General features: G+C 57.4%; 43 protein-coding genes, 1 tRNA gene and 1 pseudogene (1 of these 45 running past the window's edge). 4 read left to right on the forward strand and 41 right to left on the reverse strand.

From position 1 onward, the window contains the following. Window positions 1–358: 358 nt before the first annotated feature. The 20 genes and pseudogenes from J3351_RS06670 to J3351_RS06765 form a co-directional block, all read right to left on the reverse strand. Entirely contained in the window at window positions 359–694 is a 336-nt protein-coding gene (locus J3351_RS06670) for a hypothetical protein (RefSeq protein ID WP_207676270.1), read from the reverse strand. A gap of 1,270 nt (window positions 695–1,964) precedes the next feature. Beyond that, on the reverse strand, window positions 1,965–5,102 hold the full coding sequence (locus J3351_RS06675) for a type III restriction-modification system endonuclease (RefSeq protein WP_207697382.1): 3,138 nt from the start codon (window positions 5,100–5,102) through the stop codon (window positions 1,965–1,967). 59 nt (window positions 5,103–5,161) lie between these two features. Next, entirely contained in the window at window positions 5,162–7,036 is a 1,875-nt protein-coding gene (locus tag J3351_RS06680) for a site-specific DNA-methyltransferase (RefSeq protein WP_207697383.1), read from the reverse strand. Window positions 7,037–7,049: 13 nt separating this feature from the next. Further along, window positions 7,050–8,441, reverse strand: coding sequence for a P-loop NTPase fold protein (locus J3351_RS06685; RefSeq protein WP_207697384.1), 1,392 nt, complete (start codon window positions 8,439–8,441; stop codon window positions 7,050–7,052). Continuing rightward, window positions 8,438–9,102, reverse strand: a pseudogene (locus J3351_RS06690) (DUF4391 domain-containing protein). The gene J3351_RS06685 and the pseudogene J3351_RS06690 overlap by 4 nt, the downstream one beginning before the upstream one ends. A gap of 9 nt (window positions 9,103–9,111) precedes the next feature. After that, a complete protein-coding gene (locus J3351_RS06695; RefSeq protein ID WP_207697385.1) occupies window positions 9,112–9,894 on the reverse strand; it encodes a hypothetical protein in 783 nt (260 codons plus the stop codon). Window positions 9,895–9,902: 8 nt separating this feature from the next. Beyond that, the gene (locus J3351_RS06700; RefSeq protein WP_207697386.1) at window positions 9,903–13,133 is read right to left on the reverse strand and encodes a helicase-related protein; all 3,231 of its coding nucleotides are present in this window, start codon (window positions 13,131–13,133) and stop codon (window positions 9,903–9,905) included. Between the two features lie 303 nt (window positions 13,134–13,436). Next, window positions 13,437–15,077 carry a chaperonin GroEL gene (groL, locus tag J3351_RS06705; RefSeq protein WP_097770751.1) on the reverse strand — a complete coding sequence of 547 codons (1,641 nt, stop codon included), beginning with the start codon at window positions 15,075–15,077 and terminating at the stop codon, window positions 13,437–13,439. A 48-nt stretch (window positions 15,078–15,125) separates the two neighbouring features. Further along, entirely contained in the window at window positions 15,126–15,410 is a 285-nt protein-coding gene (gene groES / locus J3351_RS06710; RefSeq protein ID WP_005932536.1) for a co-chaperone GroES, read from the reverse strand. A 239-nt stretch (window positions 15,411–15,649) separates the two neighbouring features. Continuing rightward, window positions 15,650–16,471 carry a PD-(D/E)XK nuclease family transposase gene (locus tag J3351_RS06715; protein ID WP_117533065.1) on the reverse strand — a complete coding sequence of 274 codons (822 nt, stop codon included), beginning with the start codon at window positions 16,469–16,471 and terminating at the stop codon, window positions 15,650–15,652. Between the two features lie 90 nt (window positions 16,472–16,561). Next, a complete protein-coding gene (locus J3351_RS06720) occupies window positions 16,562–17,542 on the reverse strand; it encodes a diacylglycerol kinase family protein (protein ID WP_207697387.1) in 981 nt (326 codons plus the stop codon). Window positions 17,543–18,068: 526 nt separating this feature from the next. Beyond that, a complete protein-coding gene (locus J3351_RS06725; RefSeq protein WP_207697388.1) occupies window positions 18,069–20,372 on the reverse strand; it encodes an ATP-dependent Clp protease ATP-binding subunit in 2,304 nt (767 codons plus the stop codon). 288 nt (window positions 20,373–20,660) lie between these two features. Next, window positions 20,661–20,921, reverse strand: coding sequence for a TIGR03905 family TSCPD domain-containing protein (locus tag J3351_RS06730; protein WP_117476878.1), 261 nt, complete (start codon window positions 20,919–20,921; stop codon window positions 20,661–20,663). A gap of 245 nt (window positions 20,922–21,166) precedes the next feature. Continuing rightward, the gene (locus J3351_RS06735; RefSeq protein WP_097770749.1) at window positions 21,167–22,015 is read right to left on the reverse strand and encodes a PHP domain-containing protein; all 849 of its coding nucleotides are present in this window, start codon (window positions 22,013–22,015) and stop codon (window positions 21,167–21,169) included. 354 nt (window positions 22,016–22,369) lie between these two features. Beyond that, a complete protein-coding gene (locus J3351_RS06740) occupies window positions 22,370–24,646 on the reverse strand; it encodes a hydratase (RefSeq protein ID WP_207697389.1) in 2,277 nt (758 codons plus the stop codon). 51 nt (window positions 24,647–24,697) lie between these two features. Then, a complete protein-coding gene (locus J3351_RS06745; RefSeq protein ID WP_207697390.1) occupies window positions 24,698–25,897 on the reverse strand; it encodes an aspartate kinase in 1,200 nt (399 codons plus the stop codon). 36 nt (window positions 25,898–25,933) lie between these two features. Next, window positions 25,934–26,839, reverse strand: coding sequence for a homoserine kinase (gene thrB, locus J3351_RS06750; RefSeq protein WP_005933837.1), 906 nt, complete (start codon window positions 26,837–26,839; stop codon window positions 25,934–25,936). Window positions 26,840–26,855: 16 nt separating this feature from the next. Continuing rightward, window positions 26,856–28,091, reverse strand: coding sequence for a homoserine dehydrogenase (locus tag J3351_RS06755; protein WP_117503892.1), 1,236 nt, complete (start codon window positions 28,089–28,091; stop codon window positions 26,856–26,858). A gap of 42 nt (window positions 28,092–28,133) precedes the next feature. Further along, entirely contained in the window at window positions 28,134–28,574 is a 441-nt protein-coding gene (locus tag J3351_RS06760; protein WP_035394385.1) for an ACT domain-containing protein, read from the reverse strand. Between the two features lie 144 nt (window positions 28,575–28,718). After that, the gene (locus J3351_RS06765; protein WP_207697391.1) at window positions 28,719–31,169 is read right to left on the reverse strand and encodes a transglycosylase domain-containing protein; all 2,451 of its coding nucleotides are present in this window, start codon (window positions 31,167–31,169) and stop codon (window positions 28,719–28,721) included. Between the two features lie 442 nt (window positions 31,170–31,611). Between J3351_RS06765 and J3351_RS06770 the strand changes: the two genes are divergently transcribed. Next, window positions 31,612–32,001 carry a hypothetical protein gene (locus J3351_RS06770; RefSeq protein WP_207697392.1) on the forward strand — a complete coding sequence of 130 codons (390 nt, stop codon included), beginning with the start codon at window positions 31,612–31,614 and terminating at the stop codon, window positions 31,999–32,001. Between the two features lie 74 nt (window positions 32,002–32,075). Here J3351_RS06770 and J3351_RS06775 read toward each other — a convergent pair whose 3' ends face one another. Together J3351_RS06775 and J3351_RS06780 are read right to left on the reverse strand one after the other, a co-directional pair. Next, a complete protein-coding gene (locus J3351_RS06775; RefSeq protein WP_207697393.1) occupies window positions 32,076–33,770 on the reverse strand; it encodes a DAK2 domain-containing protein in 1,695 nt (564 codons plus the stop codon). Window positions 33,771–33,798: 28 nt separating this feature from the next. Next, window positions 33,799–34,149 carry an Asp23/Gls24 family envelope stress response protein gene (locus tag J3351_RS06780; protein WP_005933848.1) on the reverse strand — a complete coding sequence of 117 codons (351 nt, stop codon included), beginning with the start codon at window positions 34,147–34,149 and terminating at the stop codon, window positions 33,799–33,801. A gap of 372 nt (window positions 34,150–34,521) precedes the next feature. Here J3351_RS06780 and J3351_RS06785 point away from each other — a divergent pair, with 372 nt between their 5' ends. Next, entirely contained in the window at window positions 34,522–34,989 is a 468-nt protein-coding gene (locus tag J3351_RS06785) for a CBS domain-containing protein (protein ID WP_097770740.1), read from the forward strand. Between the two features lie 416 nt (window positions 34,990–35,405). Here the strand turns inward: J3351_RS06785 and J3351_RS06790 are convergent, their stop codons facing one another. From J3351_RS06790 to J3351_RS06800, 3 genes are all read right to left on the reverse strand, one after another. Further along, complete coding sequence (locus J3351_RS06790) at window positions 35,406–36,881, reverse strand: AAA family ATPase (protein WP_207697394.1); 1,476 nt, start codon at window positions 36,879–36,881, stop codon at window positions 35,406–35,408. Between the two features lie 179 nt (window positions 36,882–37,060). Next, entirely contained in the window at window positions 37,061–37,423 is a 363-nt protein-coding gene (locus tag J3351_RS06795; protein WP_035394391.1) for a type II toxin-antitoxin system HicB family antitoxin, read from the reverse strand. Then, window positions 37,407–37,664, reverse strand: a complete 258-nt coding sequence (locus J3351_RS06800; protein WP_097770738.1) for a type II toxin-antitoxin system HicA family toxin — start codon at window positions 37,662–37,664, stop codon at window positions 37,407–37,409. Before J3351_RS06800 ends, J3351_RS06795 begins: the two co-directional genes overlap by 17 nt. A 183-nt stretch (window positions 37,665–37,847) precedes the next feature. On the opposite strand from J3351_RS06800, the gene J3351_RS14250 reads away from it, so the two are divergent. Together J3351_RS14250 and J3351_RS06805 are read left to right on the forward strand one after the other, a co-directional pair. Then, window positions 37,848–37,970: a hypothetical protein gene (locus J3351_RS14250; protein WP_255536694.1), complete on the forward strand. Its 123-nt coding sequence runs from the start codon at window positions 37,848–37,850 to the stop codon at window positions 37,968–37,970. Between the two features lie 268 nt (window positions 37,971–38,238). Next, window positions 38,239–40,023, forward strand: a complete 1,785-nt coding sequence (locus tag J3351_RS06805) for a Na/Pi cotransporter family protein (RefSeq protein ID WP_207697395.1) — start codon at window positions 38,239–38,241, stop codon at window positions 40,021–40,023. 435 nt (window positions 40,024–40,458) lie between these two features. Here J3351_RS06805 and J3351_RS06810 read toward each other — a convergent pair whose 3' ends face one another. The 16 genes from J3351_RS06810 to J3351_RS06885 form a co-directional block, all read right to left on the reverse strand. Further along, window positions 40,459–44,712 (reverse strand): PolC-type DNA polymerase III, encoded by a 4,254-nt coding sequence (locus J3351_RS06810; RefSeq protein ID WP_207697422.1) that lies wholly within the window; start codon window positions 44,710–44,712, stop codon window positions 40,459–40,461. Window positions 44,713–45,088: 376 nt separating this feature from the next. After that, a complete protein-coding gene (gene ispG, locus J3351_RS06815; protein ID WP_005933865.1) occupies window positions 45,089–46,135 on the reverse strand; it encodes a flavodoxin-dependent (E)-4-hydroxy-3-methylbut-2-enyl-diphosphate synthase in 1,047 nt (348 codons plus the stop codon). 19 nt (window positions 46,136–46,154) lie between these two features. Continuing rightward, a complete protein-coding gene (locus J3351_RS06820) occupies window positions 46,155–47,303 on the reverse strand; it encodes an RIP metalloprotease (protein ID WP_207697396.1) in 1,149 nt (382 codons plus the stop codon). 9 nt (window positions 47,304–47,312) lie between these two features. After that, window positions 47,313–48,464 (reverse strand): 1-deoxy-D-xylulose-5-phosphate reductoisomerase, encoded by a 1,152-nt coding sequence (dxr, locus tag J3351_RS06825; RefSeq protein WP_099357205.1) that lies wholly within the window; start codon window positions 48,462–48,464, stop codon window positions 47,313–47,315. Window positions 48,465–48,480: 16 nt separating this feature from the next. Continuing rightward, entirely contained in the window at window positions 48,481–49,341 is an 861-nt protein-coding gene (locus J3351_RS06830) for a phosphatidate cytidylyltransferase (RefSeq protein ID WP_005933875.1), read from the reverse strand. A gap of 30 nt (window positions 49,342–49,371) precedes the next feature. After that, window positions 49,372–50,085, reverse strand: coding sequence for a polyprenyl diphosphate synthase (gene uppS, locus J3351_RS06835; protein ID WP_035394393.1), 714 nt, complete (start codon window positions 50,083–50,085; stop codon window positions 49,372–49,374). A gap of 112 nt (window positions 50,086–50,197) precedes the next feature. Continuing rightward, entirely contained in the window at window positions 50,198–50,752 is a 555-nt protein-coding gene (gene frr / locus J3351_RS06840) for a ribosome recycling factor (RefSeq protein WP_097772273.1), read from the reverse strand. Between the two features lie 87 nt (window positions 50,753–50,839). Next, window positions 50,840–51,550, reverse strand: coding sequence for a UMP kinase (pyrH, locus tag J3351_RS06845; RefSeq protein WP_005933880.1), 711 nt, complete (start codon window positions 51,548–51,550; stop codon window positions 50,840–50,842). 164 nt (window positions 51,551–51,714) lie between these two features. After that, the gene (locus J3351_RS06850) at window positions 51,715–51,996 is read right to left on the reverse strand and encodes a helix-turn-helix domain-containing protein (RefSeq protein ID WP_035394514.1); all 282 of its coding nucleotides are present in this window, start codon (window positions 51,994–51,996) and stop codon (window positions 51,715–51,717) included. Then, window positions 51,993–52,352 (reverse strand): type II toxin-antitoxin system RelE/ParE family toxin, encoded by a 360-nt coding sequence (locus tag J3351_RS06855; protein ID WP_156057749.1) that lies wholly within the window; start codon window positions 52,350–52,352, stop codon window positions 51,993–51,995. The genes J3351_RS06850 and J3351_RS06855 overlap by 4 nt, the downstream gene beginning before the upstream one ends. A 138-nt stretch (window positions 52,353–52,490) precedes the next feature. Then, window positions 52,491–52,565: transfer RNA gene (locus tag J3351_RS06860), tRNA-Gly, on the reverse strand. 52 nt (window positions 52,566–52,617) lie between these two features. Then, window positions 52,618–52,959 (reverse strand): hypothetical protein, encoded by a 342-nt coding sequence (locus J3351_RS06865; RefSeq protein ID WP_005933882.1) that lies wholly within the window; start codon window positions 52,957–52,959, stop codon window positions 52,618–52,620. A 146-nt stretch (window positions 52,960–53,105) separates the two neighbouring features. Beyond that, complete coding sequence (locus J3351_RS06870) at window positions 53,106–53,504, reverse strand: hypothetical protein (RefSeq protein ID WP_097772275.1); 399 nt, start codon at window positions 53,502–53,504, stop codon at window positions 53,106–53,108. Window positions 53,505–53,532: 28 nt separating this feature from the next. Then, window positions 53,533–54,828 (reverse strand): diaminopimelate decarboxylase, encoded by a 1,296-nt coding sequence (locus tag J3351_RS06875; protein ID WP_035394396.1) that lies wholly within the window; start codon window positions 54,826–54,828, stop codon window positions 53,533–53,535. Window positions 54,829–55,002: 174 nt separating this feature from the next. Continuing rightward, window positions 55,003–56,901 (reverse strand): nucleoside-diphosphate sugar epimerase/dehydratase, encoded by a 1,899-nt coding sequence (locus J3351_RS06880; RefSeq protein ID WP_005933885.1) that lies wholly within the window; start codon window positions 56,899–56,901, stop codon window positions 55,003–55,005. Window positions 56,902–57,018: 117 nt separating this feature from the next. Then, a protein-coding gene (locus J3351_RS06885) for a polysaccharide biosynthesis C-terminal domain-containing protein (RefSeq protein ID WP_207697397.1) crosses the window boundary here: on the reverse strand, window positions 57,019–57,671 show its end. 958 nt of this gene lie beyond the right edge of the window; 653 of the gene's 1,611 nt are visible here — the last part of the coding sequence; the start codon falls outside the window, past its right edge; its stop codon occupies window positions 57,019–57,021.

Raw genomic sequence — 57,671 nt, forward strand, 5'->3', positions numbered from 1 at the left:
TTTCGGCAGCGGTGATCGTAGTTGGGGGTGGGGATGAGAGCATACGGGGAGTGGGAAGGGGGGGGGGGGGGGGGGGACGTGTTACAGAAAAACCGAAGTTTTCAAAATGATAACTCCGGTGGCTTCGTTACGGGTGCAATCAAGTTATCATTTTGGGAACCTGCTTCGGCGGGAATTGCAAATCAAGTTACGGAAAGCGTAACCTGATTTACAACCGCACAGCCCAAATTCCCATTTTGGGGATTTGGGAGTGAGCGATTAGGCGTTATGGTATTTTGGTGCTTTCCAAAATGGGAAGTGCCACTTTACTGATAAAAGCGAGCGTGGATAAGGAACTTGACAAACTTCATCAAGTTTCTCAAAGAGAAGCGTGAACCATCGCTTTACGCTGGCGGTAGTCTTTTTGCCGACAGGCATTGCTGCAATATCTGGCATCTGCCCGAATCGGTAAGAACTGCTCCCCGCAGCAAGCGCAGGTATACTTTCCTCGCTCAACGCGCTTTTTAAGCCTTTTCCGCAGATTCAGCATCTTGTGACCACAAGTCTGGAAGCTGCAATATTTTCGGTTCCGGGTCTGGGTGTAGATGACCTTGCGGCAGTATTCACACTGGATTCTGCGCACACTGGGGTCGCCATCAATGAAATATTCCATCAGGGTGTCCTGATTTTCACGTTCCCATTGTTCTGTTGTCATAGGCATCCTCCTTTGGCTGTTACGGGTGTGTGGTGGATAATGAAAAGCATTATTTGCCAAAAGTGTTACGGAAGCGTGGCTGTTATCAAAATGGTAACAGCCACTTTTGCACAATAAAGCGTTACGATTGTCTGGTTGGTGATCAAAATGATCACCAACTAAAATCTGTGCGTTATGGCTGGGTGGTAAGTGAATATTTTGTCCATTTACCACTTCCAAGTGGTGAGTTACGGTTTTCGTAACCCACCACAGAGCGATCGTGTTACAGTAATCTGGTAAGTACCGGAAATCAGCACTTACCAGATTTCACCGTGGCTTGACAAAATGTCAGGTCGAGGTCAAACGTAACACAAACGGAGTCAATGTGGACAAATTGTCTACATTGATTCAAGCTGCGGCCAATTTGCCTCATGTGGTCAAAATGTCCACATGAGGTGAGCCGTAACGCAGAATGTTCTTCTGGTGAATGACGTTTTGCGTCATTCACCACATCAACTGGCCATTTTGACCAGTTGATATTGGGTGCGCCGTTCTCCCTGCATGGATTTCCTGCCCCCTTCCGGCGGCGTTTTCCGGCTCTCCCTCTTGGGGGTCATCGCCGTGTATCCCATGCAGACGGTCTTTCGATTTTCAAGGTACGGTGCTGAATTTGGCAATAAAAAATCGCCACACAACAACCTGAACCCGACCATCCTTTCCGGGATGGCCTTGGTTCGGGTTCGTTATGTAGCGATAAGAAAGTTAAAAACTTGCTCCGGCTCCTTCGGGAGCCGAGCTGGAACTCTAAGATAAATATGTTATATTAAATTGTTGAGATAGATTACCACAAAAATTGAGCCGTGTCAACAAAAAATTCTGAAAACGGGCTACTTTCGGCAGCTTGCAAGAAAAAGTGATGGAAACTTTGGTAAAAAGAGAGGGTCGGATAGCTTGTTCTGTTTGCAACGGAATGCAAACTCGGAACTTTTTTGAGCAGAAAAACAACCGTCCGCTTCAAGTTGGGCTTGAAAACGGACGATCATTCTTGCAAAGTGATTTTCAAATTTGGGAAGCGTTTTGAAAGGTCTCATAGTGCTAGCAAGAGGTTATACAAAGACCATTTTTGCGTTGCCAAACACTTGTTGGGAAAGTCAAAACCTTGAACTGCATCGGCATGATGCAGGCTATGTGATAGCATCAAAGAATTATTTTTCCAAAGCTGCAGCCTCAGAATTTTTTATTTTCCATTTTTGCATATTGTTTTCCACAAGATGATCCTTGCATCTTACGGTTATTGCAGTACCTTATTCATCAGCTCCTGATAGCTGTCCACATGGTCGTATGTCACAAGTCCATCGGACAACTTCGCGAACAGCTTTTTAGCACAATCGATCTTGGATTTTTCGATTGGGCGCAGATTCAGGCTTTCCATTGTACCCTTTGTTTCGGCAACGAAGTAAATATGCCTCACTGCACCTTCATGGAATACAATTGCCCAGTCCGGCGAATAGTGTCCGACAGGCGTAGGGATAAAGAAACCTCTGGGCAGCTTTGCATAGATGAATACTTCATCTGCGCCATCAAGGCTTTCGGCAAATTTGCGTTCCACGCTCTTTTCGGCAGAGCCGTCGGTAAAGACATAGTCCTGAATGGCTTTCTTTGCAGGATAGGCTTTATCCATTGTCAGGCCGTGCTTTTCAGCAGTAAAGATACTGCTGTCATAGCTGCCCTCAATTGTATCGTAGGTGATATGCTCTACGATCATGGTAGCTTTCTGCTCTTTGATCAGGCGAGTGACCTTCGTGATGAACTCTTCCGGGTTGCTCTGATACATTGCAAACGTAGACGGCTTGATTCCCTTCAAAATCGCCGCAACGGTGTGGCGGGTCAAGACGGTTCCCTCCGCAATTTTTCCAAGCAGATCATAAGGAACCTGCCCATATACTGCGTGTTTCAGTGTTTTAGTGCGAGTCTGTGCAGCATTGAAGCTGTCACCACTACGTACCATGTCTGCATCCAGAGTATCCCGCTGTGCAGCATGACTGACGGCGTATTGCAGCTGGCTGACATAGAGTTCACTGTCAATATGCGTGATTGCCTTGGAAATCAGTTCATCGGAATTGAAATCAACAGTATAGGCGTACTTGTGGTTGATGGTATTCCAGAGTTTCTGGAACTCTGCTTTTTCAAACCGTCCGTTCAGCGGATTTTCCAGAACCTTTGGCTTGTTGGCATCCGCAAACATCTTCTGGAGAACGCTTGCGTCATAAATCGCCTGCACCAAGGTGTGGATGCCCTCTTCTATCGGTTTCAGAGAATCTGGAACAGGAGCAAGCGATTTTGCCTGTGCATCCTCCCGGTATTCCTTCGTCACGTTATCTTCTTCGTCCACATAGCTGTTGCGAACCAGATACTGATAAATGGCTCGTGCCTGATGGTCGTCCACCTTGACGGTTCGCCCATCCAATTTGATCGACTTTCCGGCAAAATATTCAATGGTCGCTTTCCGAGGACGGTCGTACAGCACAGCCTCGGTCTGCTTCTGCAAGCTGTCCACAAAAGCGGCATAGCTTTCGCTGGCAATAACCGTCAGGACATTGATATCCTGCACTTTATCGCCTAAAGCATCGGCATCCATGCGGCTGCCGGACTGGTTCACGCACAGGCGCAAGCCACGGCCAACTTCCTGACGCTTCTGTGTGGTGCTGTCGCTGTGCTTCAGGGTGCAGATTTGGAACACATTCGGGTTATCCCAACCTTCACGCAGGGCAGAGTGGGAGAAGATAAACCGGGTAGGCTCCTCAAAGGACAGCAGCCGTTCCTTATTTTTCAGAATCAAGTCATAGGCGGAAATATCATCGGACAGATCCGTTCCGCGCTTGACAGAACTGTTTACGCTATGCCCCTTTTTATCGATACTGAAATAGCCTTTATGCACATTGTGTACATCGACAGAATCCAGATAAGCCAGATAGTCCGGGTCAAACAGTGTGCGGTGCTCATTCAGAACAGAAAGATACTCCTGCTCGAAAATTTTTCCGTACTCACCCAGAAGTTCATTGCCTTCCTCATCGTACTGGCGATATTTTGCCACCTCATCAATGAAGAACAGAGAAAGCGTCTTGATGCCCATTTTGAAACGTTCTTGCTCTTTTTCAAAGTGCGATTCGATGGTTTCACGGATCTGCACCCTGCGCATATCATCTTCGGACACGTCACCTGTCACATCGTGAACATGCAAAGTTTCCCCATTCGTAAAAGTCAAAATGCCGGTAAATGGATCAATTTCAGAAACGACAAACCCTTTGTACTGTTCCATCTCGTTGGAGAGATAATATAGATTATCCCCCACATTCAGCTTATGAAATTCGCGCTTGGTACCACCGTTGTGAGCGACTTCCAATTCGATTTTAGCCTGCGGGGCCTTTTGAGGAGTGACAAGAATATCTTCCAGATACAGATATTTGTTGGTGCCACGTAGGTTCTTGACCTCAAAGCCCTTGACCTCGATTTTTTTGACCAAACGCTTATTATAAGCGTCCAGCGCATCCAGCACATACACCAAATTGTGCTGCTTTGCATGGGTAGCCGAATAGTTCAGTGTAAACAGCGGATTGAACTTTTTCAAGGCTTTCTGGGTGGCAGAATCCTCTTTGCCCATCTTCTGCGGCTCGTCCAGAATCAGAATCGGACGGTTGGCGGCAATCACATCAATGGGGCGGCGGGAACCAAACTCATCCCGCTTTGTGTAGATAATACGCGCAGCAGCATCGCCCTTGCGGCCTTCCACATTTTTGTCCTCGTTCATGGAAGCTGCAAAAGCCTGTGTATTGATGATCATAACATTGATGCCCGAATTACTGGAAAAGGCATCCAGCTGATTCAGGTTGCTGCTGTTATAGATGAAGAACCGTGCCTTTTTACCATAGCACTCCATAAAGTGATCTGCGGTAATCTCAAAGGATTTTTTCACACCTTCACGGATGGCAATGCTGGGCACGACCACAATAAACTTGCTCCAACCGTAACGCTTATTCAACTCGAACATCGTTTTGATGTAAACGTAAGTCTTGCCGGTACCGGTCTCCATCTCGATATCCAAAGAGCAGCGACCCAGCGGTGCCACCAGCTGGGTGGACTGGTGGATATTGCTCTCATTTTGAATGCTCTGGATATTGCGCAGAATCTGCTCATTGGTCAGCTGCAAGGCTTCATTCTTAAAACCGGAATCATCCAGAGCATCCTGAAATTCGACCTGTGTGCCGTCCTCGTAAGACTGCGTCACACTGATCTGCTGCGGTGTGCTGGGCAAATTGCCGATATCCCGCAGATAGGATACACCTGCATTGTACGGCTGACCTTGAAAGACCCGTGCCACGGCATCCACAGCATCCGTCTGGTATTGCTGAATCTTAAAACTAAACTTCATTGTTGTAACTTACCTCCGACACCAATTGAAAATAACAAGTTAATTCAATTTTCATCGAATCACAATACTTTTCTTACCGTATCGGGGCTATAAGTTTCAAAAATCTGGTCAAAATTTGTTGCAACGCTGTCATTTGCCATGGAACTGTCACGGAAAACAGCATAGTACGGCTTCATCTGCGCAATGGCCTTGACAGTCTCATCCGTCACATCATGGTCGAAACAGGCCAGCAGGAAGCCATTTGCCACGTTGAACACCTTTTTGCCTGCGATCTCTTTTACCTCAATGGGGCTGGACAGCAGCACACCCAGATCCAGCATCACCTGGAACAGCAAGTCCTCCGGGGTACGGTCTTCCTTCACGTTGTCCACCAACGAGAACAGATCCTGCTGACCGACTTCATCCGGCGTGTAGTAAACCGGCTTCATGTTGCTTTCATCCAGACGCAAGCAGCGGAAACCAATATCCAAATCAGCCAGAGCAGTCAGCCCAGCATCCTCCTTGATTTTGCGCCCAGCACGGCGGATGCGCTCCTTGCCCATTTCGCAAATATTGGAGAAAGATGTATTACCTGTGCACGGTTCTGCTAGTTGAACTAGTATGAATTTTCGATTGCCTGCTTCCTCGGCATTCAATTGCATTACTGCATCAGCTGTTGTTCCGGATCCAGAAAAGAAATCCATAACCAAAGAATCCTTATCGGTTCCGAGAGTAAGTAAATATTTTATGAGCAATGTTGGCTTTGGCGTACTAAACAAATCCGTTACCGGATATTCTGGAAAAAGCTTTTTTAATTCATATTTTGCTCCTCTGGTATGACCGGTAACTTCAAGGTCAACACAAAGTGTTGAAGGGGGAAGGCCTTCCATATCGGCCAAATATGTCCGACGGATAAGGCGCGTTTCATCTTCTGAAAAACGTAGTTCTCCAGTCTTTAACTTTTCTGCAATTGTTTCTTTTGACCAACGCCATCCATTTGCTGGGTGCTTGATAACTTTTCCACTAGGCGATGTAATATTAAACTGTAAGTTCGGACGTAGTCCAGGATTATTTACCGGATTTCCATCAAACCACGGTCCTCTTGGATCATTATCCGGATTTTTGAAATGCGATCTTTTTTTCGGATCATTTAAAAAATGTGGTTTCCAATCAGGATTCTTAGCATAAACTAGAATCGTGTTATAATCTTCTGAAAAAGTCAATGCATTATTATTGCTGTTATCGCTAGATTTCCATGCCAGTTCGGCAATAAAGCACTGTACGCCAAATGTCAAATCACATACTTCTTTTAGATTAGCATGTTCATTATGGTCAATGCTAATAAAAATCGCCCCATCATCCGCAAGCAAATCCTTTGCAATTTTCAGGCGTGGATAGATCATATTGAGCCAGTCTGTATGAAAACGACCGTTGCTCTCAGTATTGGTCACCATCCGATTGCCTTCTTCATCATACTGACCGCTGTTCCCCATATATTCGTCAGCACTCTGGGCAAAATCGTCCTCATAGACAAAGTCATTACCCGTATTGTACGGCGGGTCAATGTAGATCATCTTGACTTTGCCCAGATAGGTTTCTTGCAAGAGCTTCAGCACTTCCAGATTATCGCCCTCAATGTAGAGGTTCTCGCTGTCAAAGCCACCGGGTGTGCCGTCCTTACCAACACTGTCGGTCACCACCGGACGCAGCGTTGCCGTGATGGGCGCATTTGCCGCCAGCATCGCCTTTTTCTTGTCCGGCCATGTAAACTGGTAGCGTTCCTCCCGACCCTCCACGATGGAATCGGAAAGCTCCTGCCGCAGAACGTCAAAATCAATGGCATGTTCCACCTTGCCGTCACGTTTTACCTCGGTAATTGCATTGGGGAACAGCTTGCCGATCATCTCAATGTTGCGCTGTACACCGTCAAGGCTGTGCATTTTTAGGGTGTCCATTAGAAATTCTCCCTCATTCATATTTTGAATATTTTGATAGCAGACTGACCAATCTTAGCAAAAACGTTTTTGTCTCTGCATTAAATTCGCAGTTTCCAACGAAACAACGGTAATCATAACTTGTATAATTTTTTACGAATATTGCTTTATATACAGCAACTGCTTTTTCTTTTATTGTTACGATTTCTTTTCCTTGCTGCTCCGATTCCGGTGCAGTATTATATATTTCGTTTCTTGAAAGTAGTTCTCTAAAATGACCTTTATAGTTGGAATCCATACATTCAAGTAGTTCTATCAGTTTCTCTGGATTATGTCCTGAAATTAGTTGATTATATGAAGTCACATCGCTTATCTCTAAAGCAATCAGAAGTGGAACCATATATAATGTGCAAAATCGTGTGGCTAACCCTTCCGGATCACTAAAGTCAAATCTTCCGTCACTGTGTGTTAACTCGTATTCTGCAATTTTTATGGCTTTTAAATATCTTGAAATTTCACGGAGAGAAAAATGGAACAGCTCGATAATTTTTTTGCACACAACATCTACCGTATAGTAGTCGCTTTGGAAATTGATGCTTTGATAGTATCGGTACATATTGGCTGGCGGAAGCGAAATTCTCAAATCAAAAAAACGATCAAGGTATCTGCACGAATCGAACGCATTTCCGTAGTAATTTGAAATTGTATGTTGAAGTTCTTGTAAATTCACAGCAAATACAAATGTGACTCGTTCATTATCGAAATAATGTTTGATTTTCTCCAAAAGTTGCACGGCATAGTCTGGCTTGCATCTATCAAGTTCGTCTACAATAACAATCAAGCGATTTGCTCTTTCATCAAGTAGGTGGCCTAAAAATTCCACAATTGTACTGTGAATACTCTTGCTTTTCCGTAAATCATCGAGAACACTATCAGATTTCATTGATTCCAACACTGCTGCTGTACTTTTTCCAGTAATACAATCTGCCAGAGCTGCTACCTTTTCAAAAATTTTATTGTCTTTTGGAAAAGGCGTTTCCTCATCTACCTGTTGAAGAATGGAGTATACCAGAGATAAGATAGGGTCTCCATCATTATCATTTTCCCACGCATCGTAGTAAACACAAAGCTGCGCTTGAAATTCTGGTTCTTTGCCGCCGTGATAGTTTTTCCAGACAGTTTTGACCTCATCCCTGTATTCACTCTTTGATTCTATTGGCGAGCAGGATTCTAAAATCATTTTTGCCTGCTTGACAAAAAAAGTCTTACCGCTTCCCCATGCACCATCAAGAGCAATCGAGCAGGAATCCTCCAAAGAGTTCAGGATATCCACAAACGCATGGATATCCGTATTTCTTCCAATTTGGTCGTTCTTATATGCGGAAAGTAGGTTTTCTTCTGTTGGTTTCAGTTCAAATGATTTCATAACGTCTCCGTTTTCTTTTGTAGAGCTTTCATTTGTTGTACCAGTTCAAATTTCTTTTTCGGCTGCTTTTCCTTACGGATTTTGGCTTCCAGTGCAGCAACCTGCTTCTCTAGCTGCTCATGCTGCTTCTGCTGCTCAACGCTGTCTTTCAGGGATGCACTTTCTCCTGTGCCAAGCGCATCACCTGCGATTTGACGGACAAAGTTCTCGTATACAGCATCCAGCGTAAGTCCATCCAGATGCACCGGCAGGTCGTCCTCGTCCAGCCAGTCCGTAGAGAATAATAGCGATCAACCTTAAAGGCTGTCTTGCCCGCCGCAGCCTCCTTGTAGCCGATGACAGCACGATACTTGCCCTCGTATTCCAGCAAAAAGAGGATGTGATACGGAATTTCCCGGTCGATCTGGCGCAGCACACTCTCGTCCAGCTCCGGGGCAGACAGCCGTACCTCGAACACCTCGATCTCCGTCACCTGCTCCCCAGCCGCCAGATTCAGGGTGGTGGCAGCAATCTTATTGCGCCAGTAGATGGTCCTGATCTGCTCGACAAAGGCTCTCTTCATAGCCGGGGTAACGGCAATGTTCTCATAGAACTTCTGCTTCGGGATGCGTTTATTGAACTCGGTAGAATTTGGAAAATTCAGCAAACTATTTTCCTCCATGACCTAAAGTTAAATCTTTCCGTATTCTTCTCTCCGTTGATACATTTCCTGCAATTCTTTCAACGAGTGATCCTCAAATAACAGTGCATTACGTTCTTTTTCTAGTGCAGTTATGTATATATAAAATTCTTTATTTAACGCTTCTTCGATTTGCAACTGGTTATTCGTCAATCGTTTAATTTCACCATTTTCATCATTTTTCAGATGACTTTCTTCTTGCTCTATCGTAAATGAAAGTATCAATCCAATTGCCGACGTACTAAGTTTCCCAGCATATTCCACCAAACTATCTACCTGTGTATTTTTACGTTTATCCATAAACAGCTGTTGTATCAATATTTGATACGATATTCTAATTTGACTGGCTCTTCGCGTTGAAGAACTTAGATTATCTGCTTTATTTTTTGAGGTATCCCTGTATTCTGCAACTATATTGCTACATGAACATACCTCAAAAAATTCTTGAAACAATTTTCTTAAAAGATTTATCCGTTCGTTCTCATGTTCAATTAACTGCGATATGATTTGTAATTCATTTGTGCGATTGCTTATTTTTTCCAACCGCTCTTGCGATTTATCGTTTTCCTCCTTAAATCTTTGATTTTGCCATAGCGCAAGCAGTCCAAGAATAATTGTAGATGCATACGTCAAAATGTCTCCTGCGCTCCATTTTGCTCGAAAGAACTCTACTGTGGGTTCAATACTAAACAACCAATGTATGACAAATGCAAATACTATACTTCCTATCGCCCAAATCACAATCCATCCATATTTTCCATTTCGATTTTTCATAGTTATCCCTATTTCACAACAAGAAAGCAAATCAACTCAAAATCATCCAGCCCAGACACCTGACTGAGTAATGCCGTTGTTCCGCCCGCAGAGAACAGGCTGTCGATATCGCTTTCTTCCTTAATATCAATGATCGAGTCAATGGCTTCACTCAGCAATTCGGACATTTCTGCCATGTCCTTTCCATCGTCTGTTTCCCGGTTGAAGCGTTCATACACCTCTTTGATTGGCTCAGTCTTTCCACGGCACAGCAGCCGGATATCGTCCAACATCTTTTTGGGGTTCAGGTAGTCGCAGATGATCTGCCCATCCATGCCGATGTAAACCATGTAGAACGGATGGATGCGGTTCCGATTGTCCACATTGACGCTGTTATTGATGTTTTTCAGCACGAAGATCACACCCTCCGGCAGTTCATCCGTAGCCGGAACCACCGCATGAAGTCCACGGGGCTTCTTGTCCAGATCACCATTGTGTTTGATGTAATCCAGCAGGTCGAGCCGGAACTCGTTCAGGCCCAGATCCATAATGGAGATGCCGTCCGACATATCTTCGATGTCAACGACCTCTTCCTGCAAGCGTTTCAGCTGTGCCTTGCGGTACTCCAAATCGCCCTTTTCTTCGGGGTTAATAAGGTCATCATCGCCGGTGGAGGTCATAACGGTGATTTTCATGCGGGTCTCCACACGGGATTTCAGGTTGATGTAATCGTCCAGCGTCAGATCAGGCCAGAAGTTCACAAGTTGGATGTACTGGTTTCTGCTGCCGATACGGTCGATTCGTCCAAAACGCTGGATAATGCGTACCGGGTTCCAGTGAATGTCATAGTTGATCAGATAATCGCAGTCCTGCAAGTTCTGACCTTCAGAAATGCAGTCTGTCGCAATCAGCACATCAATTTCCGTGGCACTACCGGGCATCAGAACATCCCGGTCTTTGGAAATGGGAGAGAAGCAGGTCAGCACGTTGTTGAGTGTTGCCTTGAAGCCTTTGATCGTGGTACGTCCGTCAATCGAGCCGGTAATTACAGCGGTATTCAGCCCATATTTCTGCTTTACAAACGCACTCACATTGTCAAAGAGGTACTCTGCCGTATCCGAAAATGCAGAGAAAATCAGCACTTTTCTGTTGCCGACATTGATCGGGTGCTCAATTTTTTCGGACAGCAGCTGGAACAGTTCTTGCAGCTTTGTGTCATGCTGCGGCGTGATATCTGCCACCATAAAGGTCAACAGCTCCAGAATTTCTGCATCTTTCCGAAGCTCCGTACGCCAGCTCTTCCAGTCCATATCCGCAAGGTCGATTTTGACTTTTTTGCCGACGGTGAAAAAGTCAGTGTTTTCATCGTCCATGTCAAAATCGTCTCCGGCCATGTCGTATATATCCAGATCAGCGTGGCCGGAGCGTTCAAACTGGTCAATGGACTGAATCGTACCATCAATCAGTTTCTTGATGCGCGTCAGGGTCAGCTGGAACGAATGTACAGAGCTTTCCAGCCGTTTCAGCAGATTGATACTCATCAACCGACAAATACCCTGCTCACGGCCTCTCTGGGTCAGATTTTCTCCCTTATTGTGCGTCAGCTCCTGATATTTCTGGATCTTACTTGCGAAGATGTAGTTGGAGGGCATATAGACGCACAAGCTCAGCTGAATCAGCTGCTCATAAATTTCGTTGTAGTTGATGGCATTATTCAGGTCTGTCAGACATGGCCGAACGGAGATCGGCTTCAACCGCTCTGGGAACTTTCCGATAGCGTTGGTGTTGTAGTACTTCTCGATATGCTTCCGAGAACGTGCGATGGTAACACTGTCCAGCAGCTCGAAGAAGTCGAAATCCAATGTCCGTAGCAGCGCATCCGTGGTTCTCTCTTCTGGTTTCAGTTTGCTCCATGCGTTAAAGGCTTTTTGCGCCTGCTTAAAGATGTCTTCAATGCTCTTTGAGGTGTTCAGCCTTTCATCCAGATATTCGGAGTTTCCCTCATAGGCAAGGGCCAGCTGATTTTTCAAGTCAACAAAGCGGTTATTGACAGGCGTTGCCGAAAGCATCAGCACCTTGGTCTTAACTCCGGCACGGATCACCTTATCCATCAGCCGCTGGTAACGATTGTCCTGCGTCTTGCTATGAGTTCCGATTCCATTACGGAAATTGTGCGATTCATCAATGACGACCAGATCATAGTTGCCCCAGTTCAGGCGATCCAGGTCGAGGCCATTCGACTTTCCGCCGCTTCTGGACAGGTCTGTATGGAACAGGACATCATAATTCAGCCGATCCGATGCAATCGGGTTGTTCACATAGTTGTCCTTGTAGGTATTCCAGTTCTCTGCCAGCTTTTTGGGGCACAGCACAAGAACCGACTTGTTTCGATTCTCATAATACTTTACGACTGCCAGTGCGGTAAAGGTCTTGCCAAGGCCAACACTGTCCGCAAGGATGCAGCCGTTGTACTTTTCCAGCTTATTGATGATGGCAAGCACCGCATCCTTCTGGAAGTCGTACAGCAGGCTCCAGATTTTGCTCTGCTTAAAGCCGGTTGCCTCATTCGGCAGTTCGTCTTCTGAGATGTCGTCCAAAAACTCGCTGAACACATGATACAGCGTCATAAAGTAGATGAACTCCGGGGAATTTTCAGCATAAGCCGTGCTGATATTCTCCAGTACTACATCTGTGACATCCTGCATTTTGTCCCGGTCGTTCCACAGGGTATCGAACAACTTCATGTACTGCTGTGCGAACGGAGCCTCCATGCAGTTGACCATGTTGTAGCTGTTATTTCCGCGCTCACAGCCAATATCAACTGTCGTAAATCCGCCAATCGGCATATAGGCGGTCTGTGCTGCGCCGGAATCCACAGTCATAAAGCCAGCCATATTTTCACCGGTGGTGTTCGATTTGAACGTAGCCTTCCTTCTGATCCAGTCTGCACACTCCTTTGCGATGGCTCTCTGGGTCATCTCATTGCGCAGTTTGATTTCAAACTCTGTACCGTAAAGGCTTGTTTCACGGGAAATGCGGGGAATGTAGAACTCCCGCTTCTGCTTTTCAGCCTTTTCTTTCACAAACGTGGGGGATGTAAAGATAAATTCAAACTCGTCTATGGTTTCCAGCTGCTTCTTTAGCTCTTTGTAGGCATACATCGAAAAGCAGGCTGCCGCAATAGACACCCTGCTGCCTTTTTTGATTTCGACCCGCAAATCATCTCGAACGGTATTGGTGATGTTATCCAGAATTTTCATATCATCCACCGGCTTTATGCTTATCCGTATTTTTTATAGCCTTGACTATGAAAGCACTCTTACAAAACTCTATTTCTATTATACCACCCACTTTTTCCCCTGTAAACGAAAAAGCTGACGGTGTGTAGCGTGCAGCATCCATCAGCTTTTCGTGACACAAAAATCGGCACCCGCTTTTCAGCGAGTGCCGATTTTGTTACCCTATAATGCGCTTTGATTTTTGGCGTAAGTGGCGTAAGTTTGGCGTAAATCCGCTTTTGCGCGCTCCAAAAATCAAGGATTCATGCGGTTTTTGGGCAGCTATTAGTACATGCCGCCCATGCCGCCCATGTCACCACCGGCTGCGGGAGCAGCGGGGGGTTCGGGCAGGTCAGCGACCAGGCTCTCGGTGGTCAGCACCATCTCAGCGACGGATGCTGCGTTCTCCAGAGCGGAACGGGTGACCTTGGTGGGGTCAACGATACCGGCGGCGATCATATCCTCAACAAAGACCTCGTTCTGAGCGTCGAAGCCGTAGTTGGGCTTGTTGGCAGAGACGATCTTGTCGATGATGACGCTGCCTTCCAGACCGGCGTTCTTGGCGATCTGGCGCAGAGGTGCCTCCAGAGCCTTCAGGACGATCTTGGCACCGGTGCGCTCATCGCCTTCCAGCGTGTCGCACAGGGCGCGCACAGCGGGGATGGCGTTGATGGGAGCGGTGCCGCCGCCAGCGACAACGCCTTCCTGAACGGCAGCCTTGGTTGCGTTCAGAGCGTCCTCGATGCGCAACTTCTTATCCTTCATCTCGACCTCGGTAGCAGCACCGACCTTGATGACTGCAACGCCGCCGGCCAGCTTTGCCAGGCGCTCCTGCAGCTTCTCACGGTCGAAATCGCTGGTGGAAGCCTCGATCTGGTTGCGGATCTGTGCAATGCGGGCTGCAATGGCATCCTTATCGCCTGCGCCGCCCACGATGGTGGTGTTCTCCTTGGTGACCTTGACCTGACGGGCATGGCCCAGCATCTGGACGGTAGCGTCCTTCAGCTCATAGCCCAGATCAGCGGACACAACAGTGCCGCCGGTCAGGATAGCGATATCCTGCAGCATCTCCTTGCGGCGGTCGCCAAAGCCGGGAGCCTTGACAGCGCAGACGTTCAGGGTGCCGCGCAGGCGGTTGACGATCAGGGTGGACAGAGCCTCGCCCTCGATGTCCTCAGCCACGATCAACAGCTTCATGCCGTTCTGCATGACCTGCTCCAGCAGGGGGACCAGATCCTGGATGACGCTGATCTTCTTATCGGTGATCAGGACGGCGGCGTTGTCCAGAACAGCCTCCATCTTGTCGGTATCGGTGACCATATAGGGGGTCAGGTAGCCGCGGTCAAACTGCATGCCTTCCACGATCTCGTTGTAGGTCTCGGCGGTGGTCTTGTTCTCCTCGATGGTGATGACACCGTCGGAGGTGACCTTCTCCATAGCCTCGGCGATCAGGCGGCCGATCTCGGGGTCACCGGCAGAAATGGTGCCGACGCGGGCGATATCGTTGCTGTCCTTGACCTTCTGGCTGTGGGCCTTGATGGTCTCAACGGCCTTGGCAACAGCCTTGCTCATGCCGCGGCGGATATCCATGGGGTTGGCACCGGCGGTAACGTTCTTCATGCCCTCGGTGACCATGGCCTGTGCCAGAACGGTTGCGGTGGTGGTACCGTCGCCTGCGGCATCGTTGGTCTTGGTTGCGACCTCACGCACCAGCTGTGCGCCCATGTTCTCGAACTCGTCCTTCAGCTCGATCTCCTTGGCAATGGTCACGCCGTCATTGGTGATGACAGGTGCGCCGAACTTCTTGCCCAGCACCACATTGCGGCCCTTGGGGCCCAGGGTGATCTTCACGGTATTTGCCAGGGTATCAATACCGGCACACAGTGCCTTGCGGGCATCCTCGCCCTGCTTGATCTGTTTTGCCATAATCAAATCGCTCCTTCAAAGCTCAAATTTCAATTTCAGAGGGGAAACTTACTCCACGATGGCCAGGATATCGCCCTGACGCACGATGGTGCACTCCTCGCCGTCCACCTTGACCTCAGTACCGGAGTACTTGCTGGTCAGGACCTTATCGCCAACCTTCACGGTCATCTTGACTTCGTTGCCGTCCACGATGCCGCCGGGGCCAACAGCCACGACCTCAGCCACCTGGGGCTTCTCCTTGGCGCTGCCGGTCAGGATGAGGCCGCCCTTGGTGGTCTCCTCGACTTCAACGGCCTTGATAACAACACGGTCTGCAAGAGGAATGATCTTCATAGTTCTTGCCCTCCTATAATAAAATATAATGAAAACTTTTTTGGCACCTTTGGCCCATTCCTGCTGGGCCTTCGGTTGTTTAGCACTCCTTTTCTCTGAGTGCTAAGTGTATTGTACTCATCTCAAGGGTAAAAATCAAGGGTTTTCTCAAAATTTGTTTGTTAAGAATTTATGACAACGCAAAAGCGCCCGGATATCGTATTTTTTCGTTGCGATACCCGGGCGCTTTTTCTCCTGTTTCAACCTGCTTTCGGCGTGAGCCATTCCTCCACCTTCTCGGTGCTGTACTCCACCATATCAGCGATTTCCTCAATGGAGTATCCCTTTCGGTACAATTTCTGCGCCATCATTCTGGCCTGTTCTTCCCGGCCTTCCGTATAACTTTCCACTCTCAGGTCTTCCATCACTTTACACATTTCGCTCACTCCTTTCGGGTTTTCTTTCAGATAGCGTGTTCTCTCTGCCAGCAGTTCAAAATTCATTTCATCCGCACTGGTGCAATTGAAATCGTGCATCAGCCTGCCGATCTCTGAATCATCCCGGTATTCCCCATTCACATACAGGATATGGGCACCATCATTGAACGGGCGGTTCAGCGTCAGATTCATGTTCTGGATCGTATAGACCGGCTCGCCAGCCTTGTAGTAATCATTTTCCGTGATGAAAATAACATAGGTATCCGGCAGTTCTTTATAATCCTGCTTTTCGTCCAGATTTTCCACGTCCATCACACTGGAATGATATCTTGCCCGGTGCGGGTCTGCGCCATTGTCCGCGCGCTGGACCTCAATGTCATACTTCTTGCCCGCACTGTCGGTTGCATAGGCATCCAGACAGATTGAACGCGCACCGGTCACTCGCTTCATATCAGCCTGTGTCTCGCATTTTGTCAGGATCAGATCAGGCTTTCCGGTAATGATCCGAAGCACCAACTCTGCCAGCGGAAGATTTTCCTTAAAGAGCCCTCGCATAAAGGTATCATCCATAGGGCGAAAGCTGCGCAGACGGTCAAGGTCTTCCTGATGCCGCTTTTCTTTTTTCTCTGCATCCGACCAGTTCATAGCCCCATCCCTCCTGCTTTTTCCAAACATCTTCTTACGGGTTCATCTTATCATAGAATTCTTCATAAATCAAGCGTATTTCTGTAAATTTTATACCACGGCGTGTTTCGCCACAAACCGCTCATACGCCGGGGCGGGCAGGAGGATGCGGCCGCTCAGGGGGCGCAGAACAGCCTCCACCGCATCACAGGGGGCGCACTCGCCGTCGGCGGTGGCAACGATGGGGCCGCGGCCATCGGCGGGGCGCAGCGCCACCCGCCGGGCACGGCGGTAGAGGAAGTAGGGCTTTGCCTCCTCGGTGAGCTGGCCGTTCACAAAATGCCGGCCGCTCTTGTACATCCCCAGCAGCTTGGCAATGGTCAACCGCCCCACCCTGCGGACGATCATCACGTCCAGCCAGCCGTCGGCGGGGTCGGCCTCGGGGGCGGCAAGGAAGCCGCCGCCATAGGCCCGGCCATTGCAGATGGCGCACATCAGGCAGTCCACGGTCAGTTCCTCGTCATCGATGGTAAAGGTGACCCTGCGGCCGATGTGGCCGCAGAGCTGCTCCACAATGGAGAGCAGATAGGACACCTCGCCGCCGCACAGGGGGATGCGCCGGAACTTGGGGATGCCGTAGGCCACCTGCGCGTCCAGACCCGCCGCGCAGATGGTGGCAGACAGGCCCAGACTGGTCTCCAGCAGGTCGATGGCCACTTCCCCGCCCGCCAGCTGGGCATCGAGGTCGGTGAACTCTGCCCGGGTGCCGTAGGTGCGCAGGAAGTCGTTGCCGCTGCCGTAGGGCAGGCAGCCCACGGCGGCGTTGGCAAAGCCCTGCACGCCGGTCATGGCTTCCATGAAGGTTCCGTCGCCGCCCGCCGTCCAGATGCGCAGGCTGTCCCCTGCCTGCGCTGCCTCCTGGGCTGCGGCACGGGCCAGCTCCCGGGCGTGGCCCGCATATTCAGTGGTGTGGATGGTATAATCCGCTGCGCTCCACCCGGCCCGGGCGGCAGCGGCTCTGATCTGCGGGATGAGCTGGACGGTGCAGTCCTGCTTGCCCGCAGCGGGGTTCAGTAAAAACAAATAGCGCATGGTTTCCTCCTTGAGGCGTTTCGCTTTCTCTATGATAAACGAAAACGCCGGAGGATGCAAGGGGGAAGCGTGCTCACCCTCTCAGTCTCGCTTCGCTCGCCAGCTCTCCCAAAGGGAGAGCCAATGCATCTACGAGGGAAGAGGGTGCTTACGGCTAAACCTCTCAGCCGTCGCTGACGCTCGGCAGCTCCCCTAGTAGGGGAGCCCTTGGCAGGCCGTCGCGTTTTCGGGGTCTGGCACTTCGCTCCTGTTTGCCCTGCTGGCGCAAGGCCTAATCCTTGCGGCAGGTGCCATTTTTGGAGCCGATAGGCGATCATTGCGAAAAATGAACCTTATGCCAAGGCCTCCCCTACTAGGGGAGGTGGCAAAACCGTCAGGTTTTGACGGAGAGGTTTTGCACCGCCAGCACCCTCTAAAGGCCAGGCCGCAATTGCCTCTCCCTTTGGGAGAGGTGGCATCCCGCAGGGATGACGGAGAGGGCGCAGCTCCGGTGAAAACCAACCCTCTCAGTCTCTCTTCGACCCCGTCATGCTTTAACAGAGAGGGTCGATTCCTCCATCAAGGTCACCTCCCCATCCACCGTGCAGTCGGCGGTCCAGTGCTGGCCGGTGTGGGCCGTGCCGGAGGCGATCTGGTTGGCGAGGGCCTGTTCCACGGCGCGGTCCACCTGCCGCCGCAGCTCCCGGGCCCCATAGGGCGAGCGCGCCCTTGCGGCCAGCACTGCCCCCACCCGGGGCGTATGGGTCAGCTGATACCCATTGCGGGCGGCACGGGCTTCCAGCTGGCCCAGCAGCTTCTCGGCGATGGCACACAGGCTGTCCTCTGCAAGGGGACGGAACACGATGAGCTCATCCAGCCGCCCCACCAGCTCGGGCCGGAACCACTTCTTGGCTTCCTCAATGGCCTGGGCCGACTGCTTCTCGAACACGGCCTCGCTGCCCGCTGCAAAACCCAGCGGGGCGCTCTGCCCGGCCAGAAAGCGTGCCCCTAAGTTAGAGGTGAGCAGGACGATGGTATTGCGGAAATCGGCCTTGCGGCCCATAGCATCGGTGAGCCGGCCGTCCTCCAGGATCTGCAGCAGGATATTCTGGATGTCCGGGTGGGCCTTTTCGATCTCGTCAAAGAGCACCACGCTGTACGGGCGGCGGCGGACGGCTTCGGTGAGCTGACCGCCCTCATCGTGGCCAAGGTAGCCCGGGGGCGCGCCCAGCAGGCGGGCTGTGGTGTGCTGCTCCTGATACTCCGACATATCGAACTTGAGCAGGGCCTTCTCGCTGCCGAACCAGCTGGCAGCAAGGGCCTTGGCAAGGGCGGTCTTGCCCACGCCGGTGGGCCCCAGAAAGAGCATGGCCCCCATGGGGCGGCCCGGCTCTCCCAGCCCGGTGCGGCTGCGCCGGATGGCCCCGGCCACCGCTGCCACGGCCTTCTGCTGGCCCACGATCTCGGCGTTGAGGCGGGATTCCAGCTTGTCCAGCCGTTCCCGTTCCTTCTCCCCCACCCGCTCCACGGGCACGCCGCTGGCCTGCGCCACCACCCGGGCAATGTCCTCCCGGGTGAGGGTGGGGTCTGCTTTCCCCTCCCGCTCGGCGCGGATGCGGGCAGCGGCACAGGCCTCGTCCACAAGGTCGATGGCCTTATCGGGCAGGAAGCGCCCCGGCAGGTACCGCACCGAGAGCTCCACGGCCTCCCGCAGCGTCTCAGGCGGCAGATGCACGCTGTGATAGCGCTCGTAGCGGGGGGCAAGCCCCTCCAGGATCGCCGCAGCCTGTGCCGGGGTTGGCTCCTCGATCTGCACCCGGCCAAAGCGGCGCTCCAGCGCGGCATCCTTCTGGATATGGGTGCGGAACTCCTGATCGGTGGTGGCCCCGATGAGCTGCAGCTCCCCCCGGGCCAGCACGGGCTTCAGGATGCTGGCGGCATCAATGGCTCCCTCTGCCGCACCGGCTCCCACGATGGTGTGGAACTCGTCCACAAACAGGATGGCGCTGCCGTCCCGCACAAGCTCCTCCAGAAGGGTCTTGAACCGCTCCTCAAAGTCGCCCCGGTACTTGGTGCCCGCCACAAGACTGGCCATATCCAGCGCCAGCAGCCGCCGCCCCTGCAGCATCCGGGGCACGTTCCGGCTGGCGATGCGCTGGGCAAGGCCCTCGGCAAGGGCCGTTTTGCCCACGCCCGGCTCCCCTACCAGACAGGGGTTGTTCTTCTGGCGGCGGCACAGGATCTCCACCATCCGGTCCAGCTCCGCATCCCGGCAGAACACCGGGTCCAGCTCGCCGTCCACCGCGCGGCGGGTCAGGTCGCGGCAATACTTATCGCTGGCACGACTGCCCCGGGGCATGGCGCTGGCCCGGGGCGTGCCGGGCAGGATGAACTGCCCCGAGATCTGGCGGCACTCCCGCACGGCCTCGGCCAGCTGCACCCCCATGGAGGCCAGCAGCACCCCCGCCGCGCAGTCGGTATCCTCCAGCATGGCACAGAGCAGGTGCTCCGGCTCCGCCTTGGGCAAGTGGGCGTTCTGTGCCCCGATGAGGGCATAATCCATGGCCCGGCGCAGGTCTGGGGCCAGCGCCTTTCTGTCCAGCTGGCGGGCCGGGCTGGTGCGGCCCTCGGCCAGCTGACGGCGCACGGCGGGCTCGGTGATGTTCTTGCCCGCCAGAAACCGCCCCGCCGGGCCACGGTCGGTCTGCAGCATGGCAAGCAGCAGGTGTCCGGTATCCGCCCGGGCACAGCCCATGCTGCCCGCAAGCTCCACGGCTTCGTCCAGCAGCAGCCCTGCCTCCCGCGAAAACCCCTTGTGTCTGCCCATGCCGAATGCTTCCCAAATGCTCATGCTCTGCTCCTTGCTGTATTGTTTCATACACAGCAAAGTATAGGCTCAACCTCCACGAAAAAAACAGCAATTTGTGTCAACCCTCTCAGTCAAAGCCTATCGGCTTTGCCAGCTCCCCCGAGGGGGGAGCCAATTGCGGCCTGGCCTTTAGGGGCTGCTGAATTGAGACGATGCGTTGGCTCTCCCTTTGGGAGAGCTGTCGAGCAAAGCGAGACTGAGAGGGCGCTGCACAACAAAAAACCGCCCTGCCATGCAATGCACGACAGAGCGGTGTTTCGCCTGTTCTGATTACAGTTCTGCCAGAGCCTTTTTCAGGTTCTTGGCGATCTGGTCGGGGCAGCTGGTGGGGCGGGGGCCGCAGGTGGTACCCTCCATGCGGGCGATGGCATCCTCAGCCTTCATGCCCTTGAGCAGGCGGCTGATGCCCTTGAGGTTGCCGTTGCAGCCGCCGATGACCTCAACGGACTCGATGGTGTGGTCATCGTTCAGCACGATGTTGGTCTGCCTGGAACAGGTGCCCACATTGGGGAAGCTGAAAGATTTGCTCATGGAAAACATCCTCTCTTTTTGACTTGCCCACAGTATACTACAAAAACAACGTTCCTGCAAGAGGCGGAACCTGCCCTCTTTGCCAAGGGCTCCCCCTTCGGGGGAGCTGTCGAGCAAAGCGAGACTGAGAGGGTGAGGATGCTCACGGACTTTACCGAACTCACCCTCTCCGTCATTGCTGACGCAATGCCACCTCTCCCGAAGGGCGAGGCCTTGGCAGTTCTCATAAGAATGCTCAAATCGGTTTACTTTTTTCTCTTCCTCGCCAGCTCCTCGATCCGCGCGATCTGGTCATCGGGGGTGGTGCAGGTGCCCACGGGGTAGACCTTTTTGTGGTTAGCCCCGTGGAAGTCGGTGCCGCCGGTGTGGATGAGGTGATACTGCCCACAGAGGGCGGCACACTCAGCCTTGTCCTCGGGGCTGTTGCTGGGGTGATCGATCTCGATGCCGTCCACCATCCCCTCCCTGACAAGTTCCCGGAGCAGGGGCATACTCTTGTACACGGTGGGGTGGGCGAACACCACCACGGCACCGGCGGCTCTGGCTGTGGCCAGCACCTCCCGCACCGGGATATACTCGGGCGAGTGGAGCACCCTGCCCCGCGGGTTCCATCCAAACAGCTCATGGTAGCGCTCGCCGTAGATGCTGTCGGCAAGGCCCAGCTCCCGCAGCGCCTGCATGATGCCGCTCTTATAGAGCACGCCGCTGTCTCTGGCGTATTCCAGCGCCTGTTCTGTGCGGAACTGGGGGAAGATGGCTTCCAGCTCCCGGGCGCTCTGCAAACAGCACTCGTTGCGGCGCTGGCGCATGATATCGCAGTGGCGGCGCAGGGCCTCGCTCTCGGGGTCGGGCCAGTAGGCCAGCAGGTGGACCCGGTGCTGGCGCTCGTAATCGTAGCCGGTGAGCTCGGTGGCCGGGATGAGTTTTACCCCATCCTGCACCGGGTGGTCGTAGGCATACTGCACGCTGCGCAGCGTGTCGTGGTCAGAGATGGCCATGGCATCCAGCCCCACCCGGGCTGCCATCAGGGGCAGCCGGGCCACGGGCACGGAACCGTCGGAATAGGTGGTGTGGTTGTGTAGATCGCCGGGCATGGAATGGAACCTCCTGAGAATAAAACGGGTTAAACCTCTCCGTCATCATCGCTTTGCTCGATGCCACCTCCCCTAGTAGGGGAGGCCTTGGCATAAGGTTCATTTTTCGCAATGATCGCCTATCGGCTCCAAAACCGGCATCTGCCGCAAGGATAAGACTTTGCGCCAGCAGGGCAAACAAGAGTGAAGCGTCAGACCACGAAAACGCGACGGCCTGCCAAGGGCTCCCCTACTAGGGGAGCTGCCGAGCGTCAGCGAAGGCTGAGAGGTTTAGCCATCAGCACCCTCTCCCCTTACAGATGCGTTGGCTCTCCCTTTGGGAGAGCTGTCGAGCAAAGCGAGACTGAGAGGGCTTTATCTTTTATAATAATTGATCAAACACCCGTCTGCCAAGATCTCCCGCTCATCAGAGGTCAGCGGTGCCATATAGAGGGCAAAGGGCTTCACTTCCTCACCCAGCACATAGGCAGGGATGTTCTGCAGATCGCCCTTGAGGGCTTCCCGGACATGGGGGATGAGGATGTAATCCCCCAGGCCGAAGGGAGCCGCACCGTTGAGCTGGAAGGGCAGCATGCCCCAGTTGATGAGGTTGGAGCGGTAACGCTTGGTGGCGTACTCGTTGACGATGTTGGCCCCGGCCCCCAGCACGCGCTGGCAGCTGGCGGCCTGCTCACGGGCAGAGCCATCGCCGGGCTTGACGGCAAAAATGGTGGAGGCCAGCTGTACATCGTCCCAGGTCAGGGCCTCGCAGCCGGGCACGGCACGGATCTTTGCCAGCAGGGCGGCATCCCCCTGCCCGGCCCGGCGGGCGGCTTCCTCGGCCTGCACGGCCTTGGCGCGCCCCACATAGGCGGGGTCCTTGCGGCTGAGGGTGAACTCGGCCAGACCCAGGGGGTTGGAGCGGTAGGAAGAGGTCTCACCCGAGGGGATGAGCTCGTCCGTGGTGGTGACGGGGTCAGTGATGTAGGAGGCCACCTTCAGCAGCAGGTTGTCGCCCAGCGGGGCGATCTCGGGCCAGTCCTTGATGTTGGGGCCCAGCTTGAGCAGGGCATCATAATCGCCGTGGCCAAAGCCCTGATACACCCGGGCCTCGTAGCTGGAGGGGTCGTAGTGATATTCGGGCACGGTGGGGTCGTAATCCACCTCTGTTGCGGGGGTCAGGATGCCGCCGTTGGCTGTGGTGGCGGCAATGCTGCGGGCATCCATCAGGGCCACGCCTGCCAGCTGGCCGCTGCCAGGCTTGGAGCCCTCGCGGCTGGGGAAGTTGCGGGTGGTGTGGCGGATGGACAGCGCCCCGTTGGCGGGCACATCGCCCGCGCCGAAGCAGGGGCCGCAGAAGGCCGTGCGGATGGTGGCACCGCTGGCCATCAGGTCGGTGAGCACGCCGGTGCGGTTCAGCTCCATCATAATGGGCTGGCTGCCGGGGTAAACGCTGAGGGCGTAATCCCCGCAGCCGCCGGTATGGCCCCTGAGGATGGAAGCGGCCTCGTAGATGCTGTCGAACAGGCCGCCCGCGCAGCCTGCGATGACTCCCTGATCCACCCGGAGCCTGCCGTTTTCGATCTTGCTGCACAGATCCAGCTTCACGTCAGAACGGCCCACCAGCTTCTGGACGTTCTCCTCGCATTCGTGGAGGATGTCCTTGAGGTTGGCGTTCAGCTCCTCGATGGGAAAGGCGTTGGAGGGGTGCATGGGCAGGGCGATCATGGGCCGGATCTTGGAAAGGTCCACGCTCACCACGCCGTCGTAATAGGCCAGCTCTGCCGGGTGCAGGGGCTTGTAGTCCCCTGCCCTGCCATGGACCGTGAGGAACTGCCGGGTCTTTTCATCGGTCTCCCAGATGGAGGAAAGGCAGGTGGTCTCGGTGGTCATGGCATCAATGGCGTTGCGGGTGTCCTGCCGCAGGGAGGCGATGCCGGGGCCCACGAACTCCATGACCTTGTTCTTGACATAGCCGCTCTTGAACAGCTCGCCCACCAGTGCAATGGCCACATCGTGGGGGCCGCAGCCTGCGGGCAGCGCGCCGGTCAGGCAGATGGCCACCACGCCGGGGCGGGCCACATCGTAGGTGCGGCCCAGCAGCTGCTTTGCCAGCTCGCCGCCGCCCTCGCCGATGGCCATGGTGCCCAGCGCGCCGTAGCGGGTGTGGGAATCGGAGCCAAGGATCATTTTGCCGCAGCCCGCAAAGCGCTCGCGCATGTACTGGTGGATGACCGCCATGTGGGGCGGCACAAAGATGCCGCCGTACTTTTTGGCAGCGGACAGACCGAAGCGGTGGTCATCCTCATTGATGGTGCCGCCCACAGCGCACAGGCTGTTGTGGCAGTTGGTCAGCACATAGGGGATGGGGAACTTTTCCAGCCCCGAGGCGCGGGCCGTCTGGATGATGCCCACAAAGGTGATGTCGTGGCTTGCCATGGCATCAAACTTGATCCGGAGATCCCGGTCGTTGCTGCTGGTGTTGTGGGCGGTGAGGATGCCATAGGCCATGGTGCCCTTGTAGGCCTGCCCGGCCTGCTCCGCAGTCACGCCTGCGGCTGCCAGTGCCGCAGGAGCCTGCGCGTCGGCGGGCACCCACTGCCCCCGCAGGTAGTATGCACCCGAGGTGCTGCATTTGATCGATTCCAACATAATACTTCCCCTCGCTTTTGCAAAAAAGGGGCTGTTGCCAGCCCCTCTGAATTAGTCAAACAGCATATCGTGGATGGCGCTGACCGCCTTGTCAGCGTCGTCACGGGCAATGATGCAGGAGATCTTGATCTCACTGGTAGAGATCATCCTGATGTTGATGTTGTTGTTGGAGAGTGCCTCGAACATCTTGGAGGCAACGCCGCTGTGGCTCTGCATACCGGCACCCACGATGGAGACCTTTGCGCAGGTCTCGTCGCAGGTGGCATCCTTGAACTTACCGCTCTCCTTGAGCACCCGCATGGCGGTCTCAGCCTCGCCCTCGGCGCAGGTGAAGGAGATATCCTTCTTGCCGTCACGGCCGGTGGACTGCAGGATGATATCCACGTTGATGTTCTTCTGGGCCAGCAGGCCAAAGATCTTGAAGCTGGTGCCCGGCTCATCGGGAACGTTCAGGATCGTGATAACGGCAACATCGGTGTCCTTTACAACACCCTTGATCAGCATACCTTCCATGTCTTTTGTAACCTCCTTGACCACCGTACCGGGCACGGGATTCAGGCTGGACAGCACTTCCAGCTCCACATTATACTTCTTTGCCAGCTCCACGCTGCGGTTGTTCAGCACCTGCGCACCCAGAGAGGCCAGCTCCAGCATCTCGTCAAAGGTGATCTCTTCCAGCTTGCGGGTGTTGCGCACCTTGCGGGGGTCTGCGGTGTAAACGCCTTCCACATCGGTGTAGATCTGGCAGCGGTCTGCGTGCAGGGCCGCTGCAATGGCCACGGCGCTGGTATCAGAGCCGCCGCGGCCCAGGGTGGTGATATCATCCAGCTTGTTCAGGCCCTGGAAGCCCGCCACAACCACCACGCGGTTGCGCTCCAGCTCGGAGGAAATGCGCTCGGTCTCCATGCGGGTGATGCGTGCCTTGGTGTAGGCACGGTCGGTGCGGAAGCCCGCCTGCCAGCCTGTCAGGCTGGTGGCGTGGCAGCCCAGCTCGTTCAGGGCCATGGCCAGCAGCGCGATGCTGATCTCCTCACCGGCGGCCAGCAGCATATCCATCTCACGGGCCGAAGGGTTGTGGGTGATCTCAGCAGCCTTTGCGATCAGGTCGTCGGTGGTGTCGCCCTGTGCAGACACCACCACCACCACGTCATTGCCCGCCTTGTGGGTGTTGGCCACGATGCGGGCCACGTTGAAGATACGGTTCCGGTCCTTCACCGAAGAACCGCCGAACTTCTGTACGATCAACGCCATAGTTTGTCACTCTCCTCTAGTTTCTCCCAATTTATATCATTCCACAGTTGCGCCGGTATTATCTGCATCCAGCTCTAACAGTGTAAATGCTTCACATCCGTCCAGGCCTTCCAGCGTTTCCAGCCCGGCACGCAGCCCGGCATAAAAGCGCTCAGCCTCCGCGCGCTCGGCCACCGCCATCACGGTGGAACCGGCACCCGATACATACACGGCCTTTGCCCCGCACTGCTTTGCCAGCGCGAACACCTCCCGGGAACCGGGCATCAGGGGCATCCGGTAGGGCTGGTGGAGCTTATCCTCGGTGGCAATGCCCAGCAGGTCATGCCGGCCCTCACAGAAGGCGGCAGGCACCAGCGCGGCCCGGGAAAGGTTATACACGGCATCCTTGTGGGCCACCTGCTTGGGCAGGGCCGCGCGGGCGGCCTCCGTCAGCAGCTTGTAGTCCGGCACGATGGCCGCAAAGCAGAGGCTCTGGTCCACATCCCGCTTGACGGAGTAGACCACGCCGTCCTCAAAGACGCTGCTGGTCAAACCGCCCAGCAGGGCCGGGGCCACGTTGTCGGGGTGGCCCTCAATGGCCGTGGCCAGCGTCAGCAGCTCCTGGGTGTTGAGCACATCGCCCAGCATCCGGTTCGCGCCCAGCAGGCCCGCAATGATGCAGGCCGAGGAAGAACCCAGGCCCCGGGCCATCGGGATGGGGTTGGTCTGCACGATCTTCAGGGGCGGGATCTTCTTGCCCACCTTGTCGAACAGACCCTTGGCCGAGCGGTACACCAGATTGCTCTCGTTGCGGGGGATGCGGGTGCCGTCCGCCGCCGAGATGTCCAGCTTATCGCTCTCCTCAAAGGTCACGGTGTTGTACAGGGTCACGGCCAGACCCAGCGCGTCGAAGCCGGAGCCTACATTGGCGCTGGTGGCCGGAACAGAAACTTTGATCTTCATCGTCCGTCCCCTTTTCTCATGCATCCTCGGGCAGCTTTTTCAGCACCAGCTTCACGCTGCCGCCCACGGTCTCCACCTTGCGGGCTGCCTCGGCCATGGCCTTTGCATCGGCCTGCTCCACCAGATAGGAGCAGCCGTCAAAGTGCTCATCCACCACACGGCCCCTGCCGTAGATGGCTTCCACCACGGCGGGAGCAACGCCCGCTGCACGCACATAATATGCGGCGGGAGCCGGGTCGGTGAGCATCCCCTCCACCGGCTCCGCAGGCTGCCAGAACAGGCTGTCGTGGACCTTGGAGCCATTCTTGAGGGCATCCACCACATCGGCCACCACGGCGCTGGCGGTGGGCAGCTTGCCCGCGCCCTTGCCGTAGAACACCACGTCGCCCAGCATATCGCCCTTGACCAGCACGGCATTGAACACATCGTCCACACCAGCCAGCTGGTGGCTCTTGGGCACCAGGCAGGGCTCCACTCCGGCGGCCACGCTGCCGTCGTCGCCCCGCTTCATCCACGCGATGAGCTTGATGACGCAGTTCAGCCGCTCCGCCGCAGCCACATCGGCCACGGTGATGTCCCGGATGCCCCGGGTGGGGATGTTCTGGGGGTAGATCTGGTGGCCGCAGACCAGCGAGGACAGGATGGCGATCTTGCGGCAGGCATCCCGGCCGTCCACATCGTCGCCGGGGTCTTTGGTCTCGGCGTAGCCCAGCTCCTGCGCGATCTTCAGGGCCTCGTCAAAGCCCAGGTTCTCCCGCACCATCTTGGTCAGCATGAAGTTGGTGGTGCCGTTCACGATGCCCTCCACCTCGGTGATGACGTTGGCGGCCAGGCACTGGTGCATGGGGGTGATGATGGGGGTGCCGCCGCCCACGGAGGCCTCGAACAGGAAGGCACAGTTGTGGGCCTTGGCCAGCGCCAGCAGCTCCGCGCCGTAGGTGGCCACCATCTCCTTGTTGGAGGTGCACACGCTGCGGCCGCTCTCGAGGCAGGCCTTGACATAGGGGTATGCAAAGCGGGTGCCGCCGATGGTCTCCACCACCACCCGGATCTCCGGGTCTTCCAGAATGGTATCGAAGTTCTTGATGAAGAGGTTTGCCGCCGGATGAGCGGAGAAATCCTTGGGGTCAAGGATGTACTTGACCTCCACCGGCTCACCGGCCCGGCGGGAAACACCGGCGGCGTTGCGGCACAGCACCTCGTACACGCCGCTGCCCACCGTGCCAAAGCCTAAAATCGCGATCTTTGCCATAGTTCAGCCCTCGTTCCTATTTCCTAGCTGTTCTTGGTGCCCTTACAGGTTATACCCGCAGTGCACGCCCACCACCATGCGCTGGCGGCTCAACCGCTCCGTCAGCTCCTCAGGGGTCATCTGCATGGTATCGGTGCGGATGGTAACGGCAACCAGCGCAGCGCCGTTTTCCGGCGTGGACTGGTTGATGGTAACAATGCTTGCCCCGGCGGCGCTGATGCCCGCCAGCAGGCTTTGCAGCGCGCCTGTTTCATCCCGGAGCGTTGCCATTACGGTCACGACCTCGCGGCCATTTTCGGAATCAAAGATGCAGTCCTTATATTTATAAAAAGCACTGCGCGAAAGATCCACGCTGCGGGTGGCAGCCGAGATGCTGCGCACTTCCCCGCTTGCCAGAAGCTCCTTGGCCTTGACCACTTTCAGGAAGACCTCGGGCAGGACCTCCGCGTCCACCAGATAAAAACGGCGTTCCAACTTGTTCACCTCACAAACACAAGTGTTCTTACAGGGAATATAATAGCATCCGGCCCCCTGCATTGCAAGAGACCGGATGCTTTTTTGTCAGATTATCCAGTTTTGGAGCGTGAAGTGGCAAGCTGTCGCACCGGAATTGAGAAAGTAATACTGTTAGTCCGTATCCAGCCCGGTGGTATCCTGACCCACAACGGGGGCGGTGTCCGCGCTCTGCGCTGCGGCCACGCCGCTGCTGTGGGAGTAGTTGCAGGTATCGGGCAGGTCATCGGCACGGTAGTAGCCGGTGGCGCGGCTGGGGCAGTTGGCCCCGGCCAGCAGGCCGCTCTGGGTGCAGTAGGCGCGCTCCACCACGCCGTCGCTGGTGGGGAATGCCTTATAGGGCAGGTTTGCCTGCACCTGCTCCATATAGGCCTTCCACGCCGTGACACAGGTGCGGGTCTTGGCCTGATTCTTGCCCAGGGTGTTGGTCATATCGTAAGGCGCGTCGTAGCCCCACCAGACAGCGGTGACGTAGTAGGGCGTGCCGCCCACGAACCACAGATCTTTTTCGTCGCTGGCGGTACCGGTCTTACCAAAGGACTCCATGCCGTTGGAGTTGGGGTAGCGGCCGCTGGCGGTGCCCACGTTGGAGTAGAGCACGTTCTTGAGCAGACGGTTCATAATATAGGCTGTCTGCGGGGTCAGGGCCTGATAGCTGGTGGCGTTGTTTTCCAGGTAGATGTTGCCGTCCCGGTCCAGCACACGGGTGTACAGGTGCGGGGTGGTGTACTCGCCGTCATAGAAGATCTGGAAGGCAGCGGCCAGCGCCGTGGGGGTCACGCCGTGGGTCTGGCTGCCCATGACCATCTGGGCAAGGCCCACGTCGTTGGCGGGGTCCAGGGTGGTCAGCTGCAGGGTGTTGTAGACAAAGTTGAAGATGTTGCTTGCGCCCACCAGGTCGCCCACCCGGATGGCGATGGTGTTCAGGGAGCGGGCCAGACCGTTCCACAGGGGCAGGTCGCTGCCGTCGCCATAATTGCCGCCGTAGTTGCGGGGCCAGCTGCGCCATGCGTTGGGGTAGGCCTTGAGCTGACTGTCGGAAAGGCCCATCAGGCCGTTTTTGCGGCAGTAGTCCTCATCCCGGATGACCATGTCCTGCTTCTGGTACAGGGGCGAGTTGTTGAGCATGGTGGACCAGTTCACCAGCCCGTACTCCACGCCCAGCGCGTACGCGCCGATGGGCTTGATGGTGGAGCCGGTCTGCCGGGTCACACTGTAAGCACGGTTCAGGGAAAGGCTCTTGGTCTTTTCGCCCAGACCGCCCACCATGGCCAGCACATTGCCGTCATAGTCCAGTGTGACCATGGCCGCCTGGGTGCGGACATTGCGGTAGTAGTACACGGTGCCGTCGTCGCCGGTGCGGGTCTTGGGGGTGCCGTCGGCGTTCATCACCTGCACGTCATCGTCCGAGATGCTGGTCACCTCTTCCTCATGCCAGCCGGCCGGGAAGTAAGCGTCGCCCTCGTTGAGCATCAGGTTCTCCATGGCCGTCTGCATCTTGGGGTTGACGGTGGCCTCGATGGTATAGCCGCCGGTGTAGAGCATGGACTGGGCCGTGGATTCGTCCACGCCCTCCTTGTCCATGATGTCGTGGACCACCTCGGTGAAGAGGGCATCGGTGAAGTAGCTGGTCACGGAGGAGGTCTTCTTGTTGGTGTCCTCCTCGGCCAGCACAAGGGGCTGGGCCGCGCCGTTGCGGTAATCCTCCTCCGAGATGATGCCCTGCTGCCACATATTATACATGATGAAGTTGCGGCGGTGGATCAGGTTCTCGGGGTTGGTGTAGGGGTTGTAGTTGGTGGGGTTCTTGGTGATGGACGCGATGGTGGCGCACTCCCAGAGGGTGAGCTGGCTCACGTCCTTGTTGAAATACTCGTTGGCCGCTGTCTGAACACCCTGAATGGTGCCGGTGAAGCTGATGGTGTTCAGGTAGGCCTCCAGAATGGTCTCCTTGGAGTAAGCGCGGCTCAGGCAGAGGGCGCGGTAGATCTCGCGCAGCTTGCGCAGCGCACCCTCCACGCCGCTGGCGCTCTTGTCGCTGGTCAGGTTCTTGATGAGCTGCTGCTCCAGCGTGGAAGCGCCCTGCTTGGAGCTGTAGATGGGCAGCAGATACTCGTTGACCATGGCACCGATGGTGCGCTTGAAGTTCACACCCGGCTCGTTGTAGAAATCCTTGTCCTCGGTGCAGATGAACGCATACTGCAGGTTGGTGGGGATCTGTTCCAGGTCTGCCCAGACGCGGTGGCTGTTGGAGGAGCGCAGGGTGGCATACTCCACCTGCGCGCCGGTGTCGGGGTCGGTGGCCACCACGGTGCTGGACTGGCTCAGCTCGATGTTGTCCAGGTCCAGCAGGTTGCCGTCGTTGGCCGTGGCCTGCACGGCGTAATACACCGCCGCCACTGCCGCCAGGCTGCACACCATGATGCCCAGGCAGATGAGGGTAGCCAGCGTGCGGCCCAGCGCCCTGAGGACGGGGTGCTTCGCCTTTTCCCGGGGCTCCTTTGGCTCCCTGGGGGCACGCCCGCGCTTGGGCGGCTCTTCCCTGCGGCTGTTGCTCACATTCACTTTACGTCCCCCCGTGGGCTGCACGTCCGTGCGTGCAGCGCCGCGGTGGATCTTTCTCGATTCGTTTGAGATAAGGATCGCCTCCTGACCTGCTTAAACGGTTATTCCTGACAAGTTCATCCTCTCTGCCATCCTCACCCTCTCAGTCTCGCTTCGCTCGACAGCTCCCCCAAAGTGGGAGCTTCTGACGAAATCGGAAACTTTGCCGGGTGCTGCCAAGGCCTCTCCCTTTGGGAGAGGTGGCAATGCGCCAGCATTGACGGAGAGGGCGAGCCCGCTGTCGGGGCTGAACCCTATTTCTAATCAGATACTGCTAGTATAGCACACTTCCCCCCGTAAAGTACAGCATTCCGGTGTGAAAATTGTGCGCTTCTGTCTCAGGGGCGGCATTTTTGCGCATACTACCGCTGGAAAGACCCGCTGGAAAGGAGTGATTTTCTCCATGCGGAAAGTAGTTCTCTGCCTGTTTTACGCCCTGTGCGCCTTTGCCATCGCCTTCAGCCTGTTCTGGATGGCCCTGCCCCGGCTGGCGCTTCCCTCCCCTGCACCGGGAGCAGACAGCGCCGCCGAAACGCCGGTGCCCTCCGGGCCGAGCCTTGCGGCCCAGACTCTGCCCGACACCGGCCAGCCCACCCAATACCTGCTCCGGGACGAGGGCGGCATGGTGGTCGTCTACACCTGCGGGCCGGACGGCTCCCCCACCCGCCTTGCCCGGCAGACGGATATTTACGTCAACCTCCTGCCAGAAAACGACGCACTGCGTGTCAAGCAGGGCATGACAGTGACGGGTGATGCCGCCCTGCAGGAGGTGCTGGAGGACCTGGGCGGGTGAATCAACAAACCCCCTGTACCAGACCATGGTACAGGGGGTTTGTTTTGCGGTTCTGTTTCAGCCGGAGTGCAATTTTACTCCACGCTGATCATATAATAGTATACGGGCTGGCCGCCGCGGATGTGGCTGACCTCAACGTGGTTGGGGCACTTTGCCTTGACGATCTCGGTCAGCTTCTCGGCCTCCTCGTCGGAGACATCGCAGCCGGAGATGATGGTGACAAAGCTGGAGTCCTTCTTGCACATGCTGCGGGCCAGGCGGTAGGTGGCCTTGGTCAGGTCGGTGGAGGTGGCAACGATCTTGCCGTTCTCCAGAGCCATGATCTCGCCCTTCCGGATCCGCTTTCCGTCAAACTCGCTGTCGCGGGCGGCGTAGGTGATGAGGCCGGTGCTGACCTTGTCGGCGGCGGCCATCATGTTGATGGTGTTGGTCTCAGCGTTGGCGGAGGGGTCGAAGTTGAGCAGCGCGGTGATGCCCATGGGCACGGTGCGGGTGGGCAGAACGATCACCTGACGGTCAGCCAGCTTCTGGGCCTGCTCCGCTGCCATGATGATGTTCTTGTTGTTGGGCAGCACGAACACGGTCTTGGCGGGCACGCTCTGGATAGCGGCAAGGATGTCCTCGGTGGCGGGGTTCATGGTCTGGCCGCCGGAGACGACAGCGTCCGCAGCCAGGTCGGTGAACACGGCCTTCAGGCCCTCACCGGCGGCAACGGCCACAAAGCCGTAGTCACGGCTGGGGTCCACTGCGGCGTAAACGAACTCGCTGGCCTGTGCGGGAGCCTTTTCAGCGGAGGCCTGCTTTTCCAGGCTCTTGCCCTGCTTCTGGCGGGCCAGGAACTGCTCGTGCATGTTCTCGATCTTGAAGTTGGTCAGGTAGCCGTACTTGATGGCCTCGCTCAGGATCTTGCCGGGGTCAGCGGTGTGGACATGCAGGTTGATGACATCGTCATCCTCGATGCAGACCACGCTGTCGCCGTTGGATTCGGCAAAGGCGCGCATCTTTGCGGCGCTTGCGCCCTCGTACTTGTTGATGAGGAACTGGGTGCAGTAGCCGTTCTTGATGTCCTCCACCTTCATCAGGTCGTCGGTGAACACGCCCTTGCCTGCGTTCTCGGTGGAGAGCTTGGCCTTGTTGGGGGTGCCCTCGCCGCCGGCCACCATGGGTTCGCCGTGGAACACCTTGCCCATGCCCTCAAAGATGATCATAATGCCCTGGCCGCCTGCGTCCACAACGCCGGCCTTTTTCAGCACGGGCAGCAGGTTGGGGGTATCCTCCAGCGCCTTCTGGCCTGCGGTCATCACCACGTCCCACAGGGCGGGGATCTCCTCGGCACCGCAGGCGGCAGCTTCCTCGCTGGCCACCCGGGCAACGGTCAGGATGGTGCCCTCGGTGGGCTTCATCACGGCCTTGTAGGCACCCTCCACGCCCTTTTTCAGGGCGGCGATGATGTCGGCGGTGTCGGCTTCCTTCTTGCCTTCCAGCGCCTTGGAGAAGCCGCGGAACAGCAGGCTGGTGATCACGCCGGAGTTGCCGCGCGCACCGCGCAGCATGGCGGAGGCAGCGGTCTTGGCGGCCTCACCCACGGTGCAGTTGTCGTCCAGTGCGTTCAGCTCTGCCACGGAGGCCCCCACCGTCATGCCCATGTTGGTGCCGGTGTCGCCATCGGGCACAGGGAAAACGTTCAGCTCGTCCACACGGGAGCGCTGGTTGTTGATGTTGTTCGCGCCGGAGATGATCGCGTCGCGCAGGATCTTACCAGAAATCATTGTCCTTACTCCTTAATAAACAGTTCCATCAGGCGATCACGTCGTCCACCGACACGATCACACGGGCAACCTTCAGGCCGGTGGCCTGCTCCACTTCGTCCTTGACGCGGTGCGAGATGCTGCGCGCGGCGGTGGAGATGTTGAGCCCATAGCTGACGGCAATGTGCAGCTCGATCACGAGACGGCCCTCTTCCTGTGTGACACGAACGCCCTTTTCAGAGTAATCGTTGCCGCGCACCACGCTCTTGACCACGTCGGTCAGGTCGCGGGGGGTCATTGCGGCCACGCCGTAGCATTGTTTGGTTGCTTCGCCTACCAGCGTAGAGAAGTACTCGGCGGAAAAGCTGACATCTCCCAGCGGGAAACGGGAAGTGATCATAGTCGCTCTGCTCCTTTATTTGAAATCTTGTTGGGGTGGCCCGGCTTGCGGCGGCAAACCCGCCGCATACCGGGAAAGGAATCGGTATCCTTATTATACAACTTCCCACGCCCTGTGTACAGCACAATTTCCAAAGGGCGGGCAATGTGAGCCGATTCGTGCTCCTATTATACCACAAAACCCTGCCCTGTGCACGGTTTTCCTGCATGTTTTGCAAAAAGGCCGGACGCGACTGTGAATAAATTCTAAAAAGTATGATTTTTGACTTTATCCGCCTGTGAAAAAGTGCTAAAATCAAAGCAGAGAAACGGGAGCTGCGCCCTTACGGCAGAACCACTGTTTACGATAGGATAACGATAGGAGAGCTGTTTGATGAACATTTTGTTTTTCCTTTCCCCCAAGCAGGACCTGATGTATGTCTACGATGACTTCACCCTGCGGCAGACGCTGGAAAAATGGGAGAACAACCGCTACGCATCCATCCCGGTGCTCAACCGCAAGGGCGAGTATGTGGGCACCCTGACCGAGGGGGATATCCTTTGGGGGCTGAAACAGCAGCACGGGCTGGATATTGAAGCCGCCGAGGATGTGCCCATCTCGAGCTTTGCCCACAAGCGGGATTACAAGGCCGTGACCGTCACCACCAGCATGGACCAGCTGATCGAAGCGGCCATGAACCAGAACTTTGTGCCCGTGGTAGACGACCGGGGCATCTTTATCGGCATCGTGCGGCGGCAGGCCATCATCCGCTACTGCTACGACAAGGCCCGCACCGAGGCCCGGAAGGCCCAGAGCGCCCCGGATGCCTGCCCCAAGGGCAGCCTTGCGGCGGGAGGTTGAACTTTACGCCATGCCAAAGGCCCCCCTATTAGCGGGGGCTGTCGCCGCAGGCGACTGGGGGGTTAAGCCGTAAGCTGCTGGAGTCAAACCCCACCGTCATCCCTACGGGATGCCACCGCCCCTAGTAGGGGCGGCCTTGGCAAAGAGGCAGAGCTTTACGCCATGCCAAGGGCCCCCCTATTAGCGGGGGCTGTCGCCGCAAGGCGACTGGGGGGTTAAGTCCAGCACCCCCCTAAAGGCCGGGCCGCACTTGGCTCCCCTACTAGGGGAGCTGGCGCGGAGCGCCTGAGAGGTTCAACCATCAAACCCCAACGAACCCCCTTCGGTACACACCATACCGGAGGGGGTTCTCGTTATACTCTCTATTTTTGTTGGATTTGTTGATTCTGTTGCAAGCACCAACAAAAACAACAAAATCAACAATACTTATGTCTTAACGATAACTGTGCAGATGATGAATCTGCAACTGTGTTATCGATACGCTGTTGTCTGAAGCAATGGCGTTTTGCAGAACTGCCATTGTCCTGCATCCAGTGCTTCACCGCATCCCTCTCCCACAGCATCGGCTCAAGCTCGGTGATGCGCTTAGCCAATGCCTGCGAGGTGGGTGCCAGCTCGGTATGGGCGTACCGCTGGCCCATCTCCATCAGGTTCTTGGAGTAGCCGCTCCATGTTCCATCCCCCTGCTGCAAAAGCACCCGCAGGGTCTTGACGATGGGCTCTGCCTCATACTCAGCCACCCGGCGCTGCGCGGCCAGCTGGGCCGCCGTGCCCTGCATGACCCAGCGGCAGCGGGCCTTATCGAAGCGGACGACCCGCTCGCACTGCTCGATGTCGCGGCCGGTGAGCAGAAAGCCTGCTTCATCGTCCATCCGGCTCTGCTTGTCCAGCACGATGGTGAAATCCGCCGCGCCCAGGATGCCGGTGGAGCCGTTGATGTTATCGAAGCTGTCCTCGGGGTTCTTGCTCTTGCGGGTGTGGTGCACCAGCAGCACGCAGATGCCCCGGCTGTCGGCAAAGGCCTTCAGCCTGCCCATGTAGTCGTAGTCGGCATCGTAGGCATTCTCAAAGGGCTTTGCCTTGGGCTTGATCTTGGATAAGGTATCGATGCAGACCAGATGGATGTCCGGGTTGGCATCCAGATACTCGCCCAGCGTTTCCAGCAGGCCCTCGCCCAGCCGCTGGGCCTGAAACATAACGTGCATGTTAGCCGGGGCGGGCCTGCCCTCCAGCAAGCGGCGCAGGCGGGTCTGCATCCGGCTCTTGCCGTCCTCCAGGGCGAGGTAGAGCGTGCCGTGCTGCCGGGTGGGGAACCCCAGAAACGGCTCCCCCTGTGCCACGGCAAGGCAGAGGTCCAGCATCATCCAGCTCTTGCCCAGCTTGGGCTTTGCCACCAGCACCCCCATACCCATGGGCAGCAGGCCCTCCACCACATGGCGGATGGGCGGCAGCACCATCTCAGACAGCTCCCGGGCCGACCACGCCTGCACCCCGGCAGGCTTTGCGGTCTCCGGCTCCGGGGCAGCCTGCTGCGGGGCGGCCTCCGGGTCGGTCAGGCTGTTGATGTAATCGGCGTAATCCTCGCCGATGCGGGCCGCGAACGCCTCCTTTCCGATCTGCTCGTACTCGTCGGCCACACGGTCCTGCCAGCGCCGGAGCTTGAGCTCCAGCCCGTTCCAGAGCCGCAGTTCCCGGGCCCGCTCCTGCACCAGATGATACCGCTGGTTCTGGTCCGCAGGCTGGCCCCGGAAGGTAAACCAGAAGGTCAGCCGGGAAAAGAGCTTTTCCTCGGTGTCGGCCTTGTCCAGCCACCGCAGGAAATCGTTCTCGTCCGCCGGGCTGAACTGCTTTGCCTCCCGCCAGTTCCCCACTGCTTCCTTCATTTCGTTCATGGAAACACCTCTTTCTTTTGCATTACACAGCGTTGTTTTGTTACCCAAAGTGTAACACCTTTTGGTTGTGTCGTCAACGAGTATGTTCCGGCGATTTTTCGCGCGAAAAATGCGAAAAAAGAGGGAGAAAATAAGAAAAGCCCCCGCTCACCAGAGCGAAGGGCCGGAAAGCTTTCCTTTTACCCTGCGTGCAGGGCATCATTTTTTGCCAGCAGGTAAACGCAGTACTGATTCATGCTGATGCCTTCCCGCTGGGAGTGCTCCGCCAGAGCGCGGTGCAGGCTGCGGGGCAGGCGGAGCTTGAACTGCCCGGAGTAATCCTCCAGACTGTCCGGCATCGGAATGGATACGCCCTCTTCCAGTGCGGCCTCCAGCCAGACCCTCTTAGCATCCCGAGCATTCTCCACAGCGCTTTCAATGGTCTCGCCGCAGGTCAGGCACCCCGGCAGATCGGGATAGGAGACAACATAGCCGCCCTCTTCCCTGTCCTCTACAATCTCCATCCGATACGGAAGAGCCAGATATTCATTCAGCGTTTTCATCGTTTTTCGCCTCACTCTCTACGATCTGACGCACCATTTCCACATATACTTTCTTGATCGGTTCGTGCTTGGGTATCGTAATGGGCATACAGCCCGCTTTGCGGAAGGTATAGTGGCTGCTCCCGCTCCGGGGGGCAGTCATCTGATAGCCGTAGCTTTCCAGCACCTTGCGCAGCTCATCAAACCGCAGGTCTTTGGAAAGCGCACAAATGCGTGCCAGCAGCTTATCCCATTGAGACATCTTTTATTCCCTCGTCTTTGTGGTGTCGTATGTGGTGTCATATTCATTATATGCTGGCTTATGAAAAAAGTCAAGCGGACTGCTTGAAAGTCCCCCTTATCGTATCCCGCATCTGGTATACTCCTCTTGTCGAACAAAACAGGAGCGGCCCGGAGGCGGGCCGCAGGAACAGGAGGGAACACCATGAGTGAGTACGAGATCCGATCTGTAGGCGGCCATGTGGAGGTTTATACCCGGGGCGGGGTGTTCCTCTTCTCGGCGGACACGGTGCGGGAGGCCATGGAGGAGCTGGACGAGGCCGCATGACATATTCCCGGCAGTTCCCGGAAACATGTCAGGAGCGCGCGGGGAAAGTTCAAATGTAAAATACCTGTAAAATATAAGAAAAGAACCGTTGACAAAAGGACAAAACGGCGCGGAAATGCAGTAAAAATGCAAAAAACATGTAAAATAACGCTTGTTGTCCGGGGGAGTTCAATGCTATAATAAAAAGGACGGCGTTCAGGGCAGGAAGCCCCGGGCGGCCGTCCTTGGTTTGTTTTAAGAGCAAAAGGAAGTTTTTAGGAGTATCGAGATGGATATCACACACATCACCTCATTGTTGGGCGGTATTGCGCTGTTCCTCTATGGTATGTCGATCATGGGTGCCGGCCTGGAAAAGCTGGCGGGCGGCAAGATGCAGGGCGTGCTGCAGAAGCTGACCTCCTCCACCATCAAGGGTGTCATTTTCGGCACCCTCATCACCGGCGTGATCCAGTCCTCCGCAGGCACAGTCGTCATCTGTGTCGGCCTTGTCAACTCTGGCATTATGACCCTGACGCAGTCGGTGGGTGTCATCATGGGTGCAAACATTGGTACCACGGTCACCGGTCAGCTCATCCGCATGGCGGATATCTCGGGTGACAGTCTCCTGCTGACCCTCATCCAGCCCAAGACGTTTGCGCCGGTGGTGGCATTTGTCGGCTGCATTTTTTATGTGTTCCTGCGCAACGCCAAAAAGAAGAACGTCGGCCAGATCATGCTGGGCTTCGGCATCCTGTTCACGGGCATGAGCCTGATGGACACCGGCGTGTCCCCCCTGCGGGAGAGCGCAGCCTTTCAGGAGCTGTTCGTCAGCATGACCAACCCCGTGCTGGGCGTGCTGGTGGGCATGGTCGTCACCGTCATCATCCAGTCCTCCTCGGCCTCGGTGGGTATCCTGCAGGCCTTGTCCAGCACCGGCCTTGTCACCTTTGGCAGCGCCATCCCCATCATTCTGGGTGCCCACATCGGCACCGCCTTTACCCCGCTGCTGACCATCGGCGGCTCCTCCAAGGACGGCAAGCGCGCCGCCCTGATCCACCTGTATTTCAACATCATCGGCAGCTTTGTGCTGCTGGGTGCCATTTACGCCGTGCGGTACACCATCGGCATCCCGGTGTGGGGCGACGTGATGAACAAGAGCACCATTGCAAACATCCACACCCTTTCCAGTGTGGCGGCCATGCTGCTGTTCCTGCCTTTCAGCAGTGTGCTCTCCAAGCTGGCCATGCTCACCGTGCCCAACAGTGCCGAGGAAGCACAGGAGATGAGTATGCCCGTGCTGGATGAGCGTCTGTTCAAGAGCCCGGCCGTGGCCCTGCAGCAGGCCAAGAGCGCCGTGGTCAAGATGTCCCGCCGTGCCGCCCGCAACGTCAGCCTCTCCACTCCCCTGCTGCTCAAGATGGATGAGGACGTGGTGAGCGCCATCAATGTGCGGGAGAACCTCATCGACCGGATGGAGGTGGAGATCTCCAATTACCTCATCAAGATGACTGACCAGGAGCTGGGCGACGACGAGAGCCACGCCGTGACCGAGCTGCTGAACTTTGTCACCGAGTTCGAGCGCATCGGCGACTACGCCGTGAACATTCAGGAAAAAGCTGTGGAGCTCTACGAGAAAGAGGCCTCCTTCAGCGACATTGCCAAGAACGAGCTGAAGCTGCTGGATTCCGCGCTGGAGCAGATCCTGACCCGCACCAACGATGCCTTTGAGAACGATGACATCGCGCTGGCCCGTCAGGTGGAGCCGCTGGAAGAGGTCATCGACATTCTGGTGGAGAAGCTCCGCGACGGCCACATCAAGCGCCTGAAGGACGGCATCTGCTCCATTGATACCGGTGTGGTGTTCCTGGATGTGCTGAACAATGTGGAGCGCATCTCCGACCACTGCTCCAACGTGGCGGCCCGTCTGGTGGGCACCAGCGAGGGCGATGACTACGATTCCCACACCCTCAAGAGCCTGATGCACCACAACCCCAGCAAGGAATACTCCCTCATGTACGAGGAGTGCTGCAAAGAGTACCTGACCCCGCTGGCCGCTATGGAAAAGGAAGCGTAAAGGGGGCCAATGCCCTGCGAGGGAAGTGGGCTGAACCTCTCAACCTTCGCTATCAACGGGCAGGCCTCGCCTTCGTCCAACCTCTCAGTCACGGGCTAACGCCGTGACAGCTCCCCTAATAGGGGAGCCCTTGGCAGGCCGTCGCGTTTTCGTGGTCTGACGCTTCGCTCCTGTTTGCCCTGCTGGCGCAAAGTCTTACCCTTGCGGCAGATGCCGGTTTTGGAGCCGACAGGCGATCATTGCGAAAAATGAACCCTATGCCAAGGCCTCCCCTACTAGGGGAGGTGGCAAAACCGTCAGGTTTTGACGGAGAGGTTTAATACCTGCTGCACCACACAACTCAAAAATCCCCTGCCGGATATTGGCAGGGGATTTTTTGTTGCACTTGATGAACGATTCGGAGCCTGAGCCTGCCTCCCCCAAAAAGTCAAGGGGTCAGAAGAAGCTCACCTGGCTGCTTTCGGGCAGGTCTGCCAGCACACCGGCGCTGCGCAGGCTTTCCAGCACGGCGCTGGTCACGCCGGTGGCCTGCTGGAGCTCCTCCACGGAGATATACTCCTGCCCGTCGATGGTGGCACGCTCCAGCGAGGCGGCGGCAGTGCCGCCCACGCCTTTCAGGGCACAGAAGGGCAGGCGCACCTTGCCATCCTCCACGATATACTTGTTGCCGCGGCTCTTGCCCAGCTCAATGGGCAGGAACTCATACCCGCGGGAGAGCATTTCGTTGACCAGCTGCAGGCTGACCAGCACGTCTTCGTCCTTGGCGTTCTTCTCCTCTTTCAGGCGGCGCTTCACCGCCTCCATGTGGGCGCGGGCCACAGCCGCACCGCCCACAGCGGCCTCATAGTCGATATCATCGCCGCGCACGGTGAAGTAAACGGCGTAGAACTCTGCCGGGCGGTAGAGCTTGAACCACATCAGCCGGATGGCGCTCATCAGGTAGGCCACAGCGTGGGCTTTGGGGAACATATACTTGATCTTGCGGCAGGACTCGATGTACCAGTCCGGCACCTCGTGCTCCCGCATGGCTTCCTCCCAGCCGGGCTTGAAGCCGCCCTTGGCCACCTTGCCCTTACGGACCGCCTCCATGATATCAAAGGCCATCTTGGGCTCCAGCCCCTTGCGCAGCAGGTAGAGCATGATGCTGTCACGGCAGCCGATGACCTCCGCGATGGTGCAGGTGCCGCTGCGGATCAGCTCGTCGGCGTTGCCGGTCCAGACATCGGTGCCGTGGGACAGGCCCGAGATCTGGATCAGCTCTGAGAAGTTCCGAGGCCGGGCCTCCACCAGCATTCCGCGCACGAAGTTGGTGCCCATTTCCGGGATGCCGAAGGTGCCGGTCTGGCTGTCGATCTGCTCCGGGGTCACGCCCAGCTCCTCCGGGCTGGTGAGCAGGCTGTACACCCGGGGGTCGTTCATGGGGATGCTGTCCACAGGGATGCCGGTGTACTCCTCAAAATACTTGTAGAAGGTGGGCATATCGTGGCCCAGCTCGTCCAGCTTGAGCAGGGTGTCGTGGAGGTACTTGAACTCGAAATGCGTCGTGAGCAGGCCGCCCGCCACATCATCCGCCGGGTGCTGGATGGGGCAGAAATCGTAGATCTCGTAGGTATCGGGCACAACCACCATGCCGCCGGGGTGCTGGCCGGTGGTGCGCTTGACACCGGTGCAGCCCAGGGTCAGGCGGTTCTCCTCGGCGTGGTTGACGGTTTTGCCGCGGGCCTCCAGATACTTTTTGACGTAGCCGTAGGCGGTCTTGTCCTGAATGCCGGACACCGTGCCCGCCTTGAACACATTGGCCTTGCCGAAGAGCTCCTCGGTATAGCGGTGGACGTTGGACTGATACTCGCCCGAGAAGTTCAGGTCGATATCAGGCTCCTTGTCGCCGTAGAAGCCCAGGAAGGTCTCAAAGGGGATGTCGTGGCCGTCCACCAGCATCCGGGTGCCGCAGTGGGGGCAGTCCTTGTCAGGCAGGTCAAAGCCGTCGTCCACGCTGCCGTCGGTGATGAACTCGCTGTACTTGCACTTGGGGCAGCGATAGTGGGGCGGCAGGCTGTTGACCTCCGAAATACCCGAGAAGTGGGCCACGGCAGAGGAGCCCACCGAGCCACGGCTGCCCACCTGATAGCCGCCCGCGTTGGAGTAGGCCACCAGCTTGACGGCAATGACGTACAGAACCGCGTAGCCGTGGCCGCAGATGGAGTCCAGCTCCTTTTTCAGGCGGTCCTCCACGATCTTGGGCAGGGGGTCGCCGTAATCCCGCCTGGCGTGTTCCCAGGTGGCATCGCGCAGCTGCTGCTCCGCGCCCTCGATGCTGGGCGGGTAGGTGCCGCGCGGGATGGCCCGCACGTTGTTGTCGATGGTGGCCGCGATCTTGCGGGGGTTGGTCACCACGATCTCGTAGGCCTTTTCCTTGGGCAGGTAGCTGAACTGCTTCAGCATATCCTCAGTGGTGCGGTAGAACAGCGGGGGCTGGGTGTCCGCATCCTTGAAGCCGTTGCCCGCCTGCAGCACCGTGCGGTAGATGGCATCCTCCGGCTCGGTAAAGTGCACGTCGCCGGTGGCGATGACCGGTTTGTGCAGGTCCTCGCCCAGCCGGATGATGGTGCGGTTGAAGTCCTTGATGACTTCCTCGCTCTCCACCTTGCCGTCCCGCACCATATACTCGTTGTTGCCCAGGGGCTGGATCTCCAGCACGTCGTAGTAGGAGGCGATCTTCTTCAGTTCCTCGTAGGAGCGCCCCTCCACAACGGCACGGTAAAGCTCGCCCGCCTCGCAGGCGCTGGTCAGGATCAGGCCGTCGCGGTACTTGTTCAGCAGGCTGCGGGGCACACGGGGCTTCTTGAAGAAGTAGTTGACGTGGGCCTCGCTCACGATCTTATACAGGTTCTTCAGGCCCATCTGGTTCTTGACCAGAATAATGAGGTGGAAGTACTTCTTTTTCAGCACCTCCCGGTTGCCGCCCAGACCGGTGTTGATGCCCTCCACGGTGGTGACCTCTTTCTCGGCAAGGTCACTGAGCATGACGCAGAAGATGCGGCCCAGCGCGGCGGAATCCTCGCAGGCGCGGTGGGCCTCGTAGCTGGGCAGCTCCAGATGCTTGTTGATGGTCCCCTGCTTGTAGTTGTGCAGGCCCGGATACATGGCCTGGGCCATGGTCAGGGTGTCGATATAGGTCGGCTCAAAGGAAATGCCGCTGCGCTTGGCGGCGGCTTTCAGGAAGCGGATATCGAACGCATGGGCATTGTGGGCCACCAGGATGCGGCCATCCGCGAACCGGAGAAAGGCTTCCAGCGCTTCCTTTTCCCCGGGGGCATCGGCCACCATCTCGTTGGTGATGCCGGTCAGCTCGGTGATCTTGGGGGTGATGGGCTTGCCCGGCTTGACAAAGGTGTCGAACTCCTCCACCACTTCCCCGTTCCGCACGATCACCGCGCCGATCTCGGTCAGGTACTCCACGCCGGGGTCCAGGCCGGTGGTCTCGGTGTCAAACACGCAGAACTCGCCGTCCAGCGGCTGGTCCTTCACGCCGTAGACGCAGGGCACCATATCATCCACAAAGTAGGCCTCGCAGCCGTAGATCAGCTTGAAATCCGGGTCGCTCTTGTGGATCTCGTCGGTGGCCAGCATGGCCTCCGGGTAGCCCTGACAGACACCGTGGTCGGTGATGGCAATGGCAGGGTGGCCCATCCGGTGGGCCAGCTTGACGATGCCGCCCGGGTCGCAGAAGGCATCCATGCTGGACAGCTTGGTATGCAGGTGAAGCTCCACCCGCTTTTCCGGGGCGTTGTCCTCCCGCTTTTTCCGCTCCACGAACAGGACATCGTAGGGGTAAACGATGTAGTCGTGCTCGTACTTGTCGTAGGTGCAGTCGCCGCGCACCAGCAGGGTGGTGCCCTTGGCGATGTTCTCCCACTTGGAGCAGTCCTCCCCTTCCTGCGCGCGGATCTTCAGGTTGATGGAGCCGGTGTAATCGGTGATGGACACCGTATAGATCTTGCGGTAATTGCCCTTGACCTCGGTAAAGAACACATCGCCCCAGATCACGCACTTGCCGCCCTCGCCGCCCAGGTCCTTGAGGGGGGTGAGGTTCTTGGGGGTGAACATCTTGCCGTGGAAAATGGTCACGGGCTTGTCGGTCAGGTCAAGGCCCTCCACCTTGATGGAGGGGGCAGTGTTCTTTTTCTCGAACTTGACCACCGGCGGGGCGATCTTGCGCTCCAGCTTTTCCTCCATCTGGCGCTGTTCGGCCTCGCCCACCGCGCTTGTCAGGGTGACTTTGGGCCTGACACCGGTGTGGGCGGCAACGCGGTCCGCCAGCAGGCGCTCAAACTCCATCTCCTGCAAAAACTTGGTGCCGTGGCAGACCCCCACCGTGATGTTCTGGCCGGTGATGGTGATCCGGCACCGGTCCAGAAAGCCGTTGATGGGGATGCCGTCCCGCTTCATCTCCTCCATCAGCTCCCGCAGGGCGGCTTCGTCCAGCGCGGCATAGCCGAAGAGGTTGTCGATCTTCAGTTCAAAGCCCTCATAATCCGGCTGCAGGGAGGCCAGCAGCCGGGCGCACAGCCCCTTGTCCAGCGGGGCGGCACTGCGCAGGGTAAAAACGACCTGCCGCTCCTGCCGCAGCATCCGGGCATGCTCCACGATCACGCGCCCGAAACTGGCCGCGAAATCCGGGTCCGCCATGAACTGCGGCCATAGCTGAGATACAAGTGGTGTCACGATGGGTTACTCCTTTTGATGTTATTTCCGAACCTCTCAGGCTCTTCGCCTGCGCCCTCTCCGTCATCCCTGCGGGATGCCACCTCTCCCAAAGGGAGAGGCTATTGCGGCATGACCTTTAGGGGGTGCTGAACTTAACCCCCCAGTCGCCTGCGGCGACAGCCCCCGCTAATAGGGGGGCCTTTGGCATCTCGTAAAGCTTCATCTTTTTGCCAAGGCCGCCCCTATTAGGGGCGGTGGCATTGCGAAGCAATGACGGTGGGGTTTGACTCCAGCAGCTGCTCCCGGCTCAACCCGTACGGTGGCATCCCGCAGGGATGACGGTGGGGTTTATTTCCTTTTAAATCTTATAGATCTCCTCCATAAACTGGTCGAGGATATTATCGCCGGTCAGCTTCTTGATGGGCTGGCCGTGGATGAAGAGGACAGCCTCGCCCTTGCCGCCTGCAATGCCGATATCGGCTTCGCGGGCCTCGCCGGGGCCATTGACCACGCAGCCCATCACGGCCACCTTGATGGATTTCTTATAGCCCTGCAGGCGCTTTTCCACCTCGTTGGCGATCTCGGTGCAGGGGTATTGGGTGCGGCCACAGGTGGGGCAGGTGATGACCTCGGGGCCAGCCACGGGGAAGCCCACGGCGCGCAGGATGTTGTAGCCTGCTTCCACTTCCTTCTCGGGCTCGGCGGCCAGCGAGACGCGGATGGTATCGCCGATGCCCTCCAGCAGCATCCCGCCGATGCCCATGCCGCTCTTGAGCAGACCCATCTGGTAAGTACCGGCCTCGGTCACGCCCACATGCAGGGGGTAATCGGTCACAGCGCTCAGCTGGCGGTAGGCCTCCATCATGCGGGGCACGTTGGAGTTCTTGATGGAGATGACGATGTTGTTGAAATCGAACTTCTCCAGCAGGCGGACATGGTACAGGGCGCTTTCCACCATAGCCTCGGGCACGGGCGCGCCATACTTTGCCAGGATGTGCTTTTCCAGGCTGCCGCCGTTCACACCGATGCGGATGGGGATGTTCTTCTGCTGGCAGGCCTGCACCACGGCCTTGACCCGGTCGTCGTCACCGATGTTGCCGGGGTTGATGCGGATCTTGTCCACACCAACGTCGGCGCAGGCCAGCGCTGCCTTGTAGTCAAAGTGGATATCCGCCACGATGGGGATGTTCACCGCGTTCTTCACGGCCTCGATGCACTTGGCATCCGCCGCGCTGGGGCAGGTCACACGCAGGATCTGGCAGCCCGCCGCCTCACAGCGCTTTGCCTGGGCAACATTGCCCTCAATGTCCTCCACGGGGACATTCAGCATGGTCTGCACCGCAATGGGGTTGTTGCCGCCAATGGTCACATTGCCGATCTTCACTTCTCGTTTCAGCTGCCGCATGGTCGTTTTCCTTTCCGTATCACATTGCCCCGGTAATGAGCCGGAGGATATCGTTGTAAGTTGCAAAAATCATCAGCCCGAACAGCAGCGCAAAGGCTGCCACGGTCAGGCCGCTCTGGATCTTTTCGGGCACGGCATGGCCGGTCACGCCCTCAATGAGCAGGAACACCACTTTGCCGCCGTCCAGCGCCGGGAAGGGCAGCAGGTTGAAGATGCCCACATTCACGGTGATGAGCACCAGCATCTCCAGCAGGTCCTGCCAGCCGTAGCTGGCGGCCTGCCCGATGGCCGTTACGATGCCCACCGGGCCGGAGAGGTCGTTGATGCTCTCCCGCCCCCGCAGCAGGTCGGAGAGGGAGGCAAAGATGATGCGCCCGTAGTAGAGCACGCTGTTGCCTGCCTCTTTCAGCACGTTCAGCGGTGTTTTTTTGATGCCGTAGACCGTAAAGCCCAGGCTCATGTGGGTCTCGCCCCTGTCATCCTGCCAGGTGTCGAACTGCACACCGGGCAGCTCCACCTTTTTGCCGTCCCGCAGAACGGTGAAATCGGCGGTGTAGTCCTCCGTGCGCATCAGCTCATAGAGGATATCGTTTGCCACAAAGCAGCGGCGGCCGTTCACCGCAAGGATCTTATCCCCTGCCTGCAGGCCGGTCTGGCCGCAGAGGGCGTTTTCCTCCACCTGATAGAGGACCTTGCTGGTGATGGGCTCGCTCTGGACCGTGATGAGGATGGCCATGACCACAAAGCCCAGCACAAAGTTCATCCCGGCACCCGCCAGCATGATGAGGGCCCGCTGCCAGACAGGGGCCTCATTCAGAGGAATACCAGCAGGCTTTTCCTCCTCGGGGGAAGTCTCCGCTATGCCAAGGGCTCCCCTATCAGGGGAGCTGCCGCCATCGGCGGCTGAGGGGTTTGACCGTTCCTCCGCCTGCTTGCTCTCGGGGCTTTCCTCCCCTTCCAGCGCCACAAAGCCGCCCACGGGCAGGGCGCGGATGCTGTACTGGGTGCCCTTGCGCACCCGCTTGCACAGCACCGGCCCCATGCCGATGGAGAACTCGTTGACCTGCACACCGCAGAGCTTTGCCACTATGAAGTGGCCGAACTCATGGATGGCGATCACGGCGCTGAACACGAACACCGCAGCAATAAAGGTGACAATAAAAGACATCAGTTCTCCTTACAGGTGCGCTCTCACAAAGGCGCGGGCCATCTTGTCGCACTCATACACATCGGCCAGGGTATAATCGCCGCCAAAGCTGTCGCTGTCCACAACAGCCTCCACCAGTCGGCCGATATCAAGGAAGCCGATCTTATCCTCGAGGAAGAGCTTGACTGCCTCCTCATTGGCACCGTTGGCGGCGCAGGGGCCCAGACCGCCCTTCTTGATGGCCTTCTTGCAGGCAGCCAGGCAGCGGAAGGTCTCCTCGTCGGCCACATCGAAGGTCAGCAGCTTCAGGGTGGTAAAGTCCAGCTCGGGCACCACACCGGGCACACGGGCCGGGTAGGTCAGGGCGTACTGGATGGGGATGCGCATATCGGGCACGCCCAGCTGGGCGATGATGGAGTTATCGCTGTACTGCACGGCAGAGTGGACAATGCTCTGGCGCTGCACCACGATCTGGATCTTCTCGGGGGGCAGGCCGAACAGCCAGACTGCCTCGATCAGCTCCAGACCCTTGTTCATCAGGGTGGCGGAGTCGATGGTGATCTTGGCACCCATGTTCCAGTTGGGGTGCTTGAGGGCATCGGCCTTGGTCTTGCCCCGCAGTTCCTCGGTCTTCATGCCGAAGAAGGGGCCGCCGGAGGCCGTGAGCAGGATCTTGGTCAGGCTCTTGGCGCTCTCCTTGTCCTGCAGGCACTGGAAGATGGCGGAGTGCTCGCTGTCCACAGGCAGCAGCTTCACGCCGTGCTTTGCCACGGCCTGGGTCACCAGGTGACCGCCCGTGACAAGGCTCTCCTTGTTGGCAAGGGCCAGATCATGGCCGCTCTCAATGGCGGTCAGGCTGGCACCCAGACCGGCGATGCCCACCACACTGTTCAGCACCACATCGGGGCCGTCCATGGCGGCCAGCTCCTTCAGGCCCTCGGGGCCGGTCAGCAGCCGGGGGGCGTTGGCACGGCCCGCCAGCGCCGCGTCCAGCCGGGCGGCGGCATCGGGGTCGGTCATGCAGACATACCGGGGGTGGAACTCCTCGATCTGCTCCAGGATCTTCTCCACATGGCTGTGGGCGGAAAGGCCGAACACCTCATACCCCTGGGCACGGATAACATCCAGGCTCTGGGTGCCGATGGAACCGGTAGAACCCAGCAGCGTGATTTTTTTAGACATAAGCTACCTCCTGCATTCAGTGATAGAAAACAGCGATGACCACCATGGTGACGAACGGCGCAATGAACATGACGCTGTCGAAGCGGTCCAGAATGCCGCCGTGGCCCGGGAAGATGGTGCCATAATCCTTGATGCCGCACTGGCGCTTGACCACGCTGGCGAACAGGTCGCCGTAGATGCCCAGCACAGCGGCCACGCAGGCCAGCAGGGCAATGATCACGTACATCGAAACGCCGATGTTGGTGCGGGTGAACGCCTCCATCCGGTTGGCCGCAATGGAGTAGATCACGGTGGCGATCACGCCGAACACCATGGTGCCCAGCACGCCGCCAATGGCTCCCTCCACGGTCTTTTTGGGGCTGACCACGGGGCAGAGTTTGTGCTTGCCAAAGGCTCTGCCTGCAAAGTAGGCGCAGGTATCGCCGCCCCAGGCAAAGCAGAGGATGAGCAGAATAAAGAACATCGCGTCATAGCCGTAGGTCTCCACCGGCAGCAGCTCCTTCAAACGGATAAAGGAGTAGAAGCAGAAGATCACGATGCCGGAAAACATCACCAGACCGCTGGCTTTTGCAAAATCCACCTGTGCGTTGCGCACCACCAGATAGATGCCGAAGAACAGCACCATCAAGAATGAGGCCGGCATGACCAGCCGCCGCCACACCTGATAGCTGGACAGCATGATCAGCAGGGTGTAGGGCACGAACACGGCGTACATGGGCCATTCCTTTCTGCCAAAGCCCAGGGCCTTGAAGACCTCGTGGATGGCGATCAGGGTGATGGCGGCAATGACAAAATTGAACACCAGCGTGTCAAAGGTGAACAGCACCCCGATCAGGACGAGGATGCCCACAATTGCGGTTATGATACGAGTTTTCATTCAAATTTCTCCTTTTGGGAATTGCAAGGGTCAGATGCCGCCAAACCGGCGGGAGCGCTTGTTGAACTCCGTGATGGCGGCATCCAGGTCATCACGGGTGAAATCAGGCCAGAGCACATCCATCTCCACCAGTTCGGCGTAGGCGGCCTGCCAGAGCATGAAGTTGGAAAGGCGCTTCTCGCCCGAGGGACGCAGGATGAAATCCGGGTCCTTCTGGCCGGCGGTATACATGTGGTCGCTCATCATCTCTTCGGTGATGTCCTCGGGCTTGAGGGTGCCCTCTGCCACCTGCTGGGCCAGCTGCCGGGCAGCCCGCACGATCTCGGGGCGGCCGCCGTAGTTCACGGCAATATTCAGGGTCATGCCGGTCTTGGCAGCGGAGTCCTCCTCCAGCTCGTTCATCAGCTTCTGGAGCTTTGCATCCAGCGCAGCCCGGTCGCCCAGGAACTTGATGCGGATGTTGCGGTCCTTATAATTGAAGCCCTTGAGCAGATACTCGCCGAACAGCTTCATAATAGCGGAGACCTCTTCCAGCGGGCGCTTCCAGTTCTCGGTGGAGAAGGCGTAGAAGGTCACGGACGAAACGCCCAGCTCCTCGCAGTAGTTGGCGATATCCTGAAACACGGCGGCTCCCTTTTTGTGGCCCGCGGTGCGGGGCAGGCCCCGCTGCTTGGCCCAGCGGCCATTGCCGTCCATGATGATGCCGATGGAAAGGCCCTCGGCAAATTCTTTGGGATGGTTCATAATCATTCTCCTGCGTTTACGGGGTGGGGGTTCCCTGCCCCGGTTTCGGCAAAAAGTGCCGCGCACTCGTTCCAGCGCACGGCACCTCACACGTTTCGTTTCGCCGCGGCGATCAGACGGACATGATTTCCTTCTGCTTTTCCTCAACGGCTGCGTCGATGTTCTTGATATACTTGTCGGTCAGCTTCTGGACCTCTTCTTCCATAGTCTTCTGGGTATCCTCGGTCAGCTCACCGGCCTTCTTCATGGCCTTGGCCTTGTCCATAGCGTCACGGCGGACATTGCGCACGGCCACCTTGGCCTCCTCGCCCAGCTTGGCAACTTCCTTTGCCAGCTGCTTGCGGCGCTCCTCGGTGGGAGCCGGGAAGTTCAGGCGGATGGTGGAGCCGTCATCAATGGGGGTGATGCCCACGTCGCTGGCCATGATGGCCTTGGTGATGGCGCGCAGCAGGGTGCGGTCCCAGGGGGTGATGGTCAGGGTGCGGGCCTCGCTTACGGCCACAGAAGCCACCTGCTGGATGGGAGTGGGGGCACCGTAGTAGTCCACGCTCACCTTGTCCAGAACGGCGGGGTTGGCGCGGCCTGCACGCACAGCGGCCAGCTCGCGGTCCAGATGCTCCACGGAGCTCTTCATCTTTTCTTCAAATGCCTTGGTGTTGCTGCTCATTGTCCTTTTCTCCTGTTATATATTGTTCTGCACAGGCGCTGTGATTGCTGCCTGTTCCATTCTATGGTACGGGGATGCGGGCTATGCTCAGCCCTCGTAGACCAGGGTGCCAACGTTCTCGCCCTGCACGGCCTTTGCAATGTTGTCCGGGTCGGCCAGGTCAAAAACCAGGATGGGGAGCTTGTTGTCACGGCAGAGGGTGGCGGCAGTGCCGTCCATCACAGCCAGGCGATCCTCCAGCACCTTGGTAAAGGTCAGGGTGTCGTACTTTTTGGCATCGGGATACTTGTGGGGGTCCTTGTCATACACGCCGTCCACCATGGTGGCCTTGAACATGATGTCCGCGCTCACCTCAACGGCACGCAGGGCCGTGGTGGTGTCGGTAGAGAAGAAGGGATTGCCGGTGCCGCCGCCGAAGATGGCGATCTTACCGTCTGCCATGGCCTTCAGGGCATCCTTGCGGGTAAAGGCGGGGGCCACCTGCGGCATGGTGATGGAGGTGAACACCTCGGTCTCCACGCCCAGCTGCTCCAGCTTGTCGGAGACGGCCAGCGCGTTCATCACGGTCGCCAGCATTCCGATCTTGTCGGCCAGGGTGCGCTCCATCTTTCCGCTGGAACGACCGCGCCAGAAGTTGCCGCCGCCCACCACGATGCCGATCTGCACGCCCAGGTCGTGGGCCTTTTTCACGCCGCCGCAGATCGCGTCCATGGTCGGCTCGTCAAAGCCGGTGCCCTTTTCGCCGCCCAGGGCCTCGCCGCTGATCTTCAGAAGGATCCGCTGATATTTCAATGCCATATCAATACACCACCTAAATCATTTCTCTCATCAGGCCGGAGTTTCCCCTGCCCCTGATTTATTCATCTTATTTTACTATAAAATCGCTTCAAAGTAAACAGGAAAAGTGAACAACCTCTCCCCATCAAAAAAGCAGACAGCCCGCAGGCCATCTGCTTTGAGGTTCACTTTGCCGGAACAAATTCGATCTTGACCCGCATCCCCATACCGGCAGCCAGCCGCTGCAGGGTGCGAAGCGAAGGATTTCCGTTGCCGCGCTCCAGCTTGCTGATGTCTGTCTGGGCAATGCCGGTGCGCTCGGAAAGCTGCTGCTGGGTCAGTCCGCTTTCCTTCCGGGCGGCAAGGATCGCCTCGATCACAGCAAATTCGGGGTCAAGGGCATCCCACTCTGCCTTAAACTCAGGGTCTTTCATCTGTTCGTTGAGAAAATCATTGAAATTGGTCATTTGGAGCACTCCTTTCGGCTGAGATAATCGGCACGGTACTGCTTTGCAAGTGCGATCTCGGAAGCAGGTGTCTTCTGCGTCTTTTTGACAAAGCCGTTCGTAAGGATGATCCTTCTGCCGATCACAAAAAAGTACAGCACACGGGTAATGTCGGAGCCGAACTTGGTGCGGATCTCAAAAATGCCATCCTCCAGATGCTTGGAGTACGGCTCCCGCAGTGAAGGCCCTTCCTCCCGGAGAAGCCCGACCGTGCGCACGACCTTAGCCCGCATTTTCGCATCCAGAGCCAGAATAAACTCTTTCGCCGGTTCGGAGCCATCGGCTTTGTCATAAAATTCGATCTCGTATTCCTGCACGCCGCTGCCTCCATTAAATAGTGGTTTTATCCTATATTCAGTATAGCGGATCAGGCTGCCATTGTCAAGTGGGTTACAAAGTGGGTTACAGGCAAAACAAAAAGCGCCGATTCTGAACGAATCAGCGCCTTTTCTGCATGGAGCGGGCAATGGGAATCGAACCCACCTCCTCAGCTTGGAAGGCTGATATACTAGCCGATGTACGATGCCCGCGAATGCAGGATGAATTATACCACGTTTTGGCTCAAATGTCCAGTGCTAATTTTTAAGAACCGGACTTCATGCCCAGGTAGACGGTGCCCACGCCCGCAGCGATGTTCAGCAGGCCCATGCCGATGCCGGCCACGCTGGAGAAGTAGGTCAGGGTGGAATCAATAATGAGGTTGCCGTTGATGGTGCCTTCCGGCTCAGGGTACTTCTCGGGGTCCTTCTTCTGCAGCTGGACCGCCACACCGGCAATGTTGGAGACATTCAGGTAGGCCAGCATACTGGTGGCCAGGCCCATAACGGTGGAGCCCAGTGCCATCCAGTTGATGGACAGGCCGCCGCTGGTGTACTCCATTTCCTCTTCAGCCAGAGGAGCATAATTCTTGGGATAGTTGATCATGGTTTTGTACCTCCAAATGTGTTTCAAGAGGGGTCATCGTGGTTTCATTATAGGTTCTGCGGCTCCGGCTGTCAAGGGTCGAAACTTCAGCAGACAAAAGCAGCGCCCTCCCTTCTTCAGGGAGAGCGCCGCGTTCCGGTTCTCTCTTATTTTTTCTCAGAGCCGCTCTGCTGCTCCTGTTCCTGCTCCCTGCGCAGCTTTTTGATCCGCTTCTTCTCGCTTTCCACATGGGGCCAGGGCCAGGAGAAACCCTCGTTCTCGCGGCACCATTTGACCAGCGGATAGAACGAGAACGCCAGCCCGAACAGATACAGCAGGACGTAGAGCGCGCCGGAAAGGCTCACCAGTGCGTCCAACGCGCCGATGAGCGCCATGATCAGGCCCGCCTTCAGGAAGAACAGGCCGTTCTGGCGGCAGTATTCCGGGAAATTCTCCGCCTTGACTGCCTGACGGCCCTGGTCTCCCCACACACGGGGATTCTTCATCACCGAGTAGCCGTAAAAGACCATCATCAGGCCGCAGGTAAGCTGGAATCCAAAAAACATATCACACCTCGCGGGTTTTCAGGGGGACTCAGTCGTCGTAGCCCTCGAACAGGGGCTTCATGGCGGGCAGGAAGTCCAGCGTTGCAAAGTAGTCACGGGGGGTCTCGGCGCGGCGGATGAGGCGGTGAGAGCCGTCCTCGCAGAGCAGGACCTCGGCGCTGCGGAGCTTGCCGTTGTAGTTGTAGCCCATAGCGGAGCCGTGGGCACCGGTGTCGTGGATGTAGATCAGGTCGCCGATGTCGATCTTGGGCAGCATCCGGTCAATGGCGAACTTGTCGTTGTTCTCGCACAGGCCGCCGACCACATCGTACTTGTGGTCGCAGGGGGCGTTCTCCTTGCCCAGCACGGTGATGTGGTGGTAAGCGCCGTACATGGCGGGGCGCATCAGGTTGGCAGCGCAGGCATCCAGACCGATGTACTCCTTGTAGATGTGCTTTTCGTGGATGGCAGTTGCCACCAGTGCGCCGTAGGGGCCGGTGGTAAAGCGGCCCATCTCGGTGAAGATGGCCACATCGCCCATCCCTGCAGGCACAAGGATCTCCTCAAACTTCCGGCGCACGCCCTCGCCGATGGCCATGATGTCGTTCTCGGTCTGGTCGGGGCGGTAGGGGATGCCCACGCCGCCGGACAGGTTGATGTAGCCGATGTGGGCACCGGTGGCCTTCTGCACACGGACTGCCAGCTGGAACAGGATGCCTGCCAGCTCAGGGTAATAAGCATCGGAGATGGTGTTGGAGGCCAGGAAGGCATGGATGCCAAAGTTCTTTGCACCCTTTGCCATCAGCTTCTTGTAGCTGTCGATCATCTGCTCCTCGGTCATGCCGTACTTGGCATCGCCGGGCTTGTCCATGACCTGGAAGCCCTCCTCGCTCTCGCCCAGCTGGAAGGTCCCGCCCGGGTTGTAGCGGCAGAAGATGTTCTCGGGGATCCCGGCCACACGGTCCAGGAAGTCCACCATGGTGGCATCGTCCAGGTTGATGTATGCGCCCAGCTCATAGGCCTTCTTCATGTCCTCCACGGGGGTCTGGTTGGAGGAGAACATGATATCGCTGCCGGTAAAGCCGCAGGCCTCGCTCAGCATCAGCTCGGTCAGGGAGGAGCAGTCCACGCCGCAGCCCTCTTCCTTCAGGATCTGCAGGATGATGGGGTTGGGCAGCGCCTTGACGGCAAAATACTCCCGGAAGCCCTTGTTCCAGCTGAAGGCCTTGTTGATGCGGCGGGCGTTCTCACGGATGCCCTTTTCGTCGTAAACGTGGAACGGGGTGGGCACGTCCTGGATGATCTCCTGGGCCTGCTCTTCGGTCAGAAACGGTCTCTTTTCCATAATATACTTCCCTCTTGTTTTTATAGCGCATACGGCTTTGGAGCCGCAGTTGCGAACGTAGTTTACTCCCTCAGTCTGCTTCGCAGACAGCTCCCTCGGAGAGGGAGCCTGACCGCACGGCAAAGCCTCCCTCCCTGAGGGAGGTGGCATCGCGCCAGCGATGACGGAAGGAGTTTACACCTTTAGATTTTTCCGGGTGGGGGTAAAGGTGGGGATCATCTTTTCCAGCTGATCCACCACGCCCTCGTCGTTGTGCTGGGCGGCAGCGGCAAGATCCTGCAGCTGCTGGTAGAACACGGCCAGGTCGATGTCCCGGGGCGATGCCACAAAGATCTTGTTGTGCTCGGTGCGGCGCATCTTGCCCTGCTCCTCGTCCATCATCAGCTCCTCGTAGAGCTTCTCGCCCGGGCGCAGGCCCACGATCTTGATCTCCATATTCACGCCCGGCTCATAGCCGTAAAAGCGGATGAGCTGCTTGGCCAGATCCATGATCTTGACCGGCTCGCCCATGTCCAGCACATAGATGCTGCCGCCCTCGGCCAGCGCGCCCGCCTGCAGCACCAGCTGGGCCGCCTCGGGAATGGTCATAAAGTAGCGCTCGATGTTGGGGTCGGTCAGGGTGACGGGGCCGCCCTTCTTGATCTGCGCCTCGAACAGCGGGATCACGCTGCCGTGGCTGCCCAGCACGTTGCCAAAGCGGACCGCCACGCACTTCATGTCGGTGTTGCCCGCAAAGGTCTGGATGAGCATCTCACAGATCCGCTTGGTGCAGCCCATCACGCTGGTGGGATTGACCGCCTTGTCGGTGGAAAGCTGGACGAACCGCTCCACGTCGTGCTCGCTGGCGCTGGTGAGCAGGTTCTTGGTGCCCAGCACGTTGTTCTTCACGGCCTCGGCGGGGCTGATCTCCATCAGCGGCACATGCTTGTGGGCCGCTGCATGGAACACCACGGTGGGGTGGTAGGTCTCAAATACCTCGTCCAGCCGCTTTTTATCCCGGATGGAGCCGATCAGCACGGTCACGGGGATATCGCGGCCGTACTTCTGCTGCAGTTCCATCAGCAGCTCGTAGGCGCAGTTCTCGTAGATATCAAAGATCAGCAGCTTGCCGGGCCGGAAGCGCATCACCTGGCGGCAGAGCTCGCTGCCAATGGAGCCGCCGCCGCCCGTCACCAGCACGGTCTTGCCGGTCAGGTAGCCGGAGATCTTCTCGTTGTCCAGCGTGACCTCGTCACGGGAGAGGAAATCGGCGGTGTTCAGCTCACGGAACGCACCCTGCTGGGGGCCGTTGCTGCCCACCAGCTGGGGGTCGCTCAGGATCTGCACCGGGCAGTGGGTGGAAACGCAGAGGTCGATGACATGGTTCAGCCTGCTGCCCCGCAGGGTGGGGATGGCAATGATGATGTTGTGGATGTTGTACTGGGTGCAGAGCTGGGGGATCTGCTCCAGCGTGCCCTTGACCGGCACGCCGTGGATGGTCTGCCCCTGCTTGACCAGGTCATCGTCCACCGCCACAACGGGGTGGCCGTAGCTGCTGTTGGATTTGCAGACATTGATGGCCCAGGCACCGGCCTCGCCCGCGCCCACGATCATCACGGGGCGGTTGGGGTCCTTGTTGGGCACGCCCCGCAGCCGCTCGCCGATGGGATGGTTCAGGAAGAGCCGCCATGCCAGACGGCTGCCTCCCACCAGCAGGAAGATGAGGACAGCGGCCATGGCGTTGGCAGAATCGAACAGCACGCCGTGGACGCAGAAATGGTTCACGAAATAGACCACCCCCGTGGGCACGGCGATCATGCCGCCCAGACGGATGAGGTCACGCTCCCCGGCATACTTCCAGAGCACATGGTACAGCCCGCCCGCCAGAAAGCTGAGCAGGTAGAGCGCCACGATCCAGGGCAGATTCTGGTAGAGCAGGGCACGGTTGTGGGGCCACCAGCTGGCCTCCACCGCGCCGTCGGCCCGGAGCAGCAGGGCAAAGTAAAAGCTGAATATCACGATGGCCGCGTCCAGCAGCACCAGGATCATCCGGCGCAGCAACACCTGCGGCACAAGCTTCTTTGTTTTCTTCACAAAAATCCTCTTTTGCATCGGGGCGGGATCTGTCCGCACCCGTTTTTCCCGGCGTTGCCGGCCACAGGGGCCAAAGCCCCATGCGCCTGTTCCGCCATAATATCCATTGTATTATACTCAATTCTCCCCCCTGTGTCCAGAACAATTCCGATTCTCCGGGCTTTTCTGCCGCTCCCTGCGGGATTTTTCTGTCCGCAGGATGGCCCGCACCTCTTCGCCCAGCCCCAGCGGCCACTGCACGGCAAGGCAGACTGCCGCCATGCCAAAGCCGCCCGCGCAGAGCGCCGCCAGCCGGGTGGGCGTGCTCCCGCTGCCCAGCCACCCCGCCAGCAAAGTGCGCAGGCCCTCGCCCGCCCCCGCTGAGACCAGTGCCGCCAGCGCCGGAGCCCCCAGCCACCGCCAGAGCCTGGGCTGCAGCCCGCTGACATGCAGCAGACGGGCTGTATTCATCTGGCAGGTATAGGCACTGGACAGCAGGATCACCCACAAAAAGCCCTTCATCCCCCATCTGGGCAGGAGGAGCAGCACCCCCGCAATGCGGAGCACCGCGTCCCACAGGCTGTACCGGAACACGGCCTTCTGCTCCCCCATCCCCTTCATGGCACCGTCCACCATGCTCTCCAGATACATCAGCGGCATGGCCGGGCCCAGCACCCGCAGATAGAACCCGGCCTCCTGGCTGTGGTAGAGCAGCAGGGCCAGCGGCTCGCCCCACACCCAGAACAGCGCCCCCGCCAGCGCCGAGAAGCAGCCCGTCAGCCGGAGCATCC

The organism is Faecalibacterium sp. Marseille-Q0746 (genome assembly GCF_017377595.1).
Taxonomy (GTDB): domain Bacteria; phylum Bacillota; class Clostridia; order Oscillospirales; family Ruminococcaceae; genus Faecalibacterium; species Faecalibacterium duncaniae.

Coding starts and splice junctions, on each gene's coding strand:
- J3351_RS06670 (WP_207676270.1), bottom strand. CDS start 694: ATGACAACAGAACAATGGGAACGTGAAAATCAGGACACCCTGATGGAA.
- J3351_RS06675 (WP_207697382.1), bottom strand. CDS start 5,102: ATGAAGTTTAGTTTTAAGATTCAGCAATACCAGACGGATGCTGTGGAT.
- J3351_RS06680 (WP_207697383.1), bottom strand. CDS start 7,036: ATGGACACCCTAAAAATGCACAGCCTTGACGGTGTACAGCGCAACATT.
- J3351_RS06685 (WP_207697384.1), bottom strand. CDS start 8,441: ATGAAATCATTTGAACTGAAACCAACAGAAGAAAACCTACTTTCCGCA.
- J3351_RS06695 (WP_207697385.1), bottom strand. CDS start 9,894: ATGAAAAATCGAAATGGAAAATATGGATGGATTGTGATTTGGGCGATA.
- J3351_RS06700 (WP_207697386.1), bottom strand. CDS start 13,133: ATGAAAATTCTGGATAACATCACCAATACCGTTCGAGATGATTTGCGG.
- groL (WP_097770751.1), bottom strand. CDS start 15,077: ATGGCAAAACAGATCAAGCAGGGCGAGGATGCCCGCAAGGCACTGTGT.
- groES (WP_005932536.1), bottom strand. CDS start 15,410: ATGAAGATCATTCCTCTTGCAGACCGTGTTGTTATCAAGGCCGTTGAA.
- J3351_RS06715 (WP_117533065.1), bottom strand. CDS start 16,471: ATGAACTGGTCGGATGCAGAGAAAAAAGAAAAGCGGCATCAGGAAGAC.
- J3351_RS06720 (WP_207697387.1), bottom strand. CDS start 17,542: ATGCGCTATTTGTTTTTACTGAACCCCGCTGCGGGCAAGCAGGACTGC.
- J3351_RS06725 (WP_207697388.1), bottom strand. CDS start 20,372: ATGAGCATTTGGGAAGCATTCGGCATGGGCAGACACAAGGGGTTTTCG.
- J3351_RS06730 (WP_117476878.1), bottom strand. CDS start 20,921: ATGAGCAAATCTTTCAGCTTCCCCAATGTGGGCACCTGTTCCAGGCAG.
- J3351_RS06735 (WP_097770749.1), bottom strand. CDS start 22,015: ATGCCCGGCGATCTACACAACCACACCACCTATTCCGACGGTTCCGTG.
- J3351_RS06740 (WP_207697389.1), bottom strand. CDS start 24,646: ATGTTGGAATCGATCAAATGCAGCACCTCGGGTGCATACTACCTGCGG.
- J3351_RS06745 (WP_207697390.1), bottom strand. CDS start 25,897: ATGGCGTTGATCGTACAGAAGTTCGGCGGTTCTTCGGTGAAGGACCGG.
- thrB (WP_005933837.1), bottom strand. CDS start 26,839: ATGAAGATCAAAGTTTCTGTTCCGGCCACCAGCGCCAATGTAGGCTCC.
- J3351_RS06755 (WP_117503892.1), bottom strand. CDS start 28,091: ATGGCAAAGATCGCGATTTTAGGCTTTGGCACGGTGGGCAGCGGCGTG.
- J3351_RS06770 (WP_207697392.1), top strand. CDS start 31,612: ATGCGGAAAGTAGTTCTCTGCCTGTTTTACGCCCTGTGCGCCTTTGCC.
- J3351_RS06775 (WP_207697393.1), bottom strand. CDS start 33,770: ATGATTTCTGGTAAGATCCTGCGCGACGCGATCATCTCCGGCGCGAAC.
- J3351_RS06780 (WP_005933848.1), bottom strand. CDS start 34,149: ATGATCACTTCCCGTTTCCCGCTGGGAGATGTCAGCTTTTCCGCCGAG.
- J3351_RS06785 (WP_097770740.1), top strand. CDS start 34,522: ATGAACATTTTGTTTTTCCTTTCCCCCAAGCAGGACCTGATGTATGTC.
- J3351_RS06790 (WP_207697394.1), bottom strand. CDS start 36,881: ATGAACGAAATGAAGGAAGCAGTGGGGAACTGGCGGGAGGCAAAGCAG.
- J3351_RS06795 (WP_035394391.1), bottom strand. CDS start 37,423: ATGAAAACGCTGAATGAATATCTGGCTCTTCCGTATCGGATGGAGATT.
- J3351_RS06800 (WP_097770738.1), bottom strand. CDS start 37,664: ATGTCTCAATGGGATAAGCTGCTGGCACGCATTTGTGCGCTTTCCAAA.
- J3351_RS14250 (WP_255536694.1), top strand. CDS start 37,848: ATGAGTGAGTACGAGATCCGATCTGTAGGCGGCCATGTGGAGGTTTAT.
- J3351_RS06805 (WP_207697395.1), top strand. CDS start 38,239: ATGGATATCACACACATCACCTCATTGTTGGGCGGTATTGCGCTGTTC.
- J3351_RS06810 (WP_207697422.1), bottom strand. CDS start 44,712: ATGGCGGACCCGGATTTCGCGGCCAGTTTCGGGCGCGTGATCGTGGAG.
- ispG (WP_005933865.1), bottom strand. CDS start 46,135: ATGCGGCAGCTGAAACGAGAAGTGAAGATCGGCAATGTGACCATTGGC.
- J3351_RS06820 (WP_207697396.1), bottom strand. CDS start 47,303: ATGTCTTTTATTGTCACCTTTATTGCTGCGGTGTTCGTGTTCAGCGCC.
- dxr (WP_099357205.1), bottom strand. CDS start 48,464: ATGTCTAAAAAAATCACGCTGCTGGGTTCTACCGGTTCCATCGGCACC.
- J3351_RS06830 (WP_005933875.1), bottom strand. CDS start 49,341: ATGAAAACTCGTATCATAACCGCAATTGTGGGCATCCTCGTCCTGATC.
- uppS (WP_035394393.1), bottom strand. CDS start 50,085: ATGAACCATCCCAAAGAATTTGCCGAGGGCCTTTCCATCGGCATCATC.
- frr (WP_097772273.1), bottom strand. CDS start 50,752: ATGAGCAGCAACACCAAGGCATTTGAAGAAAAGATGAAGAGCTCCGTG.
- pyrH (WP_005933880.1), bottom strand. CDS start 51,550: ATGGCATTGAAATATCAGCGGATCCTTCTGAAGATCAGCGGCGAGGCC.
- J3351_RS06850 (WP_035394514.1), bottom strand. CDS start 51,996: ATGACCAATTTCAATGATTTTCTCAACGAACAGATGAAAGACCCTGAG.
- J3351_RS06865 (WP_005933882.1), bottom strand. CDS start 52,959: ATGATCAACTATCCCAAGAATTATGCTCCTCTGGCTGAAGAGGAAATG.
- J3351_RS06870 (WP_097772275.1), bottom strand. CDS start 53,504: ATGTTTTTTGGATTCCAGCTTACCTGCGGCCTGATGATGGTCTTTTAC.
- J3351_RS06875 (WP_035394396.1), bottom strand. CDS start 54,828: ATGGAAAAGAGACCGTTTCTGACCGAAGAGCAGGCCCAGGAGATCATC.